Source organism: Nostoc sp. MS1, assembly GCF_019976755.1.
Lineage (GTDB): Bacteria > Cyanobacteriota > Cyanobacteriia > Cyanobacteriales > Nostocaceae > Trichormus.
This window is the reverse complement of the sequence record NZ_AP023442.1, coordinates 57672-115342: the sequence shown is the minus strand read 5'-3', so window position 1 is coordinate 115342 and position 57671 is coordinate 57672. Positions and strand designations below refer to the sequence as shown.

Here is a 57671-nt window from a genome sequence, read left to right as displayed (position 1 = left end):
AGAGTTGCCACTAGGTAAACCTGTTTAACCTCTGATTGCCACTAGGCGTTGATCACATATCTAGGCTGGTAAGTTCTTTTTGGTAAACTTGGCTGTTTAACCTCTGATTGCCACTAGGCGTTGATCACGAGGGGCAAGGCGTTGAGTTTTATCCTTTCTCAGACATGACCAAACCTTTGATGCCACTGGGCGTTGATCACGAGTCATGGTGTTACGAGGTGCGCCACGCTATAAACTGACCAAACCTTTGATGCCACTAGGCGTTGATCACTGGGCAGATGGCGATCGCATAACTGGTTTCAAGTCCTGACCAAACCTTTGATGCCACTAGGCGTTGATCACCCTGTTACAAGGCAATATAGAGCATTTTTTTATGGGCTGACCAAACCTTTGATGCCAGTAGGCGTTGATCACTAGGGTCTAGATAGAACGACACTACAGAATACTGATCTGACCAAACCTTTGATGCCAGTAGGCGTTGATCACTATCAACTGGATGCGTTGGATGCGATCGCTCATGAACTGACCAAACCTTTGATGCCAGTAGGCGTTGATCACCCAGCAGCGATTATTACAGAAACCGTACTACAACCCTGACTAAACCTTTGATGCCACTAGGCGTTAATCACATTCAGTAAGCTTACACACTTCATAATATTTAAAATAGTTAAATCTTAAGGAAGATAAATTATTTCTCTGACAGATGATTGTACCAAGCTTATAGAAAGTTTTTATGGTAATAATATGGATATTCACCTTAACCTAAGATGCCGTAAGGCGTTGATCACTTTTACGGTCTTAAGGCTGGATAGTTATCAGTGTTATAGAGCAGTTGGGACTAAGATAACCCGATCTGCTCCGAACCTATGATGCCGATAGGCGTTGAGCATAAAAGTGTAAATTACTTGACATAAAATTAAAATTTTGTTATTCATTAATTAATTCAGATGTTTTAAGGTCTTAAACAAGTCTGAAAAAACTACCACTTAACAAGAGTACTTCTCAAAAGATTACGTATTATCGGTTTACTACCTTAGATGCCGCAAGGTTTTGAAAAGATTGAATATTTTTATGATTTAGGAGCATCCTAAAATGGTTGCATCTGTGAATTTTTTTGCATCTCAAGATGCAGGTAATGAGCTTGAGCCTTTTGTTGAACTAACTTTTCCAGTTAGAGGAAAGTATCTTCCTGCGGATCATAACTATGGGCTTTATGCTGCGTGCATTCACCTTATTCCAGAGCTACGACAGCAAAAATACATGAGCATTTTGACAATTCCTGGTTTTCCAGATAAGCAAGGAAAGATACTTCTGACTGAGAAATCTTGTTTTAGGGTTCGCGTACAAATTCCTCAAATTTCCTTAATTTATCAACTAGCAGGAAAGTCTATTCGTATAGGAATACATGAAATTCAGATTGGTATTCCACAAATCTTTATGCTTCAACCAGCTAAAAAGCTCAAGTCTAGAATTGTTGTTATTAAAGGATATAGCGAACCAAAATCATTTTTATTAGCCGCACAACGTCAACTTAACAGCTTAGGGATATCAGGCGAGATTTATATCCCTACAGATAAAAACGGTGAACCATATCGGAAAACACTTAAAGTTAAACGGTATACCATTGTAGGTTTTACTACGGAGATTTCAGGATTAAATGATGAGGATTCTATAAAATTACAACAATTGGGTATTGGTGGCAAAAGACACCTTGGTTGTGGATACTTCCAACCTAGCGGTGGAGGTGGAAATGTTTAAGGTGTTATTAGCTAAATCCTTTTCAATGGAGGAGAAAAACAACGATAAAGCACGGGGTTCTGCCAAGTATACAGGTCATATTAGCTTTGTCATGCAAGCCGCCGATATTTTGGTTGATAAGTTGGGTCAATCTATCCTTCAACAGTTAGGGCTAAAAAATGTTAGTCTGGATTACTTTGCAAAAACAGTTAAATTAGGTGCATATTTGCATGATTGGGGTAAAGCAAATCAACATTTTCAAGAGATGGTTTATTTAAAAACCATTAATCCTAAAACATTAGATCAAAAATACCTTAAGTTCCGCAAAGATTTATTAAAACTATCAAACGATCATTCAAACAGGCAAATGCTGCGTCATGAAGTCATTAGCGGTATTTTAGCCTTACAGGTAGTGACATTTAGAGAATGGCTAGAACAATGTCAAAATGCCGATTTAATGATTGCGATTTGGGCAGCAATAGGACATCATCTTAAAATAGGTGTCAATGGAAATAATCAAGTTGCCGAATTTATAGCCGAAATTCTTTCAGGTACAGGAGATGAATTAAAAATATATACTCATCATTCAGATTTCCAAGCGGTCTTGAAAATGGGTCATCAAACTTTAGGATTACCTAAAGAACTACCGAAAGTACCTCAAGAAATATGGTCTAAACAAGAGTTACAAAAAGCTTTAATAAATCTACGCAGTGAATTTATTAAATTTGAATCGCAACTAGACTGGGAGCAACAAAAATTTATTGCTGCGGTAAAGGCAACAGTAATTGCAGCAGATTTAGCTGGTTCTGCATTACCTTTAGCTGAGGAAGACTTTAAAGTATGGATTGAACAGGTATTAACCTTGCAACTTTCAAAAGAGGATTTCCAGAAATTAGTTAACCAACGGCTAAAAGGTCAGAAATTACGCCCATTTCAAGAGTCAATTGCTAAGTCGGAGCGTCGAGTAACAGTTGTTAAAGCAGGTTGTGGAACAGGTAAAACAATTGGTGCTTATGCTTGGGGTAAAAAATGGGCTGTTGGACGTAAATTATTTTTTTCCTATCCAACTACAGGTACAGCTTCTCAAGGATATATTGACTATGTAGATGGTACAGAGATTGAAGCAACCTTGATGCACTCCCGTGCTGATTTGGATCGAGAGCTACTATTTTCTGGGGAATCGGATGATTCTGAGGGTATTAATGCTCGGCTCATGGCCTTTCAAGCATGGCGAAAAAAATTAATTGTTTGTACAGTTGATTCTGTATTAGGAATTATTCAAAATAATCGTAAACCACTTTACTCTTGGGCAGCGATCGCTCAATCAGCTTTTGTATTTGATGAAGTTCACGCATACGATTCCCGGCTTTTTGGTACATTATTGAAATTTATCAAAGCGTTTCGTGGTGCGCCTATACTCTTAATGAGCGCTAGTTTTACTCCCGAACAATTAGAAGCTATCCGTCAAGTCCTTGCAGAAGAAGGGGAAGCATTAGATGAACCCATCGAAGGCCCAAAGGAACTAGAGGAACTGAAGCGCTATGACATTAAATATATTCGTGAAGTCATTAACTTTGATGAATTACAGGAAATTTGGCAACCTACAATTGAAGCTCTCTCAAATAAGCAGAAAGTTTTATGGGTGACTAATTCTGTAAAAAGCTGTATTGATATCTACCGCACAGCAAAAGTTAAGCTTACTGAGAATTTACCAGAATTAGACATTAAACCATTAATCTATCACAGTCGTTATCGCTATAAAGATAGGCTTAAAAAGCATCAAGCAGTCATTGATGCTTTTCAAACAAATGAACCAGTCTTGGCTATCACTACACAAGTCTGTGAAATGTCTCTGGATTTAAGTGCAGATTTACTTATATCTGCAATGGCTCCCGCCGCGTCTTTAATTCAACGCATGGGAAGATTAAACCGTAGGATGGCTAGACCCGAACAAGGTTCAAAGTTGGCAATTATTTACCCTTGGCATAATAAGCAACCCTATGATAAAGCAGAGCTTTCTACAGGGGAGCAATTAATTCAAGAATTTTCCCATAAAACAGGTATTTCTCAACGAGACTTAGCACAAGTAGCGGCTAGCCTTAATGTTGAGGAAGTTGAGCAAGTCAGATCAAGCTGGCTTGAAGATAACTGGTGTAATCGCCCAGATTTTTTACGTGAAGGTGGTTACACGATTACCGTGCTATTGGGAGAGGATGAAACCTCAATCTGGGCTATTGCCGAACAACACCAACAAGAATTACTCAAACAAGGTTTAAATGAATCTCGAATGAAATTGTTTCTAAAGGAAGCACAAGCTTGGTCAGTACCAATCAGAATTGATGCCAGATACAAATATTGGGAATGGCCGCGTAAAGGTTTTTATCCTGTTACTCCAGCAGGCATCATTAGTTACAGTGAAGAGGTAGGGGCAGAACAGTGAAATTAGAGTTTGATTTAAGTAATTCCAGTTTTACTTTGTTGCATTGCGCTGGTTTAGCAGGCTTATGGATGACTTTAAATCAATTAGGCAAAGAGAATGCGGTTTGTCCAGAAGGTCTACATTGGCAACTTAGTGATCGCAAAGTCATTTTAGACTGGGAAGGAAATGATAAAACTGTTTTGGAATGGTTATTAAAAGAATCATTTCAAATAAATGATGGATTAATCGCCCTTCGCGGTTTAGATTCACAAACTATGCGTAAAGATGCTCAAGTAATTGTACATCAAGGGATCTTGGGTACTTTTTTACAACACACTAGCACTCATAAATCAACCGGGACTAAAACCGAATCTTTATCATTAGGCGAAGGCGACAGAGAGATTCAGGTTACATATAAAAGCTTACAAAGCTATGCTTATCAAGATTTTGCTGATAACCTTTGTGATAAAAATGGAAATTTGTTGACAAAATCCATCAGCATTGCTGGATGGTTAAGCCCTGGTGCAGTAGTGCGTCATGTTGCTTTTAGTTCTGATACAAGCTTTGAAGAACCTCCAGAAAATGCCTTTGTCTTGTTATTTGCTCCTGTCGCTTGTTATTACTACATTCTTCGCTCAAAATTGCGAGATAAACGCGCACAATATGCACTTGTAGTTCCAGAAATTATAGATTTAGCTAAATATGCTCAATATCGTCAAAATCAACATTTAAGATATGCAACTTATAAAGATTTTCATGCTTCTAGCTTAGGTGATGCAGGGCTAAAGTTTTTAACTTTAGAATCTACAATCAATGTTGCTAAAGGTTTTGCTGTATCACGCTGCCAAGTTTTTACTTTAGGAACTGTTGCTTGGGCTACCCAGCAGAAAACTAGAACTGATATGTATCTGGTTGAAGCTAGTCAAGAGATATGCCAAAACTATCAAATTTGTAATGATTGGCTAAGAGATAAAACTGTAGAAAGTAAAAATGGTGGTTTTGTAGTAACTAGCTTTGCTAGAGAATTAATTGCTGAAAATCTGGCCAGAAACCAACCTTGGTATTCTAGTATTTCAGACAAAGTGAACAGTAATGAATTATTTAAACAATTGACTTACGAAAGAGGAGGGCTATATCAAGTGATTCAAAAAGTTAAATCAGATGAGCGCGAGAAACTGTTTGTTAAAGCTTGCCACGAAGCAATTAAGTTCACATATGGACAAATTTCTGAACAAGCAAATAGACGAAGAGAAGTTCCGAACTTTGAGCGAGAAACAGTACGTATCAGGACTGGATTAGGTCGATGTAAAAACTCGGATACATTTCGAGAATTTATTACTGATTTTTGGTCACGCGCCGGAAAAATACCAACTTTACAAGAACATTGGGAGGAACTAATGGAATTTGTCATGAATGAGAAAAACTGGAAGAAATCAAGAGATTTAGCTTTACTAGCATTAGCTAGTTATAAAGGTAAGGGTACTACAAACGATACTGATGAAGAACAAGTAGATGAAGATTTAATAGATATTGGCATTTAATATCTTAAGTAAATTAGGCTTTTGACTTTTTATATTTTATTAAGGAGCTTGAACAATGTCGTTTCATTTGTTTGGTAACATATTAACTGGATACGGTACTGCTGCTAATAACCGTGGGGAGAATGAAGGTAATATAACCACTCTACAGAAAATTTTGTGGAAGGGAGAAGTACATACAACAGTATCTTCTGAAGCAATTCGTTGGGCTTTGCGTTACTACTGGCAAACTGCTGGTAATGACTATCAAGTCAATCGTCGTTGGGACGATGATATCAATGATAATATTTGGCAAAATGAAAACTTTGATGATATCACGTTTATTGATGATGATGTTTTAGGATTCATGCGTGCGGAAGGTGCAAAAGTAGAAGCTTCAGATGAACCTAAACAAAAAGGTAAAAAAGCTCCCAAGGGTACAACAACAGCTAAACGAGGAGTTTTAGAAGTAACTCGTGCTGTCTCTACAACCCCTTTTAGCGGTGATTTAACCTTTAATTCTGCTAGTGGTAAAAAGGGACGAACTTCACTTTATGGTACAGAAGTTCATGCTACTCGTTATCAATATGGATTTGCATTAACTCCAGAACGCTTAAAGGACAAATCTCGTATAATAGCAGTTTTAGATGGTTTAAGCTCTTTGGGAGAAGTAGCAGGAAATCATTCCCGCTTTCTTTACGATTTTTCTCCTGAAAGTTTAGTTTTACGATGGACTCATGATTTTTCTCCTCGCATTCTTTATTGTTACGAAGAAAACGATACAGAAGTTTCAATTAAAGAATTGATTAGAAAAGTCCGAAATCAAGATATTGAACCACAAGAGTTGTGGATAGCTGGTGAAATAACAGAATATGATGAAATAAAAGAATTAAAGCAATTAGGTGTAAATGTTTTTCCTGGAATTAAACTAGCTATACAAAGCATGAAAGAAGTCATCGTTAGAGATTTACAACTACCTCAATTGGAGTTGATTCGATGATGAAAACATCTGAAAAAATTTTAGCTTTGGAAGTAGAGATTCCTATTGCAAGTTTTCGTCAATCTCGCGCAAGGGAGTACGCGGAAACTTACCCAGTACCTCCACCATCTACGGTTTATGGAATGTTACTTTCTATAATAGGAGAGATGGATAGATACAAGCATTGTGGAACTCGTTTAGCGATCGCTATGCTTTCCCAACCTCAAAAATCTACTGTCATCCGCACCTTTCGACGCTTCAAGAAAAAAGATATTCACGATGCAAGTAATGCTAGACCCGATTATCAGGAATTATTAACTGATATACGATTTATTGCTTGGGTAGATATTGGAGAAGATAATTCCCAACCAGCACTACCACAACGCTTGAAGATTGCATTTAATGATCCTGCTGCCATTAACCGTTTTGGAGGTATTTGTTTAGGAGAAAGTCGAGATTTAGTTAATTCTATTAATATCTTGCCTGAGAATTACCAAGGTGAATCGTTGCAATGGTTAGTCAAAGATGAAGATGGATTACTAACTTTACCTTACTGGGTGGATCATGTTGGTTCAAAAGGTACTCGTTGGCAGAGATACTTAATGCTGGAAACTTCTAACCAGAGTTATCCACCTGAGTCTGCTTGGACTATTATTAAAACAAATTAGGCTGTATTTCCTAAGATGCCGTTAGGTGTTAAGCATAGTCGTTTAGGCACTATTAAGTTTATTTGGGCGGAAATTTCAAACTTTAGATAATCAAGGAAGTTAATGTAGTACGATCAATTTCTACCTTTGATGTCGCAAGGCGTTTAATTGTTGATATTCATCCTGAAGACATCAAAAATGCAAACTTTAGACCGTTCAGAACTTACTAAAGCAGAAACCATCCGCGTATCTGCCCTTCACGCTCTTGCCTACTGTCCTCGCCTGTTTTACCTTGAAGAAGTTGAGGAACTTTACACCCAGGATGCAGCCGTGTTTGCTGGACGCAGACTGCACACCGAACTTGAAAAACAAGAAGATGAGGAATGGGAGGAGCTATTTCTCGAAAGCGGAGAACTGGGTTTGCGTGGTCGGCTTGATGCCCTCCGCACCCGTGACGGTCAAACAATCCCCTACGAACACAAACGCGGCCGTTGTTACCGAGATGAGAACAATCAGCCCCAGGCTTGGGAGAGCGATCGCCTACAAATTCTCGCTTACGCTTACCTGTTAGAATCCGCGCATGAAATCACAGTTAAGGAAGGACGCATCCGCTATCACACTGATAATGTCGTCGTTCATGTGCCACTGGATGATGCAGGACGCGCAACAGTCCGAGAGGCAATTCAACAAGCACGTAATCTGAGAAAATCGACTTATCGGCCGCCTGTAATTGATAATGAGCGATTGTGCGCTCGTTGTTCTCTAGCTCCCGTCTGTTTACCAGAAGAAGCGCGGCTTGCCCATAATAAAGAGTGGCAACCTATTCGCTTGTTTCCTGAAGATGACGAGCGGCAAGTAATTCATGTTTTAGAACCAGGAACATCAGTTGGTCGAACCGGAGAGCAAATCAAAATTACTCGTCGCAATCAACCTGTTGAAACAATTCCGGCTCATCAGGTTGGGCAGCTAGTTTTACACAGTTTTTCACAAATTTCTACCCAAGCACTTCATTTTTGCGCTGTTCAAGAAATAGGAGTGCATTTTATTTCTGGTGGTGGTCGTTACCTTGGTAGTTTCGATTCCAGACAAGGCAGTATTCAACGACGGATTCGTCAGTATGCCGCATTGAGTAATTCTGAGACTTGTTTAGAGTTAGCACGTAAACTCGTAATCTGTCGTGGTCAAGGGCAACGCAAGTTTTTAATGCGAGGTACGAGGGGGAAATCCAAAACAGATAAATTAGACAAGGCGATCGCTCAAATGAAAAGTGTACTCAAACAGGTTCCGCAAGCGAAATCTCTAGAGTCACTATTAGGATTTGAAGGCAACCTTGCGGCTTTATATTTCGGCGCTTTACCCGATTTGATTTCCAAAGAAGTTGCCACCCAATTGCATTTTGCTGGTAGAAATCGCCGTCCACCGCTAGACCGATTCAATGCAATGCTGAGTTTTGGTTATGCCTTGCTACTCAAAGATGTTATGAACGCGATTTTAACTGTTGGTTTAGAGCCTGCTTTAGGTTTTTACCACCAGCCGCGTTCTCAAGCTGCACCTCTAGCATTGGATTTACTAGAAATCTTTCGAGTGCCTTTAGTAGATATGACAGTGATGGCTTCAGTTAATCGGGGTCAATGGGATGTCAAAGCAGATTTTGAGGTTCGAGGTAAGCAGGTTTGGCTAAGTGAACTTGGGCGACGTAAATTTGTTGAGTTATATGAGTCTCGTAAACAAGAAACTTGGAAACATCCCGTTACTGGTTACTCTCTGACCTATCGCCGTTTATTCGAGTTAGAGGTAAGACTACTGGAAAAAGAATGGTCTGGTGAAGGTGGTTTATTTGGGCAATTAATATTGCGGTGAGGTGTAACAATGGGTGAAGCACAACACTGTTACTTAATTTGCTACGACATCCGTGATTCTAAACGTTGGCGGAAGGCTTACAACTTACTCCAAGGATACGGCGAAAGGATGCAATACTCTATTTTTCGCTCTTGGTTAACTATGCGAACACGAGAGAAATTACGTTGGGAACTGGAGAAAATTTTAGCGCCAGAAGATAGTTTGTTATTAATTCGTCTGTCAAATCAATGCGTTAATTCTATTCCAGCTTACAATCGTCCTGGTGCTTGGTCAGATCAAGAACAAACTTACAAGATTGTCTAAAAATACATGGATCTCTGTTTGTGAAGCCTGTAATCGCAGCAAACAACTAGCAAAAGCTTACTGTGCTTTGATTTGGAGCTTTTTGGGTTTGTAGGAGGTGCTTGTATTTTCTTTCGTAAGGTCAAAAGCTAGTTCAGGTAAGCTTCTTAAGCTTAGGCGGAAACTGTGAAATTTCAATTTTGGTAAAAAATGAACCGCTTTGTTGCATTTTTCAGCCATATGCTTGCAAAATAGCAAATGGGCGGTGTCCTGATAACGGTTTCAGCCATCGCTATGACCAAACCTTTGATGCCGTAAGGCGTTGATCACATTTTGCTGATGTTGATTCACCTGATTTAAAAAGAAATGACCAAACCTTTGATGCCGTAAGGCGTTGATCACAGGTAAACCCGGAATTTTAATTGTTGAATACGTATATGACCAAACCTTTGATGCCGTAAGGCGTTGATCACATAGAGTAGGGATACAAACACACAGAGGGATCATAGTATGACCAAACCTTTGATGCCGTAAGGCGTTGATCACGTCAACAACTTGCCGCACTTTATGAAGTTAAGAAAAATGACCAAACCTTTGATGCCGTAAGGCGTTGATCACAACTCAGGTTGAACATCAAAACTTACAGTAGGGAATATGACCAAACCTTTGATGCCGTAAGGCGTTGATCACTCTCCTAAAAGCCAACAGCAGACATAATGCCATCTATGACCAAACCTTTGATGCCGTAAGGCGTTGATCACGAGATGGCAGGATATAAGGTTGCTGTGCCTACCCCATGACCAAACCTTTGATGCCGTAAGGCGTTGATCACCTCTGTGAACCATCCACCTTTTTCTTACGTTTGCAATGACCAAACCTTTGATGCCGTAAGGCGTTGATCACATAATCTTTCACGGATTGCAGCAGCATCTCTAGTATGACCAAACCTTTGATGCCGTAAGGCGTTGATCACTTATTTATTTGTAGATGAATTTAACTATTGTCGCATGACCAAACCTTTGATGCCGTAAGGCGTTGATCACGATACTAGAAGCTGGGATTATTTTAAAAAATTCATATGACCAAACCTTTGATGCCGTAAGGCGTTGATCACAGTATTACTGGTTTCATGGCTGCACCACCCTGGACATGACCAAACCTTTGATGCCGTAAGGCGTTGATCACTTGGGAAGTTTCACTATTTTTTGCTGGTCGCCTTCTATGACCAAACCTTTGATGCCGTAAGGCGTTGATCACAGAAAGTATTGTTTGAGGCTCCCCCCTTCTAATGAAATGACCAAACCTTTGATGCCGTAAGGCGTTGATCACCAACACTCTGCGCTAAATTAATTTATAGGATTCTTTGATGACCAAACCTTTGATGCCGTAAGGCGTTGATCACAGCCCATCGGAAGAATGGTGGGGCGCGGCGAAATGAATGACCAAACCTTTGATGCCGTAAGGCGTTGATCACGAATATCGCGGAAGATAAAGAGTATCGCTAATACCATGACCAAACCTTTGATGCCGTAAGGCGTTGATCACTCAGGGTATTGCGGACAATTTCCACTAAGTCCTGTGATGACCAAACCTTTGATGCCGTAAGGCGTTGATCACTGGTGCGGCATTTGGATTCACATCTTCCTGGAGTTATGACCAAACCTTTGATGCCGTAAGGCGTTGATCACCTCAGTTAAAACTTGCTAAATTAAACAGTCTGGGTAAATGACCAAACCTTTGATGCCGTAAGGCGTTGATCACATTGATCTAACATTATTATTTTGTGCGTTCCCATCTATGACCAAACCTTTGATGCCTGTGATTTGAAACAAAAAATGAGATTTTAACTCATGATATGGTTCAAAAATGAGTATCCAGTTTATAGTTCACTTTTAGTATTCGAGTTTTTTAGTAATAATGATTATTGTGTTGGGGATAAAAAGACTGATACAAGAGACGTTTGTATCAATCCTTCGGCTTGATTATCATTATTATTCAGCTACGAGTTGAGGTTAGCGATCGCCCAACAACAGAGCGATCGCTAAGACCAGGAAATATTTGATTTTTACTCAGATATCTACTAAAACAAAATTTTTGAACCATAACATGGGTATTTGAACCATATTTTGAATTGAAAGTTTAAGTTAGACCAATTTTGTCAAGGATTTTTTGTGCAAGTTTTGTCCAATTGTGTTTTTTCAACTCATTCTTTAGTTATGCTTCAAAATTTCAACTCTATCTCATGATTTGATTCAAAGTTTGATGTTGTGATTGGTCAAAAAGCCTGAAATTGCGTTAACTCTTTTCTAATTTATGGTTCAAAATTTTTCTCATATTTTGATTCAAAGCATAATGCCGTAAGGCGTTGATCACATAAGCAGCCTCTAGCGTATTTTTTCTTTCTGCTTATGACCAAACCTTTGATGCCGTAAGGCGTTGATCACATTAATCTTTTTACATCCTGGTGGGTGAACATTGTTTAAATGACCAAACCTTTGATGCCGTAAGGCGTTGATCACATTAATCTTTTTACATCCTGGTGGGTGAACATTGTTTAAATGACCGAACCTTTGATGCCGTAAGGCGTTGATCACATTCTGATTGGACATTAAAAGTAGATGGGGATTTAGATGACCAAACCTTTGATGCCGTTAGGCGTTGATCACCTTCCTAATCAATTTCAACAAGCAATCGGATTGCCCATGACCAAACCTTTGATGCCGTAAGGCGTTGATCACATTTATGTCGCCCTAATAATTGCATTAGCGACTCAACTGACCAAACCTTTGATGCTGTAAGGCGTTGATCACCCTGATCTGATTAATAGCGATCGCCAAACTTTGACTGACCAAATCTTTGATGCCACTAGGCGTTGATCACCGACCAACTGAGTTAATGCGTGGCGCAAGCTTAAAACTGATCAAACCTTTGATGCCACTAGGCGTTGATCACGCAGGTCAAGCTAAGGATGTGATGGGTCAGACCATGCTGACCAAACCTTTGATGCCGCTAGGCGTTGATCACGAGATTCAAGAGGTAGGTTACGATAGTATCGTGATGCTGACCTAACCTTTGATGCCGTCAGGCGTTGATCACATGCCCGGAGGGTTTGTCTACAACCAATTCCGCTTCTTCTGACCCAACCTTTGATGCCGTTAGGCGTTGATCACAAGGGATAGCGGAGATTGCAAGAAGATTCTTTCAAGACTGACCAAACCTTTGATGCCGTCAGGCGTTGATCACTTTCCTGGTCAAGTCGGACGTAATAAATATATGAGCCTGAGCAAACCTTTGATGCCGTCAGGCGTTGATCACGGCATGGCGACTACTGTTTTCGCTGGCGGTGCGCTGATCTGAGCAAACCTTTGATGCCGTCAGGCGTTGATCACAACAAGGCAGATTTCGACGCTTACGGCGCTGCTCTCTGACCCAACCTTTGATGCCGTTAGGCGTTGATCACACATATACCCAAGAAAAAAAGGCGGTTGCCACCACCTGACCAAACCTGTGATGCCGTTAGGCGTTGATCACTACGAACCCGGTCGAAACGAGGAAAAAGGTTACATTGACCAAACCTGTGATGCCGTTAGGCGTTGATCACTTCCTATTATGAGTAATTACAGCACGGGCCGCCTCTTCCAAGTTATCTCTGTCCCGTAACCTATGGATGCGATCGCAGAGCAATAATATCTGCTGACCTCCGCATCCGAAATTTATTTTTCAGCTATACCACTAGCAATCAATGCTTCTCTATATAACCAAGCTTCTCTAGCTGTTGTAAACCCATCACTCCACTTATTTTCATTACTATGTTTGAGCCGATATCCTACACCCCAACTATCGGTTTCAAATGAATAATAGATTTTATAGAGCATCACTGGTTGAGCAAAGTCACTTCCGCAATCACGATCATGCTCTACGAAAGTACCGTCTTGCTTAATCCCGTAAAAACGTCGTTTTCTTTGTTTAGGTGAACTTCTACAATCTCACCTAAATGTTTAGACTGTAAAATAATAGTTCCATCTTGTTCAACGCGATGGAACTTGGGATTGTGCGTAGCCATACAGTTTTATTTGTAATATTCGGAACATCATACACTACTATAGTCTCAAAATTTTTTACTATCAATATGTGTAACTTACTTAGGAAATTAGTATTTTTCGCTATTTCATCACCCCCAACACCTGCAATATCTCCCTAACAGCCGCTTTCTCATGCTCCATCTGCTGAACTCGATTCAGCAATCGCTTGGGGATATATTTTGACGACTTCACCAAGCGATCGCCCTCGCTCCAGAACTCAAGCATGATAATTCCTTCATCTGCTAGTTTCTGACTCCAGCACACTCAGCAATTTCTCCTCCAGTGCCGTCAAATAGGGGTTTTTTGTATGTCCCCTCGAAAAGGGGGAATAGCAAAAACGAAGTTTGGCATTATTACCTTCAAATCCTTGTCAGCAAAGCTTTTCCCCTAACGTGTCTCAGACACTATACTTAGAGAGACACGCCTGAATTACGTCTCTTTTTATGTCTCAAAATGCAATTCTCTCAAAGTCTAAAGAATAATGAGACGTAAAAAAACGAAAAATTTACCGATTCTCAGTCATAAAATCCCTAATCCCCCTTTTCGAGGGTTTGTATAAAAAACCCCAAATAGGGTCTATTCAGCTTCCTCAACGACTCCAAAAACTTCTGCACCGATTCCTCTAGCCCACTGGAATACACCCGACTGATGCGATCGCAGATCATCTGTATCTGTTCACACTCAGTAGACAGATAGTTGTAGGACTTAAGATGCTGTACACCAACAGTACATTCGTCATCCCAAAGCCTCACATTACAAATGAAGTCATTGACTGCGGTGACAATAGCCTAACACCCACCTTTACCCCTGAGTTTAGGATAAAAATAAAAATGCAATTTATACTTTAATAACCGTAAATTGCCTCTTTTGTAGATGTTATACTAAATTTTAAACTCAAATTAAGGATTAGCCTTTCAAATCAAAGCTTCCAGACATTTATGAGATAATTTTCTCCCAAAATCGAAAACATCAAAATTAAAAACTATTTTTTTAACCAGCAAGGTATATGAGCTAATTTATAGACGTTTTTAGCATAACAAATCATGAAGTAACCGTAATTTAACTTTAATATCTAAATATGTCTGTATCATTAATCCCAACTACACAAAAAATTGAACAAGCCTGTGAATTACTTAATGAGGCAATCTCAAGACTGCTATTAGCTGTTTCCTTATGTCCACCCATTGGCAGGTACGAAGCAGATGTAGAAGCTTCCAACCTTTTAAAATTGATTATCCGCCATGTAGAAAGCATTATCTCAATCTCGCAGAGCGATTTAGTATTACTTCCATCTGCAATAGTTGTAGCTAGATCAGCCTATGAAACTGCTATAAAGTTACTTTGGATAATAGATCCTCAAGATCCTTTTAATAGAGAAGTTCGCTGGTTAGCTCATTTACAAACTGAAGAAGAGTTTTATATTAAAATGTCTAATAAATTAGGTAAATTTGGTCTTGGTCAAGAAGAACAAGAGCTTGCTACAGCAATAAAAGAGTTTCGTCTTGGAGTTACTGATAAATTACCCGATGGCTATAGAGCATTGAGTAGATTACCCAATCTCTACGATATGCTGACTTCTTTAAATCAAGAAAACAAATACATTACATATATAGTTTTTAGTCAGTTTTCTCATGCAAATCATCATGCAACGAAATTTTATAGAAAGAACTTGGGTATAAATAGAGAGATAGGTGAATATATTAGTTCACAAGACTGGTGGTCTTGTTTTGCTATAGCATGGTATTGCATTCACTCTACAGGAGAAAAATTCCTTTCTATCATAGGAGGCGATCCAACAAAGTTCCTTTCGCTTGAATTTGGAAATCAAATTCAAACTGCTATTGATGCGATAAAGGATGATGAACTTAATTTCATCAATAAGAATAAATAAAAATTATTTCAGAATAAATCTATAGACTGGAATACATCTAAAGTAATGCAATTTAAATAAACTTAATTCAATATGAGTGTTGCCGGAAAAAGGTCTAGCCTTGGAGATGAGTATCAACTGCGTGTAGCATTACACTGGTTAATTAGGCTCATAAAAGATGAGAGTATCGAAAGCATCCAAGTCAATTCAACAGGGCTACTAGGGGAAGATTCTGCGATCTCTGTAGATGATATTGTTGTACTCTATAAAAATGGCTACGTTTGCTTTATCCAAGCTAAGAAAAATCAGCCTCAACATAATAATTGGACTTTAGTAGATACGGAACTACAAAAAGAATTACGTAAGGCTAGAGATCAACTGGAATCACGAGGAAATTCCAAAGTTATGTTTTACTCTCGCTCGCCTTTTGGCGAGTTAAAGAAACTAGTAGAAGATTGTAGATATTACCCTGAATACTCAGCTTTTGTTCGAGATGCAGCCCAAAATCAATTAGAATGTTTAAAGCGACTTGCAAAAATTTTAGAGAGAACAGAAGAAATAACGTATTTTTTAATTAAACAAATAAGTTTTGGTTCTACTAATGAGTTTGATGAGTGGGATCGTCAGAACAAATCAGACCTTGAGAGCCTTGTGCCAAATGTTGATGTCGCTTTGCCTATACTAGAGCGTTTTCTGGCAAGCCACGAAACTAATTTGAGAGATTCGAGATACCTGATTACACGCTCAGACGTGTTAGCTGAATTAGCTAAAAAGGGACTATATTTAACTCCAAGACGCACTGAGGCAGAAATACTTGCAACCTTTAGGCAAGCTTCAAAAATTGGGCGAGAATGGTTACGAACTATAGATGATGAAACTATTTGCCGCTCTGAGCTATCACACTTAATTGAACTAATTGAGCAAGGATATAAAAGCATTCTACTAACAGACTGTCCTGGTAGTGGTAAAACTTGTTTATTGCTTGACCTTGCAAAATATATTGAAGATGAAAAAGAGCCAATTTGGGGATTGTTATTTATTAAAGGCGATTTCTTTACAAAATTGCAAACAGAACAAGATTTAGTAAACAGAGGTTTACCAGAAGATATTGTTGGTCAATGCGCTCGTCTTGCAGATTATCGCCGTGTTATCGTTATAATTGATTCTCTTGATGTTTTATCTTTAAGTCGTCAGCACGATGCTCTTAAAATCTTTTTAGGTATTATTGACCGTTTAGAAAAATTAGATAAAGTAACTATTATTGCTGCCTGCCGCAATTTTGACTTAGAATACGACCCTCTGCTTCGAGGTCGTTCCTGGCAACATAGAGTTCAAATAAAACCACTTGATTTTGATAATGAAATCAAACCTTTCTTAATTAAATGGAAAGTTGATATTTCTCAAATAACTCCTGAACTCAAAGCACTACTACAAATACCTCAAAATTTACGAATTTACGGTAAACTAGCAAATTTGGGTATCTTGTTACAATCTCCTTCTGTATACGACCTTTACAACAGTTTTGTTGAAGAAGTTGTTGTAAAAAATCCAAGACTTGGTAGTGAGGCTATAGTTGCATTACAAAATATGGCCGAACAGATGATGCAGCAGCGATCGCAATCTTATCCAAAAGTATCTTTTAAAACAAGTGAAGAAATCATCACAGAATTAAATAGTCAACAAGTGCTATGGGAAAAATCACCTGGGACTCTAGCTTTCTCTCACCAAACGTTAGGAGACTATATCACTGTCCGCGCAGCACTTTCTAAAAACCAAACTCTAGCAGACTTCATCCTTGAACATCCCCAACTGCCTTTTATTCGTCCAGCAATTAGAGCATTTTTCTTTTATCTGCGAGTTTATCAAATAAATAGCTTTAGGCGGCAAGTTTCTCAAGTTTTATCTCATGAGAAAATAGCATACCATGTTAAACGCCTAATTTGCGAGTCTTTAAGTGAGATTACACCAGTAGAGGAAGATTGGCGATTACTCAGACGCATTTTCCAAAATTACCCCGACTTGTTTCGACGGTTATTATGGAGAACAAATAAAGGTTATTGGTGGAATATTATTACACAGCACTGGTTGACTGAAGCAAAATTAGCACAAGATAGAGAAACTTGGTTGCTTCAGTTTATTAAATGGTTAGCAGGATGGATAAATATATATCCTGCTGAAGTAGTGAAATTTTTGAAAGAAAGCATAACTCAAAAATGGATATCTCCACAAAATCTTAGTAGCAACATATTATCCCTTCTACTCAAACTTAAGAAATGGAATACTGAAGGTATACAAGAGTTACTAGAAATTTTAGTAGAGGATTTTGAAATCGAAGAACATGGCTATCTTGGCAATGTATTACGCCAATGGATACAAGCAACTAATAGAGGTGATAGCTTATTATGGAAGTATATCACCAAAGATATTTTACCTGAAGATATAAGCCAATGGAATTTAGATGAAAATCTACGTTGTATGCCTCATAATTTTGGCGAAGAGAGTTTTTTAGAACTACGTCTTTGCCAATCTGACACTTTATTGAATGTAGTGATAAATGAATTAGAAACTTGGAGTAAGTAGAACAAGGTGAAAAAACCAAAGTGTGTAAAGATAAGTAAATACATAAATGTGTCTACCAAGGTAACAGGGATATGGGCAGCCGTTTAAGGGTATTTCTGACTCCTAAGCAAGATAAAATTTTGTTCAACCTGAGAACGGCAGATGTACCCCAGAAAGTGAAAGACCGAGCCGAAGTGATCAGATTAAGCGCACATGGTTGGTACGTAGAGAAGATAGCAGATCACTTTGACTGGACTGCCCAAACAGTAAGAGAAGTTTTGCATAGATGGGAAAAACAAGGTCTAGAAGGACTGTGGGAGAAAGCAGGGCGGGGAGGAAAATCAAGGTGGGCAGAAGCTGACATGGCGTTCTTAGAAAAATGCTTGGAGCAAGAACCACGTACATATAATAGTGTTCAATTAGCCCAAAAATTAGAGCAAGAACGCTCCGTGAAATTGAGTCCTGACTGGTTAAGGCAGGTACTCAAAAAAAGGGGGTCATTTGGAAGCGAACTAGAAAAAGCCACAAAGGAAAGCAAGACAAAGTATTGCAGCAAATCAAACAGGCAGACTTAGAGATGTTGGAATTATCTGCTGCTGCTGGAGAAATCGATTTAAAGTATATGGATGAATCAGGGTTTTGTGCCTGGAGTGAACCCAGTTACAGTTACTACTTCCGAGGTCAGCAAAAACGCCTGGAGCAGAGTAAGCGTCGGGGTCGAAGGTTAAGTATTATTGGGTTTCTTCAACCCCTAATTAGTTTTGTGTACGGTCTAGTGATTGGTGGCGTTTCACGCAAATCCTATATTCAAATGATGGAGCTTGAAGCACTTGAAGCCCAAAAAGCAGGTCGTATCAGAGTCATCGTTCAGGACAACGGCCCGATACATCGGTGCAAAGAAGTTCAGCAATTATGGACAAAGTGGGAAGAGATGGGTTTGTACATCTTCTTTTTACCTAAATATTGCTCAGAGATGAATCCAATTGAATTGGAGTGGCAACACCTGAAAAAAAATGAACTAGCTTCTCAAAGTTTTGAGGATGAATTAGACCTTGCCTATGCTGTCATTGATGGAGTTCAAAATAGAGGAGAAAAGGGAAACTACAGTACGCAACGTGTAAAATTTAACTCTTATTCTTCTGCTTAATTCTTTGTTACATACTTATAAATTTTCTCCACGACTTACTTAATCTTAATAGACATAATGAATTAGAAAATGGTCTGTATGATTGTTTTTTGCCATATACATCATGGAATAAAAAGCATACTAAACACGACTTTTATCCTTGTAGAAACCTTAATATATTACTTGATGGCGTAGAAAAAGCTATTAAACATCGTGTCCGTTATAATAGTGATTGGTGGCTGCAAAATGAAATACGATTACGAACATCCTCTGAAGTAGCTATTCGCTACTTCATCATTGAAGCATATAAAGAAAATATTTGTTATTCTTCCTCAATTAAATTTTGGTTTTTGATGCTTGATATTGAATTTGTAGGAAGTATTTTATTGTTGAATCAGTTTTTAAATTTTTATATTTTAGGTATTGAAAGACTGCTAGAAGATCAAGATATTTTTTGCCATGAAAAGCTGATTTATGCACTAGGCGAACTAATGCAAATGGCTTATCCTAAAATCTCAGAATCAGCACAATTAAATAATCAAACACTTATTGCTTCTCTAATTTCTAAAATAGAAAAGAATGAAAAAGGAAGTATTCCTTGGGCATATCGTAATTTATATGATATATGTTTATCGATTCCATCAATTTTTAGAACGAGAGAAATACAGATATTTTTGGATAATTGGGCAAACTATTTTGGTTCTAATCATCCAAGACTAAATGTTTACAGTTGGGGAGGTTTAGTCATACCTCCTTTATCTACCCAAGACTTACTAAAGCTATCAATTAAGGGTCTTTTTCAGTTGTTACACTACTATGGGAAGCATAGGGTTCAAGACATAGCTAGTAGAGATATGATAGGTGGGTTTAGTGAAATCAAAAGCATATTACGTGAAGCTTGTTCCCTAAACCCTGTAAAGTTTATAAACTTATTTTCCTTAATGGTTCAAGCAAATTTACATCAAGAATATATATCTACTGTCGTTGAAGGGATTGCATACCATTTAGAGTATCGCTTCGGAAATGTTAAGCCAGGACAAAAATGGGAACCGTCTTTTCCACTTCCTGATGGAGAAAAGCTTGCATCTACTTTACTTAATTGGTTAGAGCGTTATTCGATACTTTGGAATGATGGTTCTATTGTTAGCACAGCCTTAAAAGCTTGCTGCCATGTTTTAGTTGATTCAGAATCTGCAAAGCGCTTGTCATTATTGTTGTTCTGGCTTTATACCAAATATCCTTATGATAGGCAAATTCGTAAACATAGCAATGACATTATTAGCGCAGCAATTAGCTCTACACACGGCATTGCTGCATCCAGTGCTATTACGCTTTGCAACCGACTTTTAGAAGAAGAGCAGCCTGTACCAGAGTTACTATTGCTATTGCTACCCCACATTGCCAGTGATTCTGCAATCTATGTGCGGATTCCTGTCCTTCAGCAGATTCATTACCTAATATATAAAAAACCTAATTTGGGGTGGCTACTACTGGAAAATATTTTTAAAGAGCCTCAATTAAAACTTTGGAAATATAGTGGTACATTCTTATATTTGAACTACAGAGATAATTTCAATCAAATTGCTCTATACTTAAATCGGTTGTTGCATGAAGGTATGGAAGAAGCTGGTGATATTTGGGGGAGAATTTCAACATTAGCTAGTTTGGCTGGTCATATTGATCAACAACAACTATTTGAAATTTTAATCAAGACTAATAATAATCCTGCATGGGAAGGAGCCACACAAGTTTTTATAGCTAATTTACATTTACAAGAACATACTAAAAAGTGCATTTCTGGACTAATTTTAATTTTACAAAATAGAAGTTTATCTGGGGAAACTATTACCCTAATTGATAGGTGCTTTCAAGAAGAAACAAGAAATTATATCACCAGAGAATTTGCGTTTACCTTTATTAGTTCCCTTAAATCACCTGTAAGAAATATTGATTTTGATAGTTTTCTAGAATGGTTAGGATATGAATCGAGAAGAAACCCTATAGAAATATTAGAACTAATTGAAGAATTAGCAAAAAAATTTGAGACTGAAATAAGTGTCTATTCAATATATCCAACACAACCACTTATTATAGCTTTAAACGAAATTTTACGAGAAGCTGATGATACGGATGAACTACAACTAATCCAACGTGCTATCAACTTACAAGATAGATTTTTAAAGTTGAACATAGAAGGAATGGAAGAATTACTCAGGAAAGCAGAACGAGAGTAATTATAGCTAAAGTTCTTACATATCAATTTTTATATTCTCGCTCTATTACACTCAACAGATTCTCTTCCATAGTGGTTAAATACGGTCGCTTCACCTCACCCAAGTGCTTCAGCACAGCATGGGCTGCCTCTTCCAAGTTCTCACAACCCCGTAACCGTGTAATGCGATCACACACCCCCTGCATCTGCTGACATTCCGCAGGCAAATAATCGAAAGACTTGAGGTGCTGCACCCCAACCGTCACTTCGCCATTCCAAGTTTTGACTGTGCAACTGAAGTCCCCCACGTAAGTAACAATTGCCCAACAGCCGCCCATACCTCTGAGTTCGGGATTATCTTTGACAAGGATTTGGCATACTTCGCCAAGCTGATAGCTGTTGGGTACTTGCGTGCGTTCCATTATCTTCTGCACTGCATCTTTAACGATACGATGAGATGGTACTTTACCTTTGGCAAACTCTACAGCTTGTTGCCATGCTTCAGGCTGAATATCTGGGTCAAGCTTTGTCAATGGTCTAACTTGCCACTCATTAGTTGGCAAAATGTGATCGGAACGATCACATTTTTCAGCCAAGTTATCAAAAACAGCAGCCGCATCCATTAAAAGATAAGACTGGCGGCGATTATGCCCGAAGCGATCGCGGCAGTATTCTTCAAACGTCCGGTGAGTGGAACGGTACAGTCTGCGATCGCGCAGTTCCATGAGTGCTTTACCTGCCTCGAAGAACGCCCGTTCTACCTTGCGTTCTAGGTGCAGGCGATCGCTCTGTTCTTCTGGTGTCAATTCAGGTACTTCAACCGCCGTCACGTCAATAGTTGCTGAAGCGGTATCTTCTGTTGAGATGTCTGAGTTTGGTAATTCTGGATTGATAGATGACGCAGAGGTGGCTTTGCGCTTACGGGGTGGGGGGTTCATGCGCCTACCTCTTTTAGTTTGATGCGAGTGTAGTGTTCACAAGTGGTCACTCTTTAAGAAAGATGGGCAAACCACAAGACTGGCAATAAATGTTGACTAATTATCAAAACTGATGCCAAAATCCGCGCCCAAAACTTCTTCGATTTTACGGAGTGTTGCTTCTGGCAGAACATCATTTTCTTCACGCTCAATTCGATACCAATTAGCACGAGTCATATCAGCCGCCTTTGCTAATTCTTCTACTGACCGTGGATCTCGCTCTCTAGCCTGTTTAATTTTCGCTCCGATGCCTGGGGCATCAACTCGTATAACCCTTTCTATTTGCACATCTATAGGCATAAACAATCCTTCTTTATTCAAGCATTTCATATAAACTATGTAAATTGTAGAGTGACACTTGACATTTTGTCAAGTGGGAGGATACAGTATATATATACAAAAAAAGCGCCCCGACTACCAATCTAAAGCGCTTTTCTTGTTCCAATTACGGAAATACCATTATGACCCACGTTATATACTCTCATCAACAACTACAACTGAAATCCATAGCTGGACTCAAGCAAATCTACAGCGACATCGGCTGCACAGTTGAGATAACCAAACGCTACTCCAAGAACGCTTGGATAAACGCGATCGCCCAACACCAAGCCCGACACATCTACAAGGCAGGGGAGCAGGGAGCAGGGAGACAAGGAGAGAATCTTTCCCCTCTGCCCCCCGCACCCAGCACCCTTGCATCTTCTCCCGATGAGCAAGCGCAAGCACAAGCCGAACTAGAGAACTACATCGCCCAGCAAGCCGAAGAAATTGCACCAGAGGAACTGACCACCCAAGAAATCAACCCTCACCACTTCGAGGTGTACGCAGGCAAAAGACTCATCGCCTACATCAGCTATGACCACGAACATGTGACTCAACCTTGGGTGGTTATGGTGAGTGGTGAAGAAAAGTTCCGCCACAATACTTTATCCCAATGCCACCGCTTCATTAACTGGCATCACCTAGATGGAACACTCAACCCACTTTCTCCAGCCGAAGTACCAGAAGCTCCTACAGTTCAAGAAATATCTTTCTACGACCAAGAGGTAGTAGTTGAGGGGGAACCCATAGCCAGCGTTGAGTTTGACGACCACAATTATCAAAACCTTTACTGGCGAGTGATGGTTAACGGGCAAGAGATTTTCTGTGACACAACACCAGCCAGATGCCACAGCTACGTCAAGCAAGCCTATCAGCAAGGGATGTTACCAGTGCAGGAAGAAGACGAGGAGCAATTTTCCCCTCTGCATCCTACACCTTGTCCTGTTTCTTCTTCCGAAAACCGAATCATGGTGCATATCTTCAACGAGTGCCAGAAGTACGGGTTTGAGATTTTAGATGACGGCATATACAAAGACGGCATCAAGTTGGGGCAAGTAGGATGCACCAATGGAAACTGGTGGGTGATCCAAGGTTGTTCCGGTGAAGCGCAGTATTCTTACTCGGTGTTTGATGCTGTGCGATCGCTCGGTACGTCTTTTGAGGATCAGTTGGATGCGCCATTTGATCAACTCAGTAGCCATGAGTGGCTGTTGCCGATGGAAACTGAGACTCAAAGCAGGGCATTAGTAGCGGTGTAAAGAAATAGGTGGGTAATAAAAGCCCACCTCAACCTGACTGTTTAGTTACATGCTCAAGTATAAATTTACCTGTCTGTTTTTGAAAAAACATTAACAAGTGCTATCCATCTCTCTACACCAAATCTAAAAGATAGGAGCCATTTCCATGTCTGGTGTCAGCCTGATCGAATTAGTCACAAGCACTCACTATTTAGTTTCTCAAATTGCTGCTCATCCCGATTTTCAGTCCCTTAATTATCAGCCAGATTTAACTATTGGTGACGCTCTAACTGCTCTGTCTTATCTCAAACATGAGCTAGAAACTAATCAGAAATTGTCTATTACCACAGAGATTGCTGATTAAAGAAACTCACCCGAACAGTCTGTGCTAATTCGGGTGACTGCTAGTATTCATTAACTTTTTACATCTTAATGCAGTAAGTACAAGCATTAAAAATGGTTTAAGCATTTAATTGGGTAATCTCATGAATTGTGTAATCTCTGCTCTTGAAAGGAATTGGTATTTATCGCCGCCTTGGGGTAAACAAATGCCTTCTGTTGTGGTTGATTTGTGGGAACGAGTGTATATCACAGCTACTGGAACATTTGGTTACTGCTGTGGAGTGGTGTGGCAAGACGACCAGTTGGTTTATGCAGTTGCGAGTAACCGCAACATTGCCTATCTGGGCAAACACGAAATTATTGGTACTGGACAAGTACAACCTACCAACTTGGTAAAACCTACTTTTGCTGTGGGAGATCGCGTAATACTTCGTTTCACCAGCCACGCCACAAAACAGCGCTTGGTGTTGGGTGTGATGTTGGTGAATAACAGTTGGTTTTATGTGGTTGAAGTCAAATCTCCTGCTTTGTCCCCAGTGCTAGGTTCACCAATTCGTTTCCCGTTGGTTAGCGAAAAAGATTTAGTCCGAGTTCATTTGTAAGTATTTTTCAACTTGGAGCAACGATTATGTCACAAATCGAAATCGCTCAAATCATTGAACAGATTAAACAGGAAATCACTGTTGACTCCAATGGCCAGGGTAGGGCTAGTCTTCGTGCAACAGCAAGATTAGCTGATGTTGATGCTGCTGGATTATTCAGAAGTCTCAAAACTGCTGTTGACATTTCTCGCTCTAAATTGGTTGAAAAGCTTGTCCGTAAAGGCTTTGAAGGTGTTGACATTTTAAGCTGGTCACAGTCTGGTATCCCTGATTTAGCTGTCGCTGCCATACTTCACTATTACGGTTATGAAGCGGGGAAAAGGTGTAGCGAACAGGCAAAATTAGCTTGTGAGGCATTTGAAACCATCGGTGTTCGCGCCTGGATGCAAGACATCATGGGTTGGATAAAACCTACGACTCCACAGCCAGAACCACCCAAAGTCATCGCACCATCCCACGAAGCCGCACAGTTAGCCATGCTGCTTGGTGAGTTTGCGGGATTAGACAAATCCCTCACCGCGCAGTTAGCCGTTAACGCCGCCACTGCCGTCAACCCTGCACTCAAGCCAGCCGCCAATGAACTAAAGACAGCGATCGCCCAAACCAATGTTGCCGAAGACGCATATCTAAACCCAACGCAAATTGGTGAAGTAGTTGGGATGTCAGCCAGAGCCGTCAACAAATGCCTACTCAATGCTGGACTGCAATACCGTACTGATGACCGCAAGATTCCCTATCGACCCACTGATGAAGGCAAGCAATGGGGGCGAATGGTTCCTGCTTTGGCGAAGGGGTGCAATCAAACAGTCTTCCAACTGCGCTGGTTGCCCCAAATAGTACAAGTCATTTCTGGGTGAGTCACGATTATGAACAGTTTACGAAAGACCGTGGCAGAGAAATATGGACTGGAAGCTTTTGCAATGTATGATGAATACTTTTTTGTTCACCTACCAGAAAATGACGATTATTCTTTGAAATTCTTGGAAAGTCGTTTACCAGAATTGATTCGGATTGAACTTGCAGAATGTTTTGCTGGTGGTGTCATAGCTGTGTGGGAAGTTCACTTATTTTTACTGCCTCAAGTTTTGGAACAAGCTTATTATTTCATTGAACATTTTTGGGAAGGAATATCTAAAGAAGATGAACATACAACCTAGTTAAGAGTAAAAGCGTATTTCATAGTCATCAGTGATCAGCTAACAGCTAACAAGTCAGGAGAAATCAAAATGAAAGTCATAGTTCAAGTAGTAGAAAAAGTTTACCAAGAGGCTCACATTTATATTCCTGATGGTATGTCAGCAGATGCCATCAAACAATACATCACTGACCGCTACAACTCTGGGGAATTAACTCCTGATTTAAACATTTTTCAAGTAGATTTTGAATCAATCAACGCTCAAATAGTGAAAACACCACAGGAGTAAATATGAGAATCTCCACTCTACAAGGACAGTATCAGTGCATAGTTATAGACCCTCCCTGGTTCTACAGACTCCGCACTAACGATAAGACCCACCGCAATCGCATTCCCTACAGACCTATGCCAACTCCTGAAATCCTGGCGCTGCCCATTCCCGACTTATGCGACAAGAGTGGTTGTGTTTTGTGGCTTTGGTTCACTAATAATCATATGCTCGAAGCTGCACAATGCTTGCAGACTTGGGGTTTCAACCTCAAAACTATTCTGACTTGGCAAAAGATTACGAAGCTGGGAACTCCACATATTGGCACTGGCCACTGGCTGCGGAATTGCACCGAACATTGCGCGTTGGCTGTGCGTGGCGATGTCAGGGCTTTTGCAGGGCGAACGTCTACGACGGGCGGAACGCCAACGCTTACTAATCAATCCACTATCCTACACGCGCCTCGACGTGAGCATTCCCGCAAACCCCCAGAATTTTTTGAACTTGTAGAGAAGCTGTGTCCAGAGATGACCAAGCTGGAGATGTTCGCACGAGAGTCTAGGGACGGCTGGGACTGTTGGGGAGATCAAGCGGATATGTTTGATGCGAGTGATGAAGAAATTTTAGTTAAAGCTTAACAGGTAGTGAGGTAATGTTATGAAACAGTTGCAACTATTTGATGAACCAACCACAGCAGTTTTACCCGTCAGTTATCACCTCGATTTCTTAAGTAAGCAAGAAGCTGACGAACTCTATCAGCATTGCCAACAATTGCAATGGCAACAAAATCAGATAAGGATGCTGGGTAAAACAATGCCTGTCCCCCGGCTGGAGTGCATCTACGGGGATGAGGGGTGTGATTACCTCTACTCTAATAGCGTACTGCTCAAACCCCTAGCTTGGACAGACGCTCTGTCTAAGTTGCGTGACTCTATTACTGCATTTACTGGTTACAGCTTTCGTATCGTCATCGGCAATCAGTACAGGAGTGGACAAGATTCGATAGGCTGGCACTCGGACAAGGAGTCGTCTATGGGTGTTGAGCCGGCGATCGCTTCAGTGAGCCTTGGCGCAGTACGCAAATTCCAAATTAAGCCTATCGGTGGTAAGCCTACCGATTTCTGGTTGGAACACGGGAGTTTGTTGGTGATGCTACCGGGTTGCCAAACTACTCATCTGCATCAAGTTCCGAAAACTAACAAATTTGTGACTACGCGAATTAATCTGACATTTCGTCCACACGTTGGGAGGACTAAATGAATATTTTAAACGGAGAAATTAAATTATTTCTCAAAATTTATGGATTAAGGAGTTTTCTTACTTTATTAATCCTTAAAAACAAATTCCCCAGACTGTTAGAGCAGCCGGAGGAATGAAGACTTTTGATACACGGGTTTATGGTTATCGATACCACTATACCCAAATAAGAGCAGTTTTGACAAACAATAATTGGGCTGATTAAATCCGGGTTTATGGGTAGGGGGATTTTATGAAACTATCTGATTTTTTGGTAGACCTTGGTAATGCTGTTGCTTACTATCCAAGATTAGTTGATGTTACTGGTGGCGTTTTACCTAATTTATTTTTATGCCAAATGTATTACTGGCTAGGTAAACAAAAAAATCCTGAAGGCTGGATTTATAAATCTCAAGCTGAGATTGAGCAAGAAACTGGTCTTACAAGAAAAGAACAAGAAACAGCCCGAAAGTCTTTAAAAGCCAGGGGTTTACTTAAAGAAAAATTCGTCGGCTGTCCCAGACGTGTTGAGTTTTGGTTAGATAAAGACTAGCGTGGTAAAACTTACTAGAGAAGAGCGGAAATGCTGTAATCTTGACCTTGTAGCGAAATAATGGCGCAAAAACTTGGCAAGAAAAAGTCTAAAACCAGAGGCAACATCGTTTAAAGTACTCGATTGTATTCAAAAAAAATGCCCATCGTGCGGTCAAGCAATGTGGAATGAATACAATAATCCTCGACATATAAGAACGTTAAATGGGGTAGTAGAATTACAGCTAAAAATTCGTCGATGTCAAAATAAGTCATGTTTCTTGTACAAAAAAGTGTATCGACCAGAGCAAGAAGGTTCTTTAGCTCTACCACAAAACGAATTTGGTTTGGATGTGATTGCTTATATAGGAGCATTACGCTATCAGGAACATAGAAGCGTTCCCCAAATACACGCTCACCTTGAATTAAAAGGTATATGTATAAGTCAACGAACGGTCACGCACTTAATTGACAGATATGACGAGTTACTTTCTTTATGGTTAAAAGACCACACTAGGTTAAAAGCCATAATGGCTAATCAAGGACGGGTAATATTAGCGATCGACGGGATGCAGCCAGAAATTGGACATGAGGTATTATGGGTAATTCGAGATTGCTTATCTGGAGAAATCTTACTTGCTAAAACCTTATTATCATCAAGAAATGAAGATTTAGTGACGCTATTACTAGAAGTAACTAATAGCCTAAATGTACCAATTGATGGAGTTGTTAGTGATGGGCAACAATCAATTCGCAAAGCTGTTGGGTTAGCATTACCTAGTATTGCTCATGGTTTATGTCATTACCATTACCTGAAAGAAGCTATTAAACCCATATATGAGGCGGATAGACATGCAAAAAAGGAATTGAAAAAAAAAAGTTAGAGGATTACGAGAAATTGAACGTAGTGTTACCAATGAAGATCAGGATTTGGTGACTATTATTGAAGATTATTGCTCGGCAGTCCGTAGTTCTATAACCAATGATGGTCATCCACCCTTAGAAGCATCAGGGTTAAAGTTACAAGAAAATTTGACTTTGATAGAACAAAGCTTAGAACGGATGGAAAAAAGAAGTGCTTTACCACCACCTTTAGTCAATCTAAAACACCTTCTAGCTAAGGGATTATCTGCGACTGCATCTTTATTTTCACCTGTGAGGGTTGCATATGGGTGGGTTGATAAAGCTAGTAATATTCTCAATAATAAAATAGGTCTTGATGCTGCTGGTGTCAAACAAAGTTATCAGCAACTGTTAACTCAAATGTCCCAACAAAAGCAGAAAGCTGGCACATTGAACACCGCAATCGATAACTTTATAAAAACCACCAATAACTACTGGTCTGGACTTTTTCATTGTTACGAAATTGAAGATTTTCCTAGAACTAATAATGACTTAGAACACGCTTTTGGTATGCTACGTCATCATCAACGTCGTTGTACTGGTCGTAAGGTTGCTCCCTCATCCCTTGTTATTCGTGGCTCTGTCAAACTTGCTTGTGCCATTGCTACTAAACTTCGTTCTTTTACCGCATCTGATTTAGCACAAGTTGATATCGTTACTTGGCTCGAATTACGCTCTCAATTGCAAAAACACCACAAAGCCAGAATTGAACAGTATCGATTTCGCCGAGACCCCAAGGGTTACTTGGCTAATTTAGAGAGTCGTCTTCTCTAGTAAGTTTTACCACACTAGGATAAAGACGCTTTAAATCAGCGTTGGTTAGCCTTTATGAACAATCTTGAGCTACCAATTGAAGAAATTACCAAAGCTTGGACTCGTAAATCTAAAAAAGATGATAGTGCGTCTCTTCCAACTAAGCGCATAATGCCCGAAAAGGACAATATAGACAGCCCCAATAGTGCAATATGTAATGCCTCAACAGAGCAATATATATTGCCCGAAAAGGACAATACACAATGCCCCATTTGGACAAGCAGTAATGCCCCATCTGGACATACAGTAATGCCCCATGTGGGCAATACATCTATATATACAAAGAATACTTCAGAGATTACTACACTCAATGCGCCCCCTGACAGGAGCGCACCCCCCACCCAAGAATGTGTATGTGAAGAAAAATCTGAATTAACTTCACCACAAAACCAAGAAAAACCCACCCCTAAATTTTTCACTTCGTTGTTAAACAAATCCGAGTCTTTGCCTCAAACCGAAAATCCCTCATCCGGGTCAAACATTCCGGTGGCATCGTTCGATAAAGCTGAACAATCGAATAAACAACCCCAAAAGAAATTTCAGTCGGTTGAGGATTTACTTAACCAAGTCTTGCTTGACCCTGGCATTATGGCATCTGAGTCATTACCCGCCGTTTACAAGAACGAAATCAGATTGCGTTCTTGGCGTTTTCCTTGGCGTACCCTCACCAGAGACAAGGTTTATCAAACTTGCGATCGCCGTTTAGTTGAGTTAATTGCCAAAGAAAGAGCCGAGTGGGACAAGACCAATTGGCAGCAGAAAATACCCACCGTCCTCAAATCCATCGGTTTGTGTGAAAACAGCAAGGTCGGTTTAGAGCAACTGCTGGGCTATTGGTCACAAGTTGTGAAGTCTCAAAACAGTGCAAACCCTAACTCCAAAGCTAACGATGAACCAATTGGCTATTACTCCTCTCGCTCCCTTGACTGGCACAAAGGCACATTTAACGAACTACTAGACCTTGTAGATCGAGTTGGACAAGAAGATGCGATCGCACAATTCACTACCCGATATGACCAACAACACACAGGCGCAACGACTAACTGGTTGAACTGGTTAGAAACGCATCATCCCAAAATGTATGCCTATTTGCATCAACAAGTGGCTTGAAAAAACCCCAGGTACAGAAGAAAAATCTCTCAACCACCTATGCCCTACTTCATTCACCCTCAATCCTAAATTTTTCAAGAGAAAAACTATGACGCAAGATTTAGATTTCACTCCCGGTAATGACCGTTTACCTCCGCAAAGCATTGAAGCTGAAGAAGCAATACTCGGCGGTATCATGCTTGATCCAGAGGCTATGAGTAGAATAGGCGATCGCCTAATCCCGGAAGCTTTTTACGTAGCGGCTCACAAAGATATTTACCAAGCCGCACACCGACTCTACGGACAAGGCAAACCAACAGATTTACTTTCGGTCAGCAACTGGTTAGCTGACAACGGCTTACTGTTTCGCATTGGTGGGCGCAACAAGTTGGCTACTCTAGTTGACCGCACTGTGTCAGCCATCAACATCGATGCGTTAGCCGATTTGGTTATGGAGAAATACCAACGGCGACAGCTGATCAAAGCCGGGAATGAAATTGTTCACCTTGGCTATCAAACCGAGACTGACTTACCCATAGTTCTTGACCAGGCTGAACAAAAAGTCTATGGCATCACATCAGAAAATTCCGAAGCTGACTTAGTTCACATTTCTGATTCTTTGGCTAATGCCTTCAACGAGATTGAAGCCCGTCACCAGGGTACAGTTTCCCCAGCGCTGCTCACTGAATTTTATGACCTCGACACTTTGCTCGGTGGCGGACTCAGGAAAGGGCGCTTGTACGTTTTGGCTGCTCGTCCTTCTGTCGGCAAATCGGCTCTAGCTGGTAATATTGCGCTCAATATCGCCCGAAACAGCCGCAAGCTTGTCGCTATTTACAGCGTGGAAATGACAACTGACGAGTATGTGCAGCGTTTTCTCTCCAGTGAATCTGGCATTGAAAACAGTTTCCTTGACAGTGGACGACTTTCTGATAACCAGTGGCAACCTTTAAGCGAAACGATTTATCACTTAAGCGATTTACCCATTTTCATCAACGACAATTCTTGTCCCACTCTGGGCGATATTCGTAGTCAAATTCGCCGTGCCAGTTCTGCCTACGGTGATGTTGGGCTGGTGATTGTCGATTACTTACAGCTGATGGCTGAGGGTTTGGATGCCAGAGTCAATATGACTGAACGTGTGGCCCAAATCAGCCGAGGACTCAAACGTATCGCCAAAGATTTGGATGTCCCAGTCTTAGCTCTGTCTCAGTTGAGCCGGGATGTTGAGAATCGCAACGACAAGCGCCCCATACTCAGTGATTTGCGCTCCAGTGGGCAAGTTGAACAAGACAGCGATGTGGTCATCATGCTTTACCGCGATGAAATCTATAACCCTGATACTCCTGACCGTGGCATCGCTGAATTAATCATCCGCAAGCAGAGGAATGGCCCAACTGGTACTGCAAAACTTCTCCTGGATCATCAGTTTACTAAGTTCAAAAACTTATCTCGCGGTCGAAGCTTCTGAAGATTGCTTTGGGAAGGGCAATATGCCCTCCCTACCAATAAGAGCAATGTTTACTAAAGAGCGATCGCCTACGTTTTTGCTCCTAGCTCCTTTCTTAACCCACCAACAATCACAAGAAACTGAGTTTTAAGTTATGTCTCAATCAAACAATTCCCCCAAAATGCTCACAACCCGCAGTGGACAAATTTCATTCCCTGCATATATTCCCGTGACTACATTTGGTGAAAAGTATCCTCTAGATAATTTGGTACGCCCTTACTTGTGCCGATTAGCTCCGGCTGTCATGGTTAGCTACTATTACGCTAAGAAAATGTCACCAGAACAAAAGCCACGATTACCTTTATTCGTTGACAGTGGCGGATTTATTTCACTTTTTGAAGGCGTAAATATTCGTAGTAAGAACAAGTTGGGAATTATTGAAATTAACAAAGATGGTGAAACTGAAATTATTCACCCTAAAGATGTTCTAGAACTACAATCTCAGGTTGCTGATGTAGCCTTTACGCTAGACTTTCCGATTCCACCAAACATGGATTTACCCCAGGCGAAAGAACGCCAAAATCTAACAATTGCAAATGCACATTGGGCATTAAATAACCGACGTAGACGCGACTTACCTTTATACGCTTGTGTACAAGCTTGGGACTCTCAATCAGCCGCACATTGCGCTAAAGAATATGCCAATTGTGGCTTTGATGGGATTGCTATTGGTGGGTTAGTTCCGCGAGTTCATGATATAGATTTAGTATTGTCTATCGTTGAAACTGTAAGGAACGAAATTGGAGATTTACCTTTGCATATTTTTGGATTAGGTTCTCCTGATATCATCCAAAAACTTTATGCTGTGGGAGTTGATTCAGTAGATAGTAGTTCTTATATCAAATACGCAGCAAGTGGAAAGTTGTGGTCTAACCCTGATTTTCAAATTAAAGAACCAACAGTTACAGATAGATTGCACTTAGCTTTATGTAATTTGGCAGCAGCTACAGGAAAGACTCTACCCTTATCAGCTTCAGGAATTATTTTTTCAACAATTAGTTTAGGTGACTTTATCAACCAACATAAATAGTATTGATTATTCTATAGTTATTTCTAACTCTAGAATTAGATAAAGCAATTGTATCTACTTAGTAATAACTGTAAAATATTCTCATTAATTAAAGTTAGAAACTTAAACAGAAGATTTTACAAACTCAAGATTTCTAGTTACAACGAATAATTTTATGGCAATAGTTGAGAATGCCTTAGAAACGAAATCAGATGAACTATTCCTAACATTTTATGAACTAAGAGACAAATGCCACCGACATATGCAAGAAGCTCATCGGAGTTACAGTTGTGGACAGCAGTTCTCTAATCCTGATGCTGACTGGTTGAGAGAAGAGTTGCTCAATATATTTGGTAGTTTAGAGAGTAATAAAGCCGTTTATGAATATAGCGATTTGGTTAACGCTTTTTACTCCGTAATCTTTGAAATGGAGCATGGGCAGAAACTTTATCCCAATACCTTAATTAAATACGGTACTAATATTTATCGCATCTTTTCTTTTTATCGTGAATATCCAATCAAGGTAAGAATGCTCAGGTACAAAAAACATAGCAACGGACAATTGGCTAAACGCGAAGTTTGGACATATCTACATCGTCCTGTTCAAAGGATTTTATTAATTGACCCTTTATCAAAAATTAACTACTAACTGATGAATTTTAACTATCAACAATTACTTTCCAAATGGTCTACTCTTGCACCTGACGAATGTGTAACCGCAGATCACAACCACAAGTTCAAAGTACGAATTTTACCAAGCGTAGAAAAGCGTAATTCAGATAATGCTTGGCGTTTAGTGACTTCAGATAACATTGCTTGGCGCTTGGCTAACGACCAAAGCACAGCACTAGTACAACTAAATTTTGTGCTGCTAACTGTTATGCACCACTGCGCTATTCGACGTGAAAACATCGGGTTTACTTTTGTTGACTCTGGAGCGATGTCTTCGACGGGCTACGCCTACGCTACTATATGCAACGGTCTACGGTCACAACCGCAACCACATCCGGCTATTGCTGCTCTCGACGCATATATTCAACTGTTGGAGTTTTAACCATATGAACGAACCCCTATACTTCCTTGGTTGTAACTTCCCTGAAAAGATTGCATCACTAGACTGCCCTGTGATGCTCAGTATAAATGGTTTCTTCAAAAAAAGAGGCAACAAATATACCTGCCGCAAACAGCCTTTTAATGGTGGCAATCACCCCATGATTTTCGATAGTGGCGCGTTCAGCCGGATCTCCAGACTCTACGGCTACAAAAATCATTTACCCACCAGGACTTACGCTCAAGTCATCTGGAGATTCAAAAACTGCTGCAATCTTGTGGCTGTCGTCGTTCAGGATTATATGTGCGAGGAATATATTCTTTCTATCACAGGGTTAGATATTCTAACTCATCAACGTTTGACCTTACATCGCCGCGATCGCTTGGTTGAAGAGTTGGATAGGTTAGCTCAGGATACTGGAGAAGCACCACCATACATCATGCCCGTACTACAAGGATACGAGCCGGACGATTATTTGCGGCACTTCGATAATTATGGCTCTCGCCTCCTCCCTGGTGATTGGATAGGTATCGGCTCTGTCTGCAAACGTAATGCGAATCCTGGCTCAATTTGGGCCATCCTCAACCAACTACCAACAGGTTTTCGCTGGCATGGCTTCGGTGTCAAACGTACAGCTTTGCAAGATGGGGCGATTCGCGGTTGTTTTTACTCTGTTGATTCTCAAGCTGGTTCGTTGGGCAGTTATGGTAAACCACGCAAGCAAACTAAGTATCAATATGCCAATGATTGGAATCATGCTTTGAACTATCGCGCCTCAGTCATTAATTCTCCTGTACAGCTTTCATTATTGCCACAGCTTTATCACAATTAGGAATTTTCATCATGACTACAACAATCATCAAGTTTAATGTCGAAGTTGATTTATCTGAATACGGCTTGGAGACAGTTGCATGAAATCCGTCCTCTCCTTGTTCTCCGGTATCGGCGGACTTTGCCATCACGGTATCGCGGAGGCGGGTCTGTCTCATAAATTCCAAGTCAAACAATTTGTCGAAATCTCACCCTACTCTCAATCACAACTTCGCCATGAACAGCCCCAAACCCCAATTCACTCAGACATTACCACCTACCACTGCCATAGAGGACAATTCGACATCGTGGCAGGAGGTCTGCCTTGCCAGGGTACAAGCAATGCAGGCAACCGTCAAGGACTCACTGACCCCAGATCCGCACTCTGGGCTGAACAGTTCCGCATCATTGAATCCGACAGACCGGCCTTCGCTCTCATCGAGAACCCCACAGGTTTACTCCATCGCGGACTTGACCAAATCATCTGTGACCTTGACAGCATCGGGTACATGGGCGAATGGAACTGTATCTCTGCACAACAAGTCGGCTTGCCGCACGAAAGGAAACGAATCTTCATCATTGCCTACCCCAATGGCTTATTCAACAGTCAACAGCCGACCCCCTGGACAAACCAAATTGGAAATCACATTACGCAAGTGCGGCTCTCTCATGAAATCCGAAGCTTTGAACCCGGAATTTCTAAGGTGGCTTCTCGGATTCCCATTGGAGTAGCTAAAAACATCCCTGGTAATTATGATGCCCGTCGCGCTTACGGATTGAGTTGCTCTCCGCGACAGGCCGCCGTTGCTTGGAAACGCATTGATTATCTATGCAGTTTACTTTCTTGTCAGGAGGCATCATGACTAACTCAATCTACGCCCTGGAAACGTGCTGGTATTTCTCACCTCCTTGGGGCCAACAAGTTCCAGCGATCGCCGTCAGTCTGCTAGAAAAAGTCTACTTGCCCTCGGAGAAAGCTCCCGGTTATTGCTGCGGCGTTGAGTGGAGTGATGACGGGTGGAGTTATGCGATCGCAACCGATCGCGGAATCATCTCTGTCCCAAACAGTGAAATCATCGCTTCTGGGCAGCTTCAGCCCTTGTCTATCCAAAAGCCTCACTTCCGCTTGGGTCAGTTGGTCAACTTCCGCTTTGCTAACGATGGCCCGAAGATTCGCATGATTCTGGGGATGTCGCTCATCAACAATGCTTGGTTGTATCAGGTTGAATGGCGATCGCCTGCCCTACGATTACCCACTGATGAAGGCGTTTGCATATTCCCGAAGTCAACACAGCCGGGTAAGTTCATCAATCGCCTTGCTTGGGTTACTCCCCATGATTTAACGGAGGTAGTATGATTTTTACCTCATTTTATAAAGGCGAAATCAAGGGTGAGGCTGTTTCGATTTCGCTGTATCCTCCCAAGGGGTGGGCTGGCAAGCATCTCCCTCTGTTCGCCCCTACTCCTGAACTTTTGCACTGGTGGAAATCTTCGGCTAAAGATGTAGCCGCGCAGAATGAGTACAAGCGCCGTTTTCATGAGATTTTAGATTCTCGGCACCAGTTAATTCAATTGTGGGTGGGGAAGCAGAAGAGCAACCCGCAGGATATGACTCTGTGCTGCTTTGAGAAAACTGAGGATTTCTGCCACAGGCATCAGGTAGGGGAAGAAGTCATACAAGTCTATTTGCCAGGACTTTGGGGTGGAGAAGTTGGGGAAACTCGTCCACATCTGAAAATTGTACAAGGCGGAAAACCAAATCTCACTTATCCGCCACAGGTTTTAAGCTTAATTGAGAAATGTCATGCTTCTGGTTTTCCTGTGGTGTGCGATGGCGTTCCGCCCAGCGTAGCTGATCGGTTGCCTTGCGGATATTATCGGGTATCTCTGGATGGGGAGGATTTAGGGGTGTGGTCAGAACTGGGTGTGCTTGGGGTGTTGTCAGGGTTGCTGCATGAGTTTTATCGTCTGCGTCTTGTTCCGTAATTGGCAACACCGCTAGGTAATGATTGTGCGATCGCATGGGCGCAATTTGACCTAATTCCTACTTCAGCTAGATAGCAGATTGCACAACTTTCGTCTTATCTTCATCTGTGCATATAGTTATACCACCATTCGTCATATGCCCAAATTGCTCAATTTAACAATGGCTTCCATAAATGCGGCGTTTGTCAGCATTACCGCTATCACACCATCTTACGCTGCCTTATTACAATTTAATACAGATGCTGGCAGTTTTCGCTTGGATACTCGTACTGGTGAATTTTTTTCTACTTTTGATTCTGACAATGATTTCTTTAAGCTTTTAAGCTTTTCTGGTGGAGCCAGCTTTCAAGAGGGTAGTGGAACTATCAATGTTAATTCTGAGACTTGTTCTGGTGGCATTGATATTATCGATTCCCAAACAGGAGAACCTCAATACCTTTGTTATGCTAGTGGCTACGAACGTATTCAACTTTTCCTACAATTTCAAGGTGCAAATTTAACCCCTCAACTTAGTAGTGATCCGGCCCTCTACGAAGCTTCTTTTGTGAGAGGAGCTTTCACGGGCGATATTCCTTTTAGTCCAGTTGTAGGCAGTTTTCAAGTCTATTCTATTTTTGATACTAATTACCTCTTCCCAATTACTACTTTGCAAGTCCAAACAATTGCTGTTCCCGAAAATAATAGTGCGTCCGTAATATTGGGATTTGCTTTAGCCATCGCTCCTTTGTTGCTCAAACGTCAACGCCATATATGAAAGTTCAATTACTAGGAGCCACGCTGGCATGTAGTATGGTGTAGCATAAAAGAGCAGTTTACGGCTACTTGTTGCTGTTGCCTATGAGTCAGCAAAATTATTTTAAAGTCCCTTTTGTCTGGGATGAACCAAAACCATTAATTGAAGTTTCAAAACGATTAACTTTTGAGCCAGTCAAGGCAATACGCGACAATTCATTAATCAGCATCGTGACGAAGGTAATGGCTTCATCAATGGATGCCAGCCACCAGAAAAAAATTTCAGCAACTTCGCCTTACCAAGAGGTTGAGAAATATCTCAATTCGGCAAAAGATGACTGCTGGTATGAAGATGACTGGTGGCAGTTTGGGATTAACGAAGACGGTGACATTGTAGGGTTTGTGCTACCAGTGATTTTTACAGGATGTGCCAAACAAGGCAAAGAGGAAGGAACTATCTACGATATTGGCGTACTTCCTCAGTTCCGGGGACATGGTTTTGCCAACGATCTTTTGTCTCAAGGAACTCGGACATTACAACAAGTAGGCATTTGGAGAGTGTTTTGTGATACCTGGGTGGGGAACGAGCGGATGATTTCTGCGTTCAAGCGCGTTGGTTATCAACAGTACAGTGAACCTTGGCAGCGTCCCATATAAGCTTCACCGCTCGAAATCCGAACTTTATCAAGTCGCAGCGATCGCAGATAGAACCTGAAATATGACAATCTCAGTTATTACCGCTACATATAACAGACCACAACAACTCTACACAGTTGCATTTAATAGCTTACTCAACCAAACTGATCATAGTTTTGAATGGGTAGTTGTTAACGATGGCTGTAATCCACAAACTAGAGAGATGATTGCTACGCTTCAAGCTCCATTTCCTATAGCTTATCTAGAAATTGAACATTCATCTACTGGTTTTGGTTTATGCTATGCCCGGAATGCCGGATTAAATATAGCCACTGGTAGTTTGATTACTTATTTAGATGATGACAATAGTTTTGAGAGAGAATTTATCTGTGCTACCAAGCACTTCTTTCAACAACATGATTTTGTTAAATACAGTATGGCTATACAAAAGCGTCGTCGTGATGTTGTTCTTCACGATAAAACTATACGTTCTAGTAAAGTTTTTACTTCTCCTAGCAATTCATTCTGCACACTTGAGCAACTTATTTCTCAACAAGAAATTTTTGATAGCAACGGATTCACTCATGTTCATAACTTAGCTCTTAAATGGAATCCTAATTACCAAATCTTTGCTGACTACGAATTTCTACTTCAATGCACCAAGCAATATGGAAATAGTACCTTTAAACTTCACCCCCAGGTTTTAGTCAACTATATACAGTCATCTACGGGTACTATTGGCTGTTCTCATTATTGTCAGTGGGCCACAGAATTAAAGCAGATTCTTCAAGATTCTTCTGTTTACTTACTCACATCAAATCACATTGTCCAGCTTGAACGACTTGCTCAGACTTACCATCGCAAAGCTCTTGAGCGCCCACCAGCATTTGTTTAAACGCAGATTTTATTTGCTCTGTCTCCATACCCCAACTTGAGATGACTGAGCTATCTTTTCGGCTTGCTCAAAAGATAACTGGTTTGGGCATCCTAACCCTGATTTTCGCATTTTCGCCAACCCACTTTTGAGTAATTCCTCCTCAAAGCTAATGTCTAACTCACCTGTCCCATTAGCCATGACTTCAGCTACTGTGTAACCATCACTATCTTTTTCTACCGGGATGATCATCACCTGATTTTCAGCCGCAGCTATTAGCGATATAAGTTTTTCTTTGGCTTCTTTATCCAAAGCTGCAACAATACCGCAAAGACGGACATTTATTTGTTTGCCATCAGCTTGTCGAAGTGTCAATCTATCTCCATCAACCACGTCGATAACTGTCCATTCCTCTGTTAGTGCGATATTTTGCTGATTTATCTGGAAAATTATCAGTCCCATAGTTATCACAACTACGAGTAATCCTATTCCTGCACCAATCGCACCTAAAATAATTCCTGTTCTTCCTGGTGACTTCATTTGTGGCGAATTATACAACAAGTCATAATTTTAACCGCATTTTCTATGATTCATCCCGCACCCACTCCAACCCCGTCCGCAATGCCGCCGCCGCACTGTAATAAATCTTCTGTTCGCCAAATATCCCACCTGAACGGCTGATGATGCGGAACTGCCAGCACTGTCCGGGGGTGTAATAGACAATTAGGACACTGCGGTTGATGCAGACAACCGTATTAACCTTGGTATCGGACATAGATTAGAGAGAGAATATTGCATCTGCAATTGTCATTGATTTTTTCCTTAACGGGAGCAAATTTATAGAATTTGCTCTTGGAAATCCGTGGCTAACAATCGCTCTAAGTGCGATCGCTTGATTGTACAATGTTGCCTGTGAAATTCCATTAGCTAGCGCTTTTTCGTAGTACTCCTCTGGTATCTGTGGCATCATTTCCTCTGCTTGGTGTCAATCTCCTACTCTCGCCCCAGCATGAACTACATAAACAATTACAAATGCTCCCTGAGTAAGCCTTATAGCTTAACAAGCGTGCCATTCTGGTAATACTGTTTTAGCCTTTTTATTCCATGCACTTCAGACAAAATTGATATAAAACAATTTTTGTGGACAAATAATATTTTATAAGTTAACACGACTATGCTAGTGCAACACAAATCAAGTAAAATTTCTCAAAATTAACTGGCATCATAACCAAATGTCCCAAACCACAGAAATTAATGTAAGCTTTACAGCCAAAGTTATGGCAGCAGCACGAGCGGTTGAAAACCAAAGACCTGATGCTTTATTTACTGACCCCTTAGCAGCACAGTTAGCAGGTAAAGAGGCTATTGAAGCCGCTATTCCTCGCTTAGAAGAATATGAAAAACAAGGGAGGCCATATTCATCCGTTCGGACTCGCTTTTTTGATGATTTCTTAAATAAATACTCTCTAAATATTCGACAAATTGTTCTTTTAGGTTCAGGCATGGATACCAGAGCATTTCGTTTGCACTGGCAAAAGGAAACTCATCTTTATGAAATCGATCAACCCGATGTATTGCTTTATAAAGAATCTGTTCTAAACACGATTACACCCAACTGCGAACGTTACTCAATTTATGCTGATTTAAAGGAGTCAAGTTGGGTTCAATCGCTCATTGAAAATGGCTACCAACCTTCAGAACCATCAATTTGGCTATTAGAAGGATTTCTTTATTATCTCAACCCTATAGAGGTAAAAAATCTGTTAACAAATATTCAAAATATGTCCGTAGCTGGAAGTTATTTCGGTGCTGATGTCATCAACTCAGTCGTTTGCAATGGGTCTGATGAGTGGGCTAAGTATTGGTTTTCTAGTTGTGATGAGCCGGAAACTTTCTTTGCTGATTATGGGTGGAAAGCATCAGCTATTCAACCAGGGGAAGAGGGAGCCGCTTTTGGCAGATTTACTTACCAACTTACTGACCGCAGTATTCTTGATGCGCCACATCTATTTTTTGTCACGGCTGTTAAAGAAAGTTAATGGCATCATTATAACCTCCTGTCTTATGGTACTTGGAAAGTTATTTGTTGTGTCAACATAGCATAGTCTTTGATTATCAGTTCCCTAGCTTTTTTACAAGGTTGGGGTTTTCCATCTTTTATAAATTTTTACTTCTGTTTTAATATGATTTAAGCCTCAACCCATTTCCTTCTTTCCAGGCATAAATAAGTTAGTTTTTCCTCACAATATGAAACCTATTAAAAAACCAGAATTACGCATTCTTAAGAAAACTGCCGAACAAGAACCACCACAACAGTTAGATTTACCACTTGATGCTTTCACTGATACTCTAGTTGTCGAACCACAGCCAGAACAGGATGAACCCGCACCAGAATATTACCCTTACGTTTCTCCAGCCCCCGACTATCCCCTCACTGGGTCTGTGGGTAACTCCGGCTGGCAGGTGTCTGACATTTGGCGCGATCTGCGTATAGATGGTTTCTGCGATTGATTTTAGTAGGCGATCGCCCTCTTGCCGGGCGGTTACGCCATCTCACTTGACCCTAATTAAGACTATTAATCCGGTACTTTTCAATGGTAAATACCTTTTTGAAATCGAGAATTGTTTTATAGCGCGTCTCAGTCTTTCCCGGCGTAAAACATTGGTCAACAACGTTCTTGTTAAAGGATCTGTATCCCTCTCAAGCAGGAACACCTACTCGTGCGGCCGCGATCGCCCTAACCAATTCGCGGATGAAGAAGCGGTATGACAATTTATACTGAAAAAAGCCACACACAGATGACACAACAGCAATGCTCGACTACTTCATGGCGACGGTTATCTTTATGGTCGCAATGGCGGCAATTCAAGAAGAATGGCTACTCAAATATCACTTGGGCTATCACGGTAGGTTCTGGACTTTGGCAATTACTTTGGGGTTATTTGTTGCTTATTTACTGTCTGCTGCTGCCTTGATAGTAATGGTTGGCTCCCTAAATCTTTTTCCTTTTGAGCCTCCTGGTAGTTATATCTTTTTGACCATTCAATACCTTAGCCAAAATAAGAGGGTGAAGAGAGAGGGCTGATGTAGTAGAGTTATTGTCTTCCCAAACGACAACTCAAAAGCCACAATCAACCCATGCCCGATATCTTATCACTCCTGCAATGCCTCCTGCCGCAGATAAACGCTACGACGATGCGGCAATTGAACCAGATAATCCTGGCCATGTTAGCAATGAGTGCCGAGTGACGATGTTGGGAATTTCTCGTTGGACAGGTAGTGGTGGCAGTTATCGAACGATGTTGAGATTCTTTCATACGGTAATACCTTGGGCGACATTGTTTTGGTTATTCTTTCACAAGCATTTATTTCGTCCGAATGAGATATATTTGCTAGCGGGAGATGAAGTTGTGATAAGTAAATCAGGAAAACAAACTTATGGACTGGATAGATTTTTTTCTAGCCTGGCTGGTAAACCCATATCAGGGCTATCTTTTTTACATTATCATTAGTCAGTGTTGAGCAAAGGCACTCGTTTCCGATTCAGATAGAACAGGTGATAAAGAGCGATATAGAAAAAAGTAGCTCGTCACCAACCAAAGAAATAAAACCGCAAGAAAAACGTGGGCGTGGGCGACCAAAGGGAAGTAAAAACAAGAATAAAACCCAGGTAGTTCTCACATCTGAATTACTCAGAATTCAGAAGATGATTAAGTCGCTATTTAAGTTATTAGCTAAATTTATTCCCCTTACTTACTTAGTATTGGATGGACACTTTGGGAATAATAATGCCTTGCAGATGGCTCGTCAAGTTAACTTGCATATAATTTCTAAGCTTCGCTCTGATTCAGCATTATATATACCTTATCAACACCCTGACCCCAATAGTCGCTCTCGTCGTAAATACGGAGACAAAATTGACTACAACAACATACCTAAGAAGTATTTATGTCAAAGTACCGTTGATGATGATATCCAAACTGACGTTTATCAAGTTACATTACTTCACAAAGAATTTGCCCAATCTCTAAATGTAGTTATTCTCGTCAAAACCAATCTTAAAACTCATGCTCGTAGTCATGTAATTCTATTTTCTAGTGATCTAAAATTGTCATCTGAAAAATAATTGACTACTACAAGCTACGCTTTCAGATCGAATTCAATTTTCGAGATGCCAAGCAATTTTGGGGATTGGAAGATTTTATGAACTTAAGTCAAACTGCTGTAACTAATGCTGCTAATCTAGCATTCTTTATGGTCAACTTATCCCATCATCTTCTCGCGGATTTTCGTCTCCTTAATCCCGACTCCGGCATCCTTGACCTTAAGGCTCACTATCGTGGTTTTCGATATGTCCGTGAAATTTTAAAAATGCTTCCCGAAATACCTGAGCCTATTTTATTAACTCAGATTTTTGCCAAACTTACTTCTTTGGGACGTATTCATAACGTTTCTACAGGCGTTGAACCCTCGTAAATTGGCTAAGGTATTGACCATTGCAACAGTTTTCTTGAGCCTGTTCCTCTGGCTGGCACAATGGATCATACTTCGCCAACAGGAACCAACCCCAAGAATATTTGCCGCGTTGAATACGGCTGTTGCAGTTTTGGCTTATTTGTTGGTAGTCAGGCTGAACATTAATCGTTTAGATATTGCTGGTGATTTGATCAAAGGCTGGAAGACTGCTATCGTTTTTGCCATTTCTGGTGCAGCTGTCGGAGGTTTCACAAGTAAAGCATTAGATTTTTATTTTCAACGTCAGGAGCAACGGTTACTACTTCGGGAAAGAGAAGCACACAACAATTCCGAGCAAGATGAGTCGGATGAAGAAGAGTGATACTAGCAATATGATCATCTACTGTTGATGATGATAAGTTGCATCAGGATATACCTCTGACTATTATGATTTCAATGCTTTGTTGCTAATTCGTCAACTGAAGACCATGATTATCATCCAAAAACCACCTTAACTCCTTATGGTATCTTTCTTTCAGAGTTAACCAATCAAGCTATGTCTGCTATTGAAGGACAAATTCAGCGCCTCACTAACTCTACACATGAAAAATTTTCCAATTCAGGCAAGTGGTTTGTTGATATTTGTTGTGGCAGCACCTAATTTTTATTAGTTGTTTTAAATATAAAAATATCCATATTAATTATAATATTGCACCTGACATGATTTATACAGTGCAGAGTTTTCTCTCTCGAATTTGAAAGGGTGAGAGGTGCTTGCCGATGGCAACCACCTCTCACCCTTTCAGAATGATTATAATTATCTTTTAGATGTGAACTTATGATTTTTGCTGAGTAATTTATTCCTTGGAAGTCCCTTAACCGCTAAGAGAAAACTTACTAGTTTACAGGAGCAGCAGATTTCAAAGGATATCCATTGTTTGCATAGCTATAACTATTGTTGTGTTCGTACCACAAGTTATCGAAGTATAAACCAACGAATGAACCACACAGGGAACCCATAACAGAGCCAATCAGGGAGCCACCCAGAGAAAGTAGCATGGCAATCCCAGGCGACCCGCTCAATGCACCCACTACTGAGCCAACTATTGAACCAACAACTGCACCACTTAATGAGCCAACTAGTGAACCAATTACAGAATTAATCTCATTCATCGGTTTTTTACCACATTCTTAAGGTCTATCTTTACTCATTTAATCCTACACTGAAAGCAAGCTCTAAAGTGTAGGTTTTTCCAAGGCTGACTTTTTACGGGATGTGGAAAAGCTCATTTTGAGGGTTTCCCAAGCCTTGATTTTTCCATTAGCTATTTTCATTAACTTAGAGCTATTGAGAATTAACCTGTGGAAAAAGTCACGCTTTTTCTGGGCTTGAGGACTTCCCGTGAAAAGTCAGGTTCCAAGGCTTCTAATAATACGATTTTTCTCGGTACGGTTCTCCATCAAAAGGCTGAACACCAATTGATGGGTAATTATCATGATTAGGACTGAATATTTCTGCTACTGCTTCAACAATATACTGAAAAGTTTGTCCAACAAATTTCATAAACATTGTTGTTATCCTCTACTAGAGATACTGTTAATCTAATCTCTAGAGTTGTCAATAGTATTTCATTCATGTGTATATCTTGTTACTACTTAATAGTATGGTTTCTATGTTGGCGGCGGCTCTCCCAAATTCAACACGGGAGCTAGAATCGGCAAGGCTTCTACAAAGGCGATCAGCTACGCTATGAGCGCTTGCGCCATCGCATCCTGGGGCAGAATCACTGTTAATCCATTGGGCTTGTTCTGCCCTGATGCCATTTTCGCTAGGAGTTTGTTTATTTATGTTATTTTTTGGACGTTTTTGGAAAGTAAAGTTGGACATACATTTTTGGAAGCTAGGTAAAGGTGGACAACCTGTCAAAAATCTTCTTCAAGACACATCTAGAATCTCTTTGGCAACCATTGCAGGTGAGTTTTTGGAAACTAATATTGCGGTTCCATTGCTTTAATTGATAAATGATTAATGAGTAATCAGGGTTTATTCGGCAGAATTATTCTGAACTCTGACTCCTAAATTATTTGTTGATAAAAAATGAAAAGAGCTTTTTAGGCATAATGGACTTACAGCCGTCATAATTCAATGACTTATGTCTGAATATTTATTTTAGTTTCGCAGACAAATAGTTATACTAATATCTAGATAGATATAGCTATTTAACTAAGTTAAACAGCTAGAGAATGATGAAGTTAAGTAGTTGTTTTGACAAAACTGTACTATCCTCAAAAACAATAATTAAGGAGAAAGATGTCTAATATTAAAGTTGTTGACTTGTTGACTTCTAGTCAAATTGAAGAACGAGAGCTAACTGCGGCAGAATTAATGAAAATCATAGGAGGAATTAGGATTCAGCTTTTAGGACATAATTTCATTGATGCAACATTTGGAGGTTTGAGATTAACACTGTAAATTCTGCCATCAACAAATCATAGATTTCCTGTATAGTATAATCGAAGTAGTAAACGTTGAACTTGTTGAAGGTTACTTCCTCTGCTTAGGATCAATCCCGTACTCTCTCTCCACTGCCGCCAACAGCTTCGCCTGCAATGCTGACAAATACGGCTTGGCTTGTTTCCCCAATCCCTGCAACAGCCAATCCACAGCCTCATCGCGTCCTGCCACTTCATACAACCGCCGCAGTCTTTCGCATAACTGCTGCATAAATCGACAATCCTCCTCCAGCAATTCCAGGGATTTCAAATGCTCGACTTTGGCTGTGTAGTCGCCATCCCAGCACTTGACTGTGCAACTATACCCACCTACATGGGTAACTACACCCCAGTAGCCGCTCTTGCCCCTCAAGTCGGGGTTATCCTTGGGTTGAAGTATGCAGATTTCACCCTCGCGGTAGGGATTAGGGAGTGGGGTGCGATCGCGTATCCGGTCTACAACATCTTGAACTATGCGCCCAGACGGGGTTTTTCCTCCAGCTTCTTGTACTGCTTTAATCCACACCTCTCGTTGTTTTTCTGGTTCTAGCTTTGTTAATGGGCGTATCTGTCGCTCATTCGTTGGCAGAATTTGTAAACCATTGGTTGACATTTTTTCCGACTTTGAACCATCGCTTGTTTGTAAACCATTGGTTGACAAATTTTCCATCACCTTCACAGATGCAATTTTCAGCGCCGCCGCCATACGTGTGAATCCAAAGCGATCGCGGCAATATTCCTCAAATGTTTTGTGCGTCGAACGATACAGCCGGCGATCGCGTAACTCTTTCAATGCCTTCCCCGCTTCCACAAACGCGCTCTCCACTTTTCGCTCCAGGTGCAGGCGATCGCGCTGTTCTTCCTCGGTCATCTCCGGCACTTCGATTGCTTCTACATCAACCGTGACTGCGCTTGGGTTTTCCGGCTCTTGTGCTGGCTTTAGGGCTGGCTTTGGTTTATCGGGAGTTGTGGGGGTGAGTCTTTTGCGCTTGGGGGTGGGTTGGCTCATGCTCCCACCTCCAGACCGTAGGTGGTTGAGGCAGTATTGAGTTGTGTCATCATAGTAGAAACGTTTATTTAACCTATGCTCATCCTTCTTATAAGGATGGGCTTTTCATTAATTTATTCTATATTTGCATTCTTCTGACTATGGGTAAACATAAGAAAAAGCAACCCAATCAATTCTTTTGTTTAGGAGAAGAAAATCTGTTTATCCCTAAAACTGGTCAGCAGATAACCACAGATACACACAATTCGCAATTCGCAATTCGCAATTCGCAATTAATGAACACCCACCTATGTAGCGATTAGAGTATGTGTATCACCTATGATATATGCTTAATTTTTACGGTTTAAATATAAAGCTTGTAAGCTATTACACAAGAATCTATATGTGACTTGAAGAAGATTTTGGACAGGTTGTCCACTTTTACCTTCCAAAAATGTATGTCCAACTTTACGTTCCAAAAACATCCAAAAAATAACATAAAGGAAAGCTAAACTGCTCAAACTATCTCTATATGCAAAATAAAGGTTTTACTAATAGCGATGCCAAGGGCGGCAAGCGATCGCAACCAAGCGCAAGAAATCCCAGGAGCCAGGGAAAACTTGACACTGAGTAGAATTTCTATGGATTTGCGTCCATATCCTTCTTCCATTTTTGTTATTATGTCCATTTTCTTTATCCAAAGTTGCGATCGCTTGATTAATGCCTTAACGAAGTTATAACTATTTCAGCTTGCAACCTGTCCAACTTCTCCTTCCAAAATGTGTCCAAAATCTTCTTCAAGTCACACTATATAATAAGGCTAGGCAAAATCCTTTCACAATAAGAATTTTCTTTTATCTCACTATGCAAATTAAATACTTTTCAACTTATCTCAAACAAATCAACTCTTCAATTGCGAATTGCGAATTGCGAATTGCGAATTGGTATCAGTTGCTCATCGCCTGAAAATTGCTCAAGCCACCAAGGTCTACAACGAGCAGTCCTGGGACGAGGAGTGGGACGAAGTTCTGGATGAAGACTTAATTTTTGATGGAACAGTTGGCTAAAGTTAAATATTTCAGTAGATTACTGGTTAATTTACTTATATCTGTGGTAGTAATATTAAGTCCGTTGTGTCTAAGTATAGATTATTTATGTACTATGTATAAGATATGGTCTTACTTATTCCCGCCTCACCTACTGTGAACGGGGTTTTTCATCACTGTTTATTTCCATGAATCAGCTTTTGTGATGAATGTAACTATCATTAATCATTTATCAATTTTTCTCTCAATCTCATAGTGTAGATCAGCCATTATTTTGCTCCCAATTCAAAGCTAAATTCGTTTTTCATTCCAGACTTTCTACCTTTACAAATATGAAACCCATCAAAAAAGCCGATTTACGCATTCTCAAGAAATCTGCCCACTCACAGCCAGTACAAGAGCCAGAACCAATAATTGACACTATCCCTAATGATGAGCCTCTCATTGAGGAGCAACCACCACAGCCACAACTAGATGTAGATGCTCCAACTCCAGATTACTATCCCCGCCATCTTCCCGTCTACGATTCTCCTCTAGTGCAGTCCGTTGGGAACTCTGGCTGGCAAGTCTCTGACATCTGGCGCGATCTACGGGTTGATGACTTTTGTGATTGATTTCATGGGCGTTATGCGATCGCACCTCTGGCACATTCTCAAGCGACCGCTTATCGCCTCTGTCTTTTGTTAATTTGTACACAGATTATTATCTAAGTTGACGAGGCTGTTAAGTTCTTGTGCATACATACTCTACAGAAATTAAAGAAAACTGTTCATTGATTTTCTTTTTCTACTTTAGATATTACTTGTTAAAACGGACAACCTACTATCTGAAAGATATTTTACGCATCTTTCTTATATGCACAAAAATATTTAATAGTCCTTTTAAGCAAAAACTGAATTTACTTCGATAAGTATAAACCTAATATATAGAGTAAAATATTTGCTTATTATTTAGATATTTTTATGTTTTCCCCTATCTATAGATAGATGTAATATTAATTGCACAGCGTAATTAACCTATATAAATCTCTACTGTGATTAGATTTTTCAATTTTTAGGAGAAAATCAAGATAACTGCTTGCTAAATTGTTCATAATATGCAAAATTTTTAGTTATTACTTTTGAAATTTTATTTTTATGAATGTTGGAACACAACTATTCACTACCTGATCAGTGCAACCTCCGCAAGGCAACACCTTCAGATATGTGGCTAATTATATTTTGGACATTTATAGCCAAGCTAGAACCATCTCAATTAAAATGGAAACAATTTTGGATTATTGAAGCTAATAATCATTTAATAGCTTTCGGGCAATTAAGAAACTTTAAATTCACTCAGGAGTTGGGTAGTATTTTTGTTGTTCCAAATTGGCGTAATCGAGGTATAGGTAGCTTTTTAGTAAAACATTTAGTTTCTCAAGCTGAATATCCTATTTATTTAAAGTGCTTAACATCTAAATTATCAAAATTCTATATTAACAAAGGTTTTGTGCCTGTTAGCTTTGAAGAAGTTCCTTCATCAATAAAACATAAATATTATTTTTCAATTTTTAGAAAAAACTTTTTTAAAGCTTTTGTGATGTTTATGAAATATGAAAAATCTAACTGAGAACATCAAATAAATTATGATTAATATTTCTAGTTTTTATAGGTTTATTTTTAGTTGCTTTTCGCTTAATTTTTTACTTATATCTTCCTCTGAAGCGCAAGTTATACCTGATAGCACGTTACCAAATAACTCTTTAGTTAATAAACAAGAAAATACTTTTCTATTAGAAGGTGGAACACAGGCTGAAAGTAATTTATATCATAGCTTTTCTAATTTCTCTATTCCTACAGGGATGACAGCTTACTTTAATAATGCTTTAAATGTTAAAAATATTTTTACTCGAATTACTGGAACAAATATTTCTAATATAGATGGTTTAATTAAATCCAACGGAGGGACTAATCTATTTCTAATAAATCCTAATGGAATTATTTTTGGAGCAAATGCACGGTTAAGTCTTGGCGGTTCTTTTCTCGCTTCCACCGCAAATAAAATTACTTTCGCAGATGGCTTTGAATTTAATGCTCTAATCCCTAAAACAGATACTTTATTAAGTATAAATGTTCCAGTAGGTTTGCACTTTAGTAATAGTTCAAATGCTATTAATATTCAAGGTACAGGTCATAATTTAGCGGCTCCAGCATTCTCCCCAACTATTAGGAATATTGATTCAACAGGCTTGCAAGTCTTGCCTGAAAAAACTTTAGCAATTGTTGGCAATGAAGTTTTTTTAGAGGGGGGCAGAATAATTTCAGAAGGAGGCAGAATTGAATTAGGAAGCGTTAAAAGTGGTTTAGTTAATATTAACTCTACAGCATCTGGTTGGACTTTGAGTTATCAAACAGTACCTTCTTTTGGAAACATTCATTTGTCAGAACGTGCCTTAGCTGATACTAGTGGTACTAATAGTGGTTCTATACAGATACAAGGGAATAGGGTTACACTAGCAGATGGTTCAGTAGTGTTAATCCAAAATCAAGGAGAACTTACGGGGGGAACTTTAACTTTAAATGCCTCTAATTCACTAGAGATAAGTGGCAGCGATCCAGTAGCTAGAATTGCTGGTAGTTTACGAAATGAAACTTTAGGAACAGGTAGAGGTGGGGATATCAATATTTCTACTCCACAATTAGTTTTAAAAAATGGAGGGCAAATAAATAACCTAACTTTTAGTAGTGCCTCCAGTGGAGATATAACTATTAACTCAAAAAGCTTCGTATATTTGTTGGGATACTCTCCTTTTAATACAGGAGTTTTTAGCCTGATTAGTAGTGGAACTTTTACTTCTGGAAATGCAGGAAATATAAATTTATCAACTGGTAAGTTATTTATCACAGATGGAGGTAATTTAACTTCTTCAAATTTTGGTACAGGTAAAGGTGGAGATGTAACGATAAATGCAAAAAATTCTGTAGAAGTAGTGGGTTACATACCGGGAACACTTCAACCATCTGCTATCTCTTCTATTACTTTAAATTCTGGTAATGCTGGAAATTTAACAATTAATGCAGAAAGTTTGACAGTTAATAATGGAGCGCGAATTGATACCTCTACTTTAGCAAGTGGTAATAGCGGTAGTCTTACAATTAATGCCTCTAAATTTGTGGATATTAGCGGTACGATTCCTAATGAGCAAGTACCTAGCCTCATTATTTCATCTGCTAATCTTGTTTCTCCAGTTTTACAAAGACTATTTAGACTTCCACCTAAACCTTCTGGAGAGTCAGGCAATATAACTATCAATACTAACCAATTAAAGATTACGGACGGCGCTCTAATTAATGTTAGAAATGATGGTTTTGGTAATGCTGGAAGTATTCAAATAGCAGCTAATAGAGTCAACATTAATAACGCAGGTATAGCAGCAACTTCTTCTATTGGGCAAGGAGGAGATATTAAAATTCAAGCAAATAATATTAACTTATTAAAGGGCGGGATTTCTGCAACTGCTGGGCAGCAAGACTTAAATGGTGATGGAGGGAATATAGTTATTAATACAAATACCTTAATCGGCTCCAACAATAGCGAAATTACGGCTAATGCTTTCGCAGGGCAAGGCGGGAATGTTGAAATTAACGCTCAATTTATTGTTGTATCTCCTGATACTCAAATAACAGCTAGTTCTGTACTAGGGATTAATGGCAATGTTGAAATAAATGCACCCCAAACTCAACCACAACTTACTGAGGTTAAACAAGAATCACCCATATCAAAATCAAAAATTGCATCACATTGTCACGGAAATCCTGACGCTGTAGGTAGTTTCATTGTTAAAGGCAGAGAGAGTGTGCCAACGAGCATTGATGATCCACTATATAATCAGGCGTTTTTAGAAACTGATTTAGTTGAAGAAAATGAACGTTTAGCTAAAATACAAGTCCCAAAAATTGAAGAACCTACGCAAATCGTGGAAGCTCAGGGTTGGGTAATTGATGCTAAAAGACAAATTAGGTTAGTTGCAACTAAATCAAATAATGTAACTCCTAATAGCGTTGCAGACGCTCGTTCATGCTCGTCAGTCACGCAAGTGTCCCCATCGGTTGAAAGCGCTAAAAATGAATAAAAAACTGTGGTTTAAATACTTACTTTTGAGTATTTTGACTTTAACAATGGTATGGAGTTCGCCACTTGTTTTGTTAGCTGGCTCAGTTAGAAATAATCCAAACCCACAACAAGTTCAACTTTTAATTGCTTCTGGTAGAGAACAGTTGAGTAGAGGTCAGCCTGCCCAAGCACTGAAAACTTGGCAAGAAGCAACAAAACTTTATCACCAACTAAATGATCAAGAAGGAATTACAGCCAGCTTAGTCTATCAAAACTTTGCACTGCAAAAGTTAGGATTAAATTCTCAGGCTTGTAAAAAATTGGTGGAAGCACTAAAGCTGGAAGAAAAGCTGTGTGAATATACATTATTATCTGCATCTGGACAAGACGGGGAAAGTTTAGCAACAACAATTAAACGTATTCTTTTAACCCCAGCTAACTTACTAGCATTACAAAGTTTAGGGGAAACCCTACGTCTAAATTACAAATTAAATCAATCGGAAATAGTTTTAGAGCAGCTATTATCTATCAAAACTTTATCTTTAGAACAAGCTAACAATGTTAGACTGTCATTAGGTAATACAAAAAGGGATATTTATAAACAAATCAAATATCAATATAACTGGGTTGAGGAACCATTATTAAAAGATGCAATTGTCAATCTTATTCCGAAAAAAGCACAGGAAGCTTTAACTAATTATCAACTTTTAACTAATGATGCGGACAAGCCTACAATTATTAAAGTTCAAGCTCAATTAAACTGTTTAGATTTACTATTAGATTTTCAAGGATGGCTAAAGAACAAACCTAGCTATCTCGACGTTTATACAAAAATCAATCAACAGATTCGACCATTAATAAATTTAATATTACAATCCTCTTCGTACTTTTCTAGTTTACCAACTGAGCAATCTATCCAAGCTAGATTAAAATTTGTTAATAGTTTAAGTAAAATATCTGATAAGCAGATTCAATTAGAAGCTATTCAGTTTGCACAAGACACTTGGCAACTAGCCAAAAATATTAAAAGCCAAAAGCTAGAAGCTCGTATTTTAGGGCTATTGGCTAAATTAAACCCAGAAAAATCACTTGATTATATAGAAACAGCTTTAACTCTAGCGCAGTCAGTTCATGCAGAAGATATTGCATACGAGTTACAAGTGCAGTTAGCAAAATTATATCAAAACCAAGGAAAAGTTAAATTAGCTCTTTCTACTTATCACACAGCCATTGAAAATATTACAAATATTCGACATGAGCTTTTATCAAGTAACTCTGATTTACAGTTCTTCTTTTATGAAAAGGTAGACCCGGTTTATCGTAATTATATGAAGTTGCTGGCTGCAAGCAATACACCTGATTTAGATTTAATTACTCAGATTCATGACCAACTTCAAACAGCAGAATTAGAAGATTACCTTAAATGCGGTAAGTTACAGCTTGTTTCTTTAAATCAAATTGTCAACTCAAGTAATGCTTCACCCGTAATTAATATAATTGATTTATCCGACAGTATAGAAGTCATTCTTAAATTACCAAACAAACCAGCACAACATAACTCTGTCGATGCTAAATTAGTAATTCATCATTCTGAAGCACTATTAAATATTTTACAAGATAAAAGAGCTTCTCTTACTAAAGAACGTGTTATACTTTCACATTCTCAATTACTTTATCAAAAATTAATTGCTCCTTTAGAACAATATTTACCCAAATCTGGCACATTAGTTTTTGTTTTGGATAAATCTCTTCAAAGCCTGCCATTACAAGTTTTACATGATGGTCAAGATTACTTTATTAATCGTTATAGCTTTGCCGGAACATTAGGTTCAAGAATTGCAGTTCCTAAGTCTTTACCCAAGGAACAAATGCAAGCTTTAATTGCTGGTTTATCTATACCTAGCCCTAGCCTAAATGACACTAATGCACCCGCAGATATAGCGCCACTACCTCAAGTTCGCGCAGAGGTAGAAGATGTAAAAAAACTAACTAAATCTTCTGTTACCTTATTAGACAAAGATTTTACTAGCGGAAACTTCAAAGAAAAATTTAACAAAACAAATTTTAATATCAATACCTTAGCCAATTTACGAGGGTTCAACGCCTGTAGAAACGTTATGAATACGTCCCAAAGAAGTAAGTTTGGCAAAAATCTGAGTTAATAAAATAGGCTCAGGTATTTCGGGAAGCATTTTTAAAATTTCACGGACATATCGAAAACCACGATAGTGAGCCTTAAGGTCAAGGATGCCGGAGTCGGGATTAAGGAGACGAAAATCCGCGAGAAGATGATGGGATAAGTTGACCATAAAGAATGCTAGATTAGCAGCATTAGTTACAGCAGTTTGACTTAAGTTCATAAAATCTTCCAATCCCCAAAATTGCTTGGCATCTCGAAAATTGAATTCGATCTGAAAGCGTAGCTTGTAGTAGTCAATTATTTTTTCAGATGACAATTTTAGATCACTAGAAAATAGAATTACATGACTACGAGCATGAGTTTTAAGATTGGTTTTGACGAGAATAACTACATTTAGAGATTGGGCAAATTCTTTGTGAAGTAATGTAACTTGATAAACGTCAGTTTGGATATCATCATCAACGGTACTTTGACATAAATACTTCTTAGGTATGTTGTTGTAGTCAATTTTGTCTCCGTATTTACGACGAGAGCGACTATTGGGGTCAGGGTGTTGATAAGGTATATATAATGCTGAATCAGAGCGAAGCTTAGAAATTATATGCAAGTTAACTTGACGAGCCATCTGCAAGGCATTATTATTCCCAAAGTGTCCATCCAATACTAAGTAAGTAAGGGGAATAAATTTAGCTAATAACTTAAATAGCGACTTAATCATCTTCTGAATTCTGAGTAATTCAGATGTGAGAACTACCTGGGTTTTATTCTTGTTTTTACTTCCCTTTGGTCGCCCACGCCCACGTTTTTCTTGCGGTTTTATTTCTTTGGTTGGTGACGAGCTACTTTTTTCTATATCGCTCTTTATCACCTGTTCTATCTGAATCGGAAACGAGTGCCTTTGCTCAACACTGACTAATGATAATGTAAAAAAAGATAGCCCTGATATGGGTTTACCAGCCAGGCTAGAAAAAAATCTATCCAGTCCATAAGTTTGTTTTCCTGATTTACTTATCACAACTTCATCTCCCGCTAGCAAATATATCTCATTCGGACGAAATAAATGCTTGTGAAAGAATAACCAAAACAATGTCGCCCAAGGTATTACCGTATGAAAGAATCTCAACATCGTTCGATAACTGCCACCACTACCTGTCCAACGAGAAATTCCCAACATCGTCACTCGGCCACTCATTGCTAACATGGCCAGGATTATCTGGTTCAATTGCCGCATCGTCGTAGCGTTTATCTGCGGCAGGAGGCATTGCAGGAGTGATAAGATATCGGGCATGGGTTGATTGTGGCTTTTGAGTTGTCGTTTGGGAAGACAATAACTCTACTACATCAGCCCTCTCTCTTCACCCTCTTATTTTGGCTAAGGTATTGAATATCCTTCACATTAGTACACATGGGCAATTTAGTTCTGATCCATCGCGTACCGGATTTCTTGCATATGACCGACAGATTAACATTGGCGAATTTGACAGCTTGTTAAGAAATAAATCCCAAATTACTCCCCAAATGATTGAACTGTTGGTTTTGAGTGCTTGTCAAACTGCTAAAGGAAACAAAAGATCCGCATTAGGTATTGCAGGAGTTGCCGTACAAGCCGGAGCTAGAAGTACGGTTGCTAGCTTGTGGTTGGTAGAAGCAGAGTCTACAGTTTTGCTGATGCAGGAATTTTATCGTGGGTTAAACAATGGTTTGACCAAAGCTGAAGCCTTAAGACAGGCACAACTAAGCTTAAAGTCTAATCCTAAATATAGTCACCCCTATTTTTGGTCGCCTTTTATTCTAGTAGGAAGCTGGCTGTAAAATTCGATTGCTTCCAACCCCTCTTTTACTTTTTGAAGTTCAAAACCATCATTACTTCTCTTAGCTAGTTCAGACGCTTTCATATATTGAACAGTTGCCTTGTCAGTTAAACCAGCCTCAAAATAGCGATCGCCTAAAACCCTATGTAGAGTTGGATTTGTATTTCCATTTATAGCAACTTGGCTCAATAATTCTATGCTCTCATCCAAAAAACCTCTAGACATATATACAGCATCTATGTCCAAAGCTGCTTCATCTTTAGGAAGTTCCAAAGAATTAATTTGTGCTACCGTATCTAAAACTTGCTGAATCTCTAACTGAGCAAACAGATTAATTGTGAACGTGTCTGCGGTAGGCTGGGCATCTTTTCTATAAGCAATCACAGTAATTTGGAATGCTTGCCCAAAAGGTAATTCTTTTTCCTGTGCTGGATAAGTTATATGTATTTCATTTCCACTAACAACTTTTTCCCATGCAAAATCGTATCCACTCACTTTCACTTTATACGCTGTAGCTCCACTAACAGGTAGCCATGCTATTTTCGGTCGTGGATTCATTAATGAGCTAGTGTAAGGATAAACAATTGTGGGTTCAGCTTCTTCCCTACTTCCGCCCTTTCGGATCAAGCATACATTAACATTATTCGGATTACAACTTGTTGCAGAAGTATTAGTTATTGCACATTTATTAGAGGGAGTTACACCAGAAGATAACCAAATAATATCTCCTGAACTGAAACATAGAAATTTTACTTTCTTGCCTTTTACTATTTCAATCTTTTGTCCCGCACATATTAAAGTCTTATCTTGAAATTGCCTGTTTCTTTTTTCAATTATTCTACCAATTGGCTCACATAAGACTTGACTTCGTTTAATTCTTACTGATGGTGTATTTGCTAACAATGCCCCATCTGTTATTAGTAGGAAGCTTAAGCAAAGTAAACCTAAACTATTTTTCACGTTCTTATATCCAGATCGCTTGCTTCTATAAAAATATTATCTCACAAATAGATAAATATCTGCACAGTTGCTGTTTAAAAAACTGATTAGACTAATTAATTATCTATTTAATATACGCTCTAGTAATTCTTGCCTCCATATAAAAACTTCTGGTAGGCTTGACTTACCTAACATACATACTTCTAATGAAGTTCGAGCATCATCCTTTTTATTCATAGCCTCTTCTACTTGGTACAGTAAGCAGAAAGCATCTGTTCTTTCGGTATCTAAATTTGTAGCTTTTTCTAAATACTGTTGAGCTTGATTCAACTTGTTTTGCTGAAACATTGCCC

63 protein-coding genes, 1 pseudogene and 1 CRISPR repeat array (1 of these 65 only partly in view) are annotated in these 57671 nt (G+C 39.6%); of the genes and pseudogenes, 48 read left to right on the top strand and 16 right to left on the bottom strand.

Translation table 11 applies throughout. From position 1 onward, the window contains the following. The first annotated feature begins 465 nt into the window (after positions 1 to 465). The 8 genes from NSMS1_RS35510 to cas2 all read left to right on the top strand — a co-directional run bounded on the left by NSMS1_RS35510 (position 466) and on the right by cas2 (position 9462). Positions 466 to 597 (top strand): hypothetical protein, encoded by a 132-nt coding sequence (locus tag NSMS1_RS35510; protein ID WP_411908703.1) that lies wholly within the window; start codon positions 466 to 468, stop codon positions 595 to 597. 495 nt (positions 598 to 1092) lie between these two features. Continuing rightward, positions 1093 to 1758, top strand: coding sequence for a type I-MYXAN CRISPR-associated protein Cas6/Cmx6 (gene cas6, locus NSMS1_RS31305; RefSeq protein ID WP_224095652.1), 666 nt, complete (start codon positions 1093 to 1095; stop codon positions 1756 to 1758). Further along, a complete protein-coding gene (cas3, locus tag NSMS1_RS31300; protein WP_224095651.1) occupies positions 1697 to 4177 on the top strand; it encodes a CRISPR-associated helicase Cas3' in 2481 nt (826 codons plus the stop codon). The genes cas6 and cas3 overlap by 62 nt, the downstream gene beginning before the upstream one ends. Next, positions 4174 to 5697, top strand: coding sequence for a type I-MYXAN CRISPR-associated Cas8a1/Cmx1 (gene cas8a1, locus NSMS1_RS31295; protein WP_224095650.1), 1524 nt, complete (start codon positions 4174 to 4176; stop codon positions 5695 to 5697). Before cas3 ends, cas8a1 begins: the two co-directional genes overlap by 4 nt. Before the next feature lie 55 nt (positions 5698 to 5752). Further along, positions 5753 to 6673, top strand: coding sequence for a type I-B CRISPR-associated protein Cas7/Cst2/DevR (gene cas7i / locus NSMS1_RS31290; protein WP_224095649.1), 921 nt, complete (start codon positions 5753 to 5755; stop codon positions 6671 to 6673). Further along, positions 6670 to 7320, top strand: a complete 651-nt coding sequence (cas5, locus tag NSMS1_RS31285) for a type I-MYXAN CRISPR-associated protein Cas5/Cmx5/DevS (RefSeq protein WP_224095648.1) — start codon at positions 6670 to 6672, stop codon at positions 7318 to 7320. Before cas7i ends, cas5 begins: the two co-directional genes overlap by 4 nt. A 177-nt stretch (positions 7321 to 7497) precedes the next feature. Further along, on the top strand, positions 7498 to 9159 hold the full coding sequence (locus tag NSMS1_RS31280; protein ID WP_224095647.1) for a type I-MYXAN CRISPR-associated endonuclease Cas4/Cas1: 1662 nt from the start codon (positions 7498 to 7500) through the stop codon (positions 9157 to 9159). Positions 9160 to 9168: 9 nt separating this feature from the next. Then, positions 9169 to 9462, top strand: coding sequence for a CRISPR-associated endonuclease Cas2 (cas2, locus tag NSMS1_RS31275; protein ID WP_224095646.1), 294 nt, complete (start codon positions 9169 to 9171; stop codon positions 9460 to 9462). Between the two features lie 273 nt (positions 9463 to 9735). Beyond that, positions 9736 to 11202: a CRISPR direct-repeat array (repeat unit 36 nt; unit sequence ATGACCAAACCTTTGATGCCGTAAGGCGTTGATCAC). A 623-nt stretch (positions 11203 to 11825) separates the two neighbouring features. Here cas2 and NSMS1_RS31270 read toward each other — a convergent pair. Beyond that, positions 11826 to 12050 (bottom strand): hypothetical protein, encoded by a 225-nt coding sequence (locus NSMS1_RS31270; RefSeq protein WP_224095645.1) that lies wholly within the window; start codon positions 12048 to 12050, stop codon positions 11826 to 11828. A gap of 250 nt (positions 12051 to 12300) precedes the next feature. Here NSMS1_RS31270 and NSMS1_RS31265 point away from each other — a divergent pair, with 250 nt between their 5' ends. Then, on the top strand, positions 12301 to 12510 hold the full coding sequence (locus NSMS1_RS31265; protein ID WP_224095644.1) for a hypothetical protein: 210 nt from the start codon (positions 12301 to 12303) through the stop codon (positions 12508 to 12510). A 644-nt stretch (positions 12511 to 13154) separates the two neighbouring features. Here NSMS1_RS31265 and NSMS1_RS31260 read toward each other — a convergent pair. The 3 genes from NSMS1_RS31260 to NSMS1_RS31250 all read right to left on the bottom strand — a co-directional run bounded on the left by NSMS1_RS31260 (position 13155) and on the right by NSMS1_RS31250 (position 13787). After that, positions 13155 to 13316: a hypothetical protein gene (locus tag NSMS1_RS31260; RefSeq protein WP_224095643.1), complete on the bottom strand. Its 162-nt coding sequence runs from the start codon at positions 13314 to 13316 to the stop codon at positions 13155 to 13157. Positions 13317 to 13357: 41 nt separating this feature from the next. Next, entirely contained in the window at positions 13358 to 13504 is a 147-nt protein-coding gene (locus tag NSMS1_RS31255; protein WP_224095642.1) for a hypothetical protein, read from the bottom strand. A 100-nt stretch (positions 13505 to 13604) separates the two neighbouring features. Then, positions 13605 to 13787 carry a hypothetical protein gene (locus NSMS1_RS31250; protein WP_224095641.1) on the bottom strand — a complete coding sequence of 61 codons (183 nt, stop codon included), beginning with the start codon at positions 13785 to 13787 and terminating at the stop codon, positions 13605 to 13607. 814 nt (positions 13788 to 14601) lie between these two features. On the opposite strand from NSMS1_RS31250, the gene NSMS1_RS31245 reads away from it, so the two are divergent. The 4 genes from NSMS1_RS31245 (at position 14602) to NSMS1_RS31230 (ending at position 21312) form a co-directional block, all read left to right on the top strand. Next, the gene (locus NSMS1_RS31245; protein WP_224095640.1) at positions 14602 to 15414 is read left to right on the top strand and encodes a DUF5677 domain-containing protein; all 813 of its coding nucleotides are present in this window, start codon (positions 14602 to 14604) and stop codon (positions 15412 to 15414) included. Between the two features lie 72 nt (positions 15415 to 15486). Further along, entirely contained in the window at positions 15487 to 17973 is a 2487-nt protein-coding gene (locus NSMS1_RS31240; RefSeq protein WP_224095639.1) for an NACHT domain-containing protein, read from the top strand. Between the two features lie 71 nt (positions 17974 to 18044). Beyond that, a protein-coding gene (locus NSMS1_RS31235; RefSeq protein ID WP_224085966.1) for an IS630 family transposase occupies positions 18045 to 19099 on the top strand; the annotation gives its coding sequence in 2 pieces (ribosomal slippage) (positions 18045 to 18437 and positions 18440 to 19099; 1053 coding nt in all). Positions 19100 to 19188: 89 nt separating this feature from the next. Continuing rightward, a complete protein-coding gene (locus NSMS1_RS31230; protein WP_224095638.1) occupies positions 19189 to 21312 on the top strand; it encodes a hypothetical protein in 2124 nt (707 codons plus the stop codon). A 22-nt stretch (positions 21313 to 21334) separates the two neighbouring features. On the opposite strand, the gene NSMS1_RS31225 is transcribed toward NSMS1_RS31230, so the two are convergent. Further along, positions 21335 to 22228 carry a hypothetical protein gene (locus NSMS1_RS31225; protein ID WP_224095637.1) on the bottom strand — a complete coding sequence of 298 codons (894 nt, stop codon included), beginning with the start codon at positions 22226 to 22228 and terminating at the stop codon, positions 21335 to 21337. Between the two features lie 96 nt (positions 22229 to 22324). Next, positions 22325 to 22567 (bottom strand): helix-turn-helix domain-containing protein, encoded by a 243-nt coding sequence (locus NSMS1_RS31220; RefSeq protein ID WP_224095636.1) that lies wholly within the window; start codon positions 22565 to 22567, stop codon positions 22325 to 22327. Positions 22568 to 22728: 161 nt separating this feature from the next. On the opposite strand from NSMS1_RS31220, the gene NSMS1_RS31215 reads away from it, so the two are divergent. From NSMS1_RS31215 to NSMS1_RS31140, 16 genes are all read left to right on the top strand, one after another. Then, complete coding sequence (locus NSMS1_RS31215) at positions 22729 to 23847, top strand: hypothetical protein (protein ID WP_224095635.1); 1119 nt, start codon at positions 22729 to 22731, stop codon at positions 23845 to 23847. A 145-nt stretch (positions 23848 to 23992) separates the two neighbouring features. After that, positions 23993 to 24190, top strand: a complete 198-nt coding sequence (locus NSMS1_RS31210; protein ID WP_224095634.1) for a hypothetical protein — start codon at positions 23993 to 23995, stop codon at positions 24188 to 24190. 121 nt (positions 24191 to 24311) lie between these two features. Then, positions 24312 to 24770 carry a DUF1392 family protein gene (locus NSMS1_RS31205; RefSeq protein WP_224095633.1) on the top strand — a complete coding sequence of 153 codons (459 nt, stop codon included), beginning with the start codon at positions 24312 to 24314 and terminating at the stop codon, positions 24768 to 24770. 26 nt (positions 24771 to 24796) lie between these two features. Further along, entirely contained in the window at positions 24797 to 25627 is an 831-nt protein-coding gene (locus NSMS1_RS31200) for a hypothetical protein (RefSeq protein WP_224095632.1), read from the top strand. 9 nt (positions 25628 to 25636) lie between these two features. After that, complete coding sequence (locus NSMS1_RS31195; RefSeq protein ID WP_224095631.1) at positions 25637 to 25927, top strand: hypothetical protein; 291 nt, start codon at positions 25637 to 25639, stop codon at positions 25925 to 25927. 69 nt (positions 25928 to 25996) lie between these two features. Then, positions 25997 to 26194 (top strand): hypothetical protein, encoded by a 198-nt coding sequence (locus NSMS1_RS31190; RefSeq protein ID WP_224095630.1) that lies wholly within the window; start codon positions 25997 to 25999, stop codon positions 26192 to 26194. A gap of 2 nt (positions 26195 to 26196) precedes the next feature. Continuing rightward, complete coding sequence (locus NSMS1_RS31185; RefSeq protein ID WP_224095629.1) at positions 26197 to 26811, top strand: MT-A70 family methyltransferase; 615 nt, start codon at positions 26197 to 26199, stop codon at positions 26809 to 26811. A gap of 19 nt (positions 26812 to 26830) precedes the next feature. Next, positions 26831 to 27433 (top strand): alpha-ketoglutarate-dependent dioxygenase AlkB family protein, encoded by a 603-nt coding sequence (locus NSMS1_RS31180; RefSeq protein WP_224095628.1) that lies wholly within the window; start codon positions 26831 to 26833, stop codon positions 27431 to 27433. A gap of 229 nt (positions 27434 to 27662) precedes the next feature. Continuing rightward, on the top strand, positions 27663 to 27962 hold the full coding sequence (locus NSMS1_RS31175; protein WP_224095627.1) for a hypothetical protein: 300 nt from the start codon (positions 27663 to 27665) through the stop codon (positions 27960 to 27962). 160 nt (positions 27963 to 28122) lie between these two features. Next, positions 28123 to 29617, top strand: a protein-coding gene (locus NSMS1_RS31170; RefSeq protein ID WP_224095446.1) for a transposase whose coding sequence is annotated in 2 segments (ribosomal slippage) — positions 28123 to 28809 and positions 28811 to 29617 — 1494 coding nt in all. Because the reading frame shifts where the segments join, the coding sequence is not laid out codon by codon here. A gap of 54 nt (positions 29618 to 29671) precedes the next feature. Beyond that, on the top strand, positions 29672 to 30766 hold the full coding sequence (locus NSMS1_RS31165) for a hypothetical protein (RefSeq protein ID WP_224095626.1): 1095 nt from the start codon (positions 29672 to 29674) through the stop codon (positions 30764 to 30766). Positions 30767 to 30854: 88 nt separating this feature from the next. Beyond that, positions 30855 to 32216 carry a replicative DNA helicase gene (gene dnaB, locus NSMS1_RS31160; RefSeq protein WP_224095625.1) on the top strand — a complete coding sequence of 454 codons (1362 nt, stop codon included), beginning with the start codon at positions 30855 to 30857 and terminating at the stop codon, positions 32214 to 32216. 133 nt (positions 32217 to 32349) lie between these two features. Next, positions 32350 to 33285 (top strand): tRNA-guanine transglycosylase, encoded by a 936-nt coding sequence (locus NSMS1_RS31155; protein WP_224095624.1) that lies wholly within the window; start codon positions 32350 to 32352, stop codon positions 33283 to 33285. A 154-nt stretch (positions 33286 to 33439) separates the two neighbouring features. Then, the gene (locus tag NSMS1_RS31150) at positions 33440 to 33913 is read left to right on the top strand and encodes a hypothetical protein (RefSeq protein ID WP_224095623.1); all 474 of its coding nucleotides are present in this window, start codon (positions 33440 to 33442) and stop codon (positions 33911 to 33913) included. Between the two features lie 3 nt (positions 33914 to 33916). After that, a complete protein-coding gene (locus NSMS1_RS31145; RefSeq protein WP_224095622.1) occupies positions 33917 to 34318 on the top strand; it encodes a hypothetical protein in 402 nt (133 codons plus the stop codon). Between the two features lie 4 nt (positions 34319 to 34322). Next, positions 34323 to 35147: a hypothetical protein gene (locus NSMS1_RS31140; RefSeq protein ID WP_224095621.1), complete on the top strand. Its 825-nt coding sequence runs from the start codon at positions 34323 to 34325 to the stop codon at positions 35145 to 35147. On the opposite strand, the gene NSMS1_RS31135 is transcribed toward NSMS1_RS31140, so the two are convergent. Beyond that, a complete protein-coding gene (locus tag NSMS1_RS31135; RefSeq protein ID WP_224095709.1) occupies positions 35098 to 35304 on the bottom strand; it encodes a hypothetical protein in 207 nt (68 codons plus the stop codon). The two genes, NSMS1_RS31140 and NSMS1_RS31135, sit on opposite strands and share 50 nt — an antisense overlap. Between NSMS1_RS31135 and NSMS1_RS31130 the strand changes: the two genes are divergently transcribed. From NSMS1_RS31130 to NSMS1_RS31105, 6 genes are all read left to right on the top strand, one after another. Next, on the top strand, positions 35227 to 35988 hold the full coding sequence (locus NSMS1_RS31130) for a DNA cytosine methyltransferase (protein WP_224095620.1): 762 nt from the start codon (positions 35227 to 35229) through the stop codon (positions 35986 to 35988). The genes NSMS1_RS31135 and NSMS1_RS31130 overlap by 78 nt on opposite strands. Then, positions 35985 to 36482 (top strand): DUF1392 family protein, encoded by a 498-nt coding sequence (locus tag NSMS1_RS31125; protein WP_224095619.1) that lies wholly within the window; start codon positions 35985 to 35987, stop codon positions 36480 to 36482. The genes NSMS1_RS31130 and NSMS1_RS31125 overlap by 4 nt, the downstream gene beginning before the upstream one ends. Further along, positions 36479 to 37111, top strand: coding sequence for a DUF488 family protein (locus NSMS1_RS31120; protein ID WP_224095618.1), 633 nt, complete (start codon positions 36479 to 36481; stop codon positions 37109 to 37111). Before NSMS1_RS31125 ends, NSMS1_RS31120 begins: the two co-directional genes overlap by 4 nt. 160 nt (positions 37112 to 37271) lie before the next feature. Next, complete coding sequence (locus tag NSMS1_RS31115; RefSeq protein WP_224095617.1) at positions 37272 to 37865, top strand: hypothetical protein; 594 nt, start codon at positions 37272 to 37274, stop codon at positions 37863 to 37865. Between the two features lie 83 nt (positions 37866 to 37948). Then, positions 37949 to 38500 (top strand): GNAT family N-acetyltransferase, encoded by a 552-nt coding sequence (locus NSMS1_RS31110; protein WP_224095616.1) that lies wholly within the window; start codon positions 37949 to 37951, stop codon positions 38498 to 38500. Positions 38501 to 38561: 61 nt separating this feature from the next. Next, positions 38562 to 39374 carry a glycosyltransferase family 2 protein gene (locus NSMS1_RS31105; protein ID WP_224095615.1) on the top strand — a complete coding sequence of 271 codons (813 nt, stop codon included), beginning with the start codon at positions 38562 to 38564 and terminating at the stop codon, positions 39372 to 39374. Between the two features lie 9 nt (positions 39375 to 39383). Here the strand turns inward: NSMS1_RS31105 and NSMS1_RS31100 are convergent, their stop codons facing one another. Beyond that, positions 39384 to 39893: a thermonuclease family protein gene (locus tag NSMS1_RS31100; RefSeq protein ID WP_224095614.1), complete on the bottom strand. Its 510-nt coding sequence runs from the start codon at positions 39891 to 39893 to the stop codon at positions 39384 to 39386. A 43-nt stretch (positions 39894 to 39936) separates the two neighbouring features. Next, positions 39937 to 40128 carry a hypothetical protein gene (locus NSMS1_RS31095; RefSeq protein ID WP_224095613.1) on the bottom strand — a complete coding sequence of 64 codons (192 nt, stop codon included), beginning with the start codon at positions 40126 to 40128 and terminating at the stop codon, positions 39937 to 39939. Positions 40129 to 40585: 457 nt separating this feature from the next. Here NSMS1_RS31095 and NSMS1_RS31090 point away from each other — a divergent pair, with 457 nt between their 5' ends. The 6 genes and pseudogenes from NSMS1_RS31090 (at position 40586) to NSMS1_RS31065 (ending at position 44191) form a co-directional block, all read left to right on the top strand. After that, a complete protein-coding gene (locus tag NSMS1_RS31090) occupies positions 40586 to 41392 on the top strand; it encodes an SAM-dependent methyltransferase (protein WP_224095612.1) in 807 nt (268 codons plus the stop codon). 208 nt (positions 41393 to 41600) lie between these two features. Beyond that, positions 41601 to 41864 carry a hypothetical protein gene (locus tag NSMS1_RS31085; RefSeq protein WP_224095611.1) on the top strand — a complete coding sequence of 88 codons (264 nt, stop codon included), beginning with the start codon at positions 41601 to 41603 and terminating at the stop codon, positions 41862 to 41864. Next, entirely contained in the window at positions 41848 to 42123 is a 276-nt protein-coding gene (locus NSMS1_RS31080) for a hypothetical protein (protein ID WP_224095610.1), read from the top strand. The genes NSMS1_RS31085 and NSMS1_RS31080 overlap by 17 nt, the downstream gene beginning before the upstream one ends. Then, positions 42120 to 42329 carry a hypothetical protein gene (locus tag NSMS1_RS31075; RefSeq protein WP_224095609.1) on the top strand — a complete coding sequence of 70 codons (210 nt, stop codon included), beginning with the start codon at positions 42120 to 42122 and terminating at the stop codon, positions 42327 to 42329. The genes NSMS1_RS31080 and NSMS1_RS31075 overlap by 4 nt, the downstream gene beginning before the upstream one ends. 163 nt (positions 42330 to 42492) lie before the next feature. Further along, a pseudogene (locus NSMS1_RS31070) lies at positions 42493 to 43830 on the top strand (transposase). Between the two features lie 13 nt (positions 43831 to 43843). Next, a complete protein-coding gene (locus NSMS1_RS31065; RefSeq protein WP_224095608.1) occupies positions 43844 to 44191 on the top strand; it encodes a hypothetical protein in 348 nt (115 codons plus the stop codon). Positions 44192 to 44706: 515 nt separating this feature from the next. Here NSMS1_RS31065 and NSMS1_RS31060 read toward each other — a convergent pair. Then, the gene (locus NSMS1_RS31060) at positions 44707 to 44982 is read right to left on the bottom strand and encodes a hypothetical protein (RefSeq protein WP_224095607.1); all 276 of its coding nucleotides are present in this window, start codon (positions 44980 to 44982) and stop codon (positions 44707 to 44709) included. A gap of 460 nt (positions 44983 to 45442) precedes the next feature. Further along, positions 45443 to 45697: a hypothetical protein gene (locus NSMS1_RS31055; RefSeq protein ID WP_224095606.1), complete on the bottom strand. Its 255-nt coding sequence runs from the start codon at positions 45695 to 45697 to the stop codon at positions 45443 to 45445. A gap of 423 nt (positions 45698 to 46120) precedes the next feature. Here NSMS1_RS31055 and NSMS1_RS31050 point away from each other — a divergent pair, with 423 nt between their 5' ends. Continuing rightward, on the top strand, positions 46121 to 46282 hold the full coding sequence (locus tag NSMS1_RS31050) for a hypothetical protein (RefSeq protein ID WP_224095605.1): 162 nt from the start codon (positions 46121 to 46123) through the stop codon (positions 46280 to 46282). A gap of 72 nt (positions 46283 to 46354) precedes the next feature. On the opposite strand, the gene NSMS1_RS31045 is transcribed toward NSMS1_RS31050, so the two are convergent. Further along, positions 46355 to 47311 (bottom strand): hypothetical protein, encoded by a 957-nt coding sequence (locus NSMS1_RS31045; RefSeq protein ID WP_224095604.1) that lies wholly within the window; start codon positions 47309 to 47311, stop codon positions 46355 to 46357. 496 nt (positions 47312 to 47807) lie between these two features. Next, positions 47808 to 47978 carry a hypothetical protein gene (locus NSMS1_RS31040; protein ID WP_224095603.1) on the bottom strand — a complete coding sequence of 57 codons (171 nt, stop codon included), beginning with the start codon at positions 47976 to 47978 and terminating at the stop codon, positions 47808 to 47810. A 253-nt stretch (positions 47979 to 48231) separates the two neighbouring features. Between NSMS1_RS31040 and NSMS1_RS35220 the strand changes: the two genes are divergently transcribed. The 5 genes from NSMS1_RS35220 (at position 48232) to NSMS1_RS31020 (ending at position 54590) form a co-directional block, all read left to right on the top strand. Continuing rightward, positions 48232 to 48357, top strand: a complete 126-nt coding sequence (locus NSMS1_RS35220; protein WP_263432601.1) for a hypothetical protein — start codon at positions 48232 to 48234, stop codon at positions 48355 to 48357. A 311-nt stretch (positions 48358 to 48668) separates the two neighbouring features. Next, positions 48669 to 48950 (top strand): hypothetical protein, encoded by a 282-nt coding sequence (locus NSMS1_RS31035; protein WP_224095602.1) that lies wholly within the window; start codon positions 48669 to 48671, stop codon positions 48948 to 48950. A gap of 589 nt (positions 48951 to 49539) precedes the next feature. Then, the gene (locus NSMS1_RS31030; RefSeq protein ID WP_224095601.1) at positions 49540 to 49944 is read left to right on the top strand and encodes a GNAT family N-acetyltransferase; all 405 of its coding nucleotides are present in this window, start codon (positions 49540 to 49542) and stop codon (positions 49942 to 49944) included. Between the two features lie 16 nt (positions 49945 to 49960). Beyond that, positions 49961 to 52447 carry a filamentous hemagglutinin N-terminal domain-containing protein gene (locus NSMS1_RS31025; RefSeq protein ID WP_224095600.1) on the top strand — a complete coding sequence of 829 codons (2487 nt, stop codon included), beginning with the start codon at positions 49961 to 49963 and terminating at the stop codon, positions 52445 to 52447. After that, on the top strand, positions 52440 to 54590 hold the full coding sequence (locus NSMS1_RS31020) for a CHAT domain-containing protein (protein WP_224095599.1): 2151 nt from the start codon (positions 52440 to 52442) through the stop codon (positions 54588 to 54590). The genes NSMS1_RS31025 and NSMS1_RS31020 overlap by 8 nt, the downstream gene beginning before the upstream one ends. Here NSMS1_RS31020 and NSMS1_RS31015 read toward each other — a convergent pair. Next, positions 54516 to 55856 (bottom strand): transposase, encoded by a 1341-nt coding sequence (locus NSMS1_RS31015; protein ID WP_224086359.1) that lies wholly within the window; start codon positions 55854 to 55856, stop codon positions 54516 to 54518. The genes NSMS1_RS31020 and NSMS1_RS31015 overlap by 75 nt on opposite strands. Positions 55857 to 55948: 92 nt before the next feature. On the opposite strand from NSMS1_RS31015, the gene NSMS1_RS31010 reads away from it, so the two are divergent. Then, complete coding sequence (locus NSMS1_RS31010) at positions 55949 to 56380, top strand: CHAT domain-containing protein (RefSeq protein WP_317986615.1); 432 nt, start codon at positions 55949 to 55951, stop codon at positions 56378 to 56380. Here NSMS1_RS31010 and NSMS1_RS31005 read toward each other — a convergent pair. Next, positions 56338 to 57339, bottom strand: coding sequence for a tetratricopeptide repeat protein (locus NSMS1_RS31005; RefSeq protein ID WP_224095598.1), 1002 nt, complete (start codon positions 57337 to 57339; stop codon positions 56338 to 56340). The two genes, NSMS1_RS31010 and NSMS1_RS31005, sit on opposite strands and share 43 nt — an antisense overlap. Before the next feature lie 99 nt (positions 57340 to 57438). Beyond that, on the bottom strand, positions 57439 to 57671 hold the end of the coding sequence (locus NSMS1_RS31000; protein WP_224095597.1) for a serine/threonine-protein kinase. It continues 1612 nt past the right edge of the window; only the last 233 of its 1845 coding nucleotides appear in the window; its start codon lies off the right edge, out of view; it ends in the stop codon at positions 57439 to 57441.

Coding starts and splice junctions, on each gene's coding strand:
- NSMS1_RS35510 (WP_411908703.1), top strand. CDS start 466: ATGCCAGTAGGCGTTGATCACTATCAACTGGATGCGTTGGATGCGATC.
- cas6 (WP_224095652.1), top strand. CDS start 1,093: ATGGTTGCATCTGTGAATTTTTTTGCATCTCAAGATGCAGGTAATGAG.
- cas7i (WP_224095649.1), top strand. CDS start 5,753: ATGTCGTTTCATTTGTTTGGTAACATATTAACTGGATACGGTACTGCT.
- cas5 (WP_224095648.1), top strand. CDS start 6,670: ATGATGAAAACATCTGAAAAAATTTTAGCTTTGGAAGTAGAGATTCCT.
- NSMS1_RS31280 (WP_224095647.1), top strand. CDS start 7,498: ATGCAAACTTTAGACCGTTCAGAACTTACTAAAGCAGAAACCATCCGC.
- cas2 (WP_224095646.1), top strand. CDS start 9,169: ATGGGTGAAGCACAACACTGTTACTTAATTTGCTACGACATCCGTGAT.
- NSMS1_RS31270 (WP_224095645.1), bottom strand. CDS start 12,050: ATGTCCAATCAGAATGTGATCAACGCCTTACGGCATCAAAGGTTCGGT.
- NSMS1_RS31265 (WP_224095644.1), top strand. CDS start 12,301: ATGCCACTAGGCGTTGATCACCGACCAACTGAGTTAATGCGTGGCGCA.
- NSMS1_RS31260 (WP_224095643.1), bottom strand. CDS start 13,316: ATGCTCTATAAAATCTATTATTCATTTGAAACCGATAGTTGGGGTGTA.
- NSMS1_RS31255 (WP_224095642.1), bottom strand. CDS start 13,504: ATGGCTACGCACAATCCCAAGTTCCATCGCGTTGAACAAGATGGAACT.
- NSMS1_RS31245 (WP_224095640.1), top strand. CDS start 14,602: ATGTCTGTATCATTAATCCCAACTACACAAAAAATTGAACAAGCCTGT.
- NSMS1_RS31240 (WP_224095639.1), top strand. CDS start 15,487: ATGAGTGTTGCCGGAAAAAGGTCTAGCCTTGGAGATGAGTATCAACTG.
- NSMS1_RS31225 (WP_224095637.1), bottom strand. CDS start 22,228: ATGAACCCCCCACCCCGTAAGCGCAAAGCCACCTCTGCGTCATCTATC.
- NSMS1_RS31220 (WP_224095636.1), bottom strand. CDS start 22,567: ATGCCTATAGATGTGCAAATAGAAAGGGTTATACGAGTTGATGCCCCA.
- NSMS1_RS31215 (WP_224095635.1), top strand. CDS start 22,729: ATGACCCACGTTATATACTCTCATCAACAACTACAACTGAAATCCATA.
- NSMS1_RS31210 (WP_224095634.1), top strand. CDS start 23,993: ATGTCTGGTGTCAGCCTGATCGAATTAGTCACAAGCACTCACTATTTA.
- NSMS1_RS31205 (WP_224095633.1), top strand. CDS start 24,312: ATGAATTGTGTAATCTCTGCTCTTGAAAGGAATTGGTATTTATCGCCG.
- NSMS1_RS31200 (WP_224095632.1), top strand. CDS start 24,797: ATGTCACAAATCGAAATCGCTCAAATCATTGAACAGATTAAACAGGAA.
- NSMS1_RS31195 (WP_224095631.1), top strand. CDS start 25,637: ATGAACAGTTTACGAAAGACCGTGGCAGAGAAATATGGACTGGAAGCT.
- NSMS1_RS31190 (WP_224095630.1), top strand. CDS start 25,997: ATGAAAGTCATAGTTCAAGTAGTAGAAAAAGTTTACCAAGAGGCTCAC.
- NSMS1_RS31185 (WP_224095629.1), top strand. CDS start 26,197: ATGAGAATCTCCACTCTACAAGGACAGTATCAGTGCATAGTTATAGAC.
- NSMS1_RS31180 (WP_224095628.1), top strand. CDS start 26,831: ATGAAACAGTTGCAACTATTTGATGAACCAACCACAGCAGTTTTACCC.
- NSMS1_RS31175 (WP_224095627.1), top strand. CDS start 27,663: ATGAAACTATCTGATTTTTTGGTAGACCTTGGTAATGCTGTTGCTTAC.
- NSMS1_RS31165 (WP_224095626.1), top strand. CDS start 29,672: ATGAACAATCTTGAGCTACCAATTGAAGAAATTACCAAAGCTTGGACT.
- dnaB (WP_224095625.1), top strand. CDS start 30,855: ATGACGCAAGATTTAGATTTCACTCCCGGTAATGACCGTTTACCTCCG.
- NSMS1_RS31155 (WP_224095624.1), top strand. CDS start 32,350: ATGTCTCAATCAAACAATTCCCCCAAAATGCTCACAACCCGCAGTGGA.
- NSMS1_RS31150 (WP_224095623.1), top strand. CDS start 33,440: ATGGCAATAGTTGAGAATGCCTTAGAAACGAAATCAGATGAACTATTC.
- NSMS1_RS31145 (WP_224095622.1), top strand. CDS start 33,917: ATGAATTTTAACTATCAACAATTACTTTCCAAATGGTCTACTCTTGCA.
- NSMS1_RS31140 (WP_224095621.1), top strand. CDS start 34,323: ATGAACGAACCCCTATACTTCCTTGGTTGTAACTTCCCTGAAAAGATT.
- NSMS1_RS31130 (WP_224095620.1), top strand. CDS start 35,227: ATGAAATCCGTCCTCTCCTTGTTCTCCGGTATCGGCGGACTTTGCCAT.
- NSMS1_RS31135 (WP_224095709.1), bottom strand. CDS start 35,304: ATGAGACAGACCCGCCTCCGCGATACCGTGATGGCAAAGTCCGCCGAT.
- NSMS1_RS31125 (WP_224095619.1), top strand. CDS start 35,985: ATGACTAACTCAATCTACGCCCTGGAAACGTGCTGGTATTTCTCACCT.
- NSMS1_RS31120 (WP_224095618.1), top strand. CDS start 36,479: ATGATTTTTACCTCATTTTATAAAGGCGAAATCAAGGGTGAGGCTGTT.
- NSMS1_RS31115 (WP_224095617.1), top strand. CDS start 37,272: ATGGCTTCCATAAATGCGGCGTTTGTCAGCATTACCGCTATCACACCA.
- NSMS1_RS31110 (WP_224095616.1), top strand. CDS start 37,949: ATGAGTCAGCAAAATTATTTTAAAGTCCCTTTTGTCTGGGATGAACCA.
- NSMS1_RS31105 (WP_224095615.1), top strand. CDS start 38,562: ATGACAATCTCAGTTATTACCGCTACATATAACAGACCACAACAACTC.
- NSMS1_RS31100 (WP_224095614.1), bottom strand. CDS start 39,893: ATGAAGTCACCAGGAAGAACAGGAATTATTTTAGGTGCGATTGGTGCA.
- NSMS1_RS31095 (WP_224095613.1), bottom strand. CDS start 40,128: ATGTCCGATACCAAGGTTAATACGGTTGTCTGCATCAACCGCAGTGTC.
- NSMS1_RS31090 (WP_224095612.1), top strand. CDS start 40,586: ATGTCCCAAACCACAGAAATTAATGTAAGCTTTACAGCCAAAGTTATG.
- NSMS1_RS31085 (WP_224095611.1), top strand. CDS start 41,601: ATGAAACCTATTAAAAAACCAGAATTACGCATTCTTAAGAAAACTGCC.
- NSMS1_RS31080 (WP_224095610.1), top strand. CDS start 41,848: ATGGTTTCTGCGATTGATTTTAGTAGGCGATCGCCCTCTTGCCGGGCG.
- NSMS1_RS31075 (WP_224095609.1), top strand. CDS start 42,120: ATGACAATTTATACTGAAAAAAGCCACACACAGATGACACAACAGCAA.
- NSMS1_RS31060 (WP_224095607.1), bottom strand. CDS start 44,982: ATGAATGAGATTAATTCTGTAATTGGTTCACTAGTTGGCTCATTAAGT.
- NSMS1_RS31055 (WP_224095606.1), bottom strand. CDS start 45,697: ATGTCCAACTTTACTTTCCAAAAACGTCCAAAAAATAACATAAATAAA.
- NSMS1_RS31050 (WP_224095605.1), top strand. CDS start 46,121: ATGTCTAATATTAAAGTTGTTGACTTGTTGACTTCTAGTCAAATTGAA.
- NSMS1_RS31045 (WP_224095604.1), bottom strand. CDS start 47,311: ATGAGCCAACCCACCCCCAAGCGCAAAAGACTCACCCCCACAACTCCC.
- NSMS1_RS31040 (WP_224095603.1), bottom strand. CDS start 47,978: ATGGACATAATAACAAAAATGGAAGAAGGATATGGACGCAAATCCATA.
- NSMS1_RS31035 (WP_224095602.1), top strand. CDS start 48,669: ATGAAACCCATCAAAAAAGCCGATTTACGCATTCTCAAGAAATCTGCC.
- NSMS1_RS31030 (WP_224095601.1), top strand. CDS start 49,540: ATGTGGCTAATTATATTTTGGACATTTATAGCCAAGCTAGAACCATCT.
- NSMS1_RS31025 (WP_224095600.1), top strand. CDS start 49,961: ATGATTAATATTTCTAGTTTTTATAGGTTTATTTTTAGTTGCTTTTCG.
- NSMS1_RS31020 (WP_224095599.1), top strand. CDS start 52,440: ATGAATAAAAAACTGTGGTTTAAATACTTACTTTTGAGTATTTTGACT.
- NSMS1_RS31015 (WP_224086359.1), bottom strand. CDS start 55,856: ATGCCCGATATCTTATCACTCCTGCAATGCCTCCTGCCGCAGATAAAC.